We start from the raw sequence: 57,439 nt of genomic DNA on the forward strand, positions 1-57,439 counted from the left end.
AGCTCGGCCTCGTAGTCGGTCTTCTCGCCGCCGCGCGGCACCAGCACCTCGTCGTACGGGCCGACCACGGTGGAGCTGGGCTTGAGGAAGATCACCGGCTCGTCCGGGATCGGCGCCCCGGCCTCGGCCGCGTGGTCGCGGTAGTTGAGCCCGATCCCGACCACCTTGCCCGGCCGGGTGACCGGCGCGCCGACCCGCTGCCCGGCGATGTCGGCCACCGGCAGCAGGCCGGCGGCCACGTCGCGGGCCAGCGCCCGCGGGTCGAGCTCGGCGAGGAAGGCGCCGTCGATGTCCCGGGCCCGGCCGGAGAGCTCGTACGCGGTGCCGTCCTGGCCCTGCACGACCGGACGCTCGGCGCCCGGCGGTCCGACACGGAGGAGCTTCATCTGAGCGTCACCACCAGTTTCGTCGCAGCTGGCCGGGGCGGCCGCACACCGCACCCGGACTCTTGCCTGCGAGGTATATCAACGCGCCAGGCCCGGTCACCAGACGGTTCCGGTGAGCGAATTCCTATCAATTCACACAAGCCCGGATGCCGCCGAATCGGGTGCCCGTACGGTTGACAGCCCTCGCCCCGGGCCGGCCGCGCCGTCGGCGAGAACGGCGGCTCCCGGCCGCTGCGGCCCGATCGCCGCCGGGCGTCAGCCCTGCTGCGGGCCGCCGTCGAGGAGCCGGTCCAGGGCCAGCGGGCGCGGGGTGCCCGGGCCGCCGCGCTCGCAGACGCGCTGCCAGCGGTCGAGGTCGCGCGCCACGTCGGCCCGGGCCTGCGGCTCCGCGACGAGGGCCGCCTCCAGCTCGCGCAGCAGCGCGACGGCGGCGCCCGGGCTGCCGTCCCGGGCCAGCCAGAGGGCGAGGTCGTGGCAGGTACGCAGGGTGCGGAGGTCGCGCGGGCCGCAGACCCGGGCGAACTGCGGGATCAGCGGCAGCAGCATCGCGGCGGCCTCCCCCGGCCGGCCCTCCGCCCCGTGCTCCCAGGCGCGGTCGGCCCGCTTGCGCAGCGCCTCGGGGGTGGGCGCCTCCGGTCCGAGCCGGATCTCGCGCAGCCGGCGGCGGACTTCGGCCGCGTCCGCGGGCCGGTCGGCCGGGCTCTTGGCGAGCAGCTCGCGGACCAGCGCGGCGAGCGCCGGACAAGGGGTCCGGACGGGCGGCGGCGGCTCGTTCAGGTGCTGGTACATCATGGTGACCGCCGAGCCCGCATTGAACGGCCGCTGCCCGGTGCAGAGCTGGAAGAGCACCACGCCGAGCGCGTACAGATCGGCCCGGCCGTCGATCGGGTCGCCGGCCCAGCACTCGGGGGCGAGGTACGGCGGGGTGCCGATCACCACGCCGGTGGAGGTGAGCGCCCCGCCGGACTGGGTGAGCAGCCTGGCGATGCCGAAATCCAGCACCTTGGCCTCACCGCCGTCGGTGATCATGATGTTCTCCGGCTTGATGTCCCGGTGGACCACGCCCGAGGCGTGCGCGGCGGCCAGCGCCTTGCACACCTGCCGGACCCACTTGAGCGAGACCTCCAGCTCCGGGGTGCCCTCGCGGAGCAGCGCGGAGAGCGGCCGGCCGGGCACCAGCTCCATCACCAGGTAGTGGGTGGACCAGCCCCCCTCGCGCACCGTGCCGTAGTCGTACAGGGTGACGATGTTCGGGTGGGAGAGGCTGCCCGCGGTCTTGGCCTCCCGGACGAAGCGCTGGACGGCCTCCTCGTCACGGGCCTTCTCCTCGGACAGCACCTTCACCGCGACCCGCCGGCCGATGTTGCTGTCGCGGGCCTGCCAGACCACGCCGAAGCCGCCCTCGCCGAGCTTGGCCTCCAGCAGGTACCGGCCGTCCAGCACCTCCCCAGCCTCCATTGCTCCCCCAACCCCCAAGTCGCGCGGATCCGAACGGCGTTCACCGTGACCGGGCCACCATAGCGGCGGGGGAGCACATCGAGGTGAACGGATTACGGCTTCGGCTTGGGCAGGCCGGGCGGGTTGATCTCGGAGGCCTTGACGGCCTCGCCCTCCAGGCCCCAGCGCTTGAGGACCTGGGCGTAGGTGCCGTTCCTGATGATCTCGTCGATCGCGCCGTTGAGCGCCCGGACCAGACCGCTGTCCTTCTTGGTGGTCGCCGCGATCTTCCCGAGGACGTCGGCGCCGCCGCCCGAGTAGGTGCCGACCACCTCGCTCTCCCCCGTCTGCACGGCGTGGAAGGCCAGGCTGGGGTTGGGGCCGACGTAGGCGTCGATCCGGCCGGAGGAGAGCGCCAGGTAGTAGTCCGAGCTGTTCTGGAAGTACTTGATGTCGGTCGGCTTGAGCCCGTTCCGGACGTTCTCCTCGCTCCAGCCGATCAGCAGCTTCTCCTGGTTGGTGCCGGAGGCGACGCCGATCGTGCGGCCGGCGACGTCCTTGGCTCCGGCGATCTTGAAGCCGGCACCCTTCCTGGCCTCGAAGCCGAGGACGTCCAGGCGGTAGGTCGCGAAGTCGTACTTCTCCTTGCGGGCCTCGGTGACGGTGATGTTGGAGATGCCGACGTCGTACTTGCCGCTGTCCAGCCCGACGAAGATGTTCTCCCAGGAGACCGGGTTGAACTCGACCTTGAGGCCGAGCACGTTGCCGATCAGCGAGGCGATGTCCGGTTCGACGCCGATGATCGTCTTGTCGTCGTCGGCGTAGAAGTCCAGCGGCGGCGTGGTGCCGATGGAGTCGGTGACGGTCAGCGTGCCTCTCTTGCGGACCTCCTCCGGAACCAGCGCCGCGACGGCGTCCACCTTGGGCGTGGTGACTCTGTTCTGATTCGGCGTCAGGTTCACCTTGGTGCCGTCCGGCGCCACGCTGCCCCTGGCGGGCGCGAGTTCCGCCGAGGCGTCCGAGGAGCTGCCGCAGGCGGCCAGGGTGAGGGTGGCGGCGAGCGCGGCGGCGGCGGTCACGAGGGCGCGACGGGGTAGGGACATGGCGGAACTCCTGCCGGGGTGAAGGGGAGGTTGGGGGGGGAGAGAGAAGAGGGGAGAGGGGCGGGCCGGGGGCCGCGCTCGGCGGGCCCCGGGGCGGGCTCAGGCCCTGGGCTCAGAGCACCTTGGCCAGGAAGGCGCGGGTGCGCTCGTGCTGCGGGTCGTCGAGGACGGCCTTCGGCGGGCCCTGTTCGACCACCACGCCGCCGTCCATGAAGACGACGGTGTCGGCGACCTCGCGGGCGAAGCCGATCTCGTGGGTGACCACGATCATGGTGGTGCCGCCCCGGGCGAGGTCCTTGATGACGTCCAGCACCTCGCCGACCAGCTCCGGGTCGAGCGCCGAGGTCGGCTCGTCGAACAGCAGCACCTTCGGCTCCAGCGCCAGCGCCCGGGCGATCGCCACCCGCTGCTGCTGGCCGCCCGAGAGCTGCCGCGGGTAGGCGTCCGCCTTGTCGGCCAGACCGACCCGCGCCAGCAGCTCCAGCGCGGCCGCCCGCGCCGCGGCCCTGGGGCGGCCGAGCGCGCTGATCGGCGCCTCGACGATGTTCTCCACCACGGTGAGGTGCGGGAACAGGTTGAAGTTCTGGAAGACGAAGCCGATGTTGGTGCGCTGGCGCAGGACCTCGCGCTCCCGGAGCTCGTACAGCCGGTCGCCGGAGCGCCGGTAGCCGATCAGCTCGCCGTCGATCGCGACGAAGCCGCGGTCCAGCTTCTCCAGGTGGTTGATCGAGCGCAGCAGGGTGGACTTGCCGGAGCCGGACGGGCCGAGCACCACCGTCACCGAGCCGGCCGGCACGTCGAGGTCGACCCCGCGCAGCACGGCCAGCTGCCCGAAGCTCTTGTGCAGGCCCCTGACCTGCACCATGGGTTCCAGGGCGGTGGTGGTCACGAGCGTCCTCCGGAGGCGGTCGGGGCGGGTACGGGAGCGGGGGCGCGGGCGGCCCGCAGGCTCCGGACGAAGGTCCGGGCCCGCTGCAGCGGGGTGGGCGGCGGGGTCCGGCTGGAGCCCCGGGCGAAGTGGCGCTCGACGTAGTACTGGGCGATCGACAGCACGGTGGTCAGCAGCACGTACCAGACGGTGGCCACCATCAGCAGCGGGACCACCCGGCCGGTCCGGCCGTAGACGACCTGCACCTGGTAGAAGAGCTCGCCGATGGCCATCACGTAGACCACCGACGTGCCCTTGAAGAGCGAGATGACCTCGTTGGCGGCGGCGGGCAGGATGCCGCGCATCGCCTGCGGCAGGACGATCCGCCAGGCCTGGCGCCAACGGGGCACGCCCAGCGCGGCGGCGGCCTCCCGCTGGCCGGCGTCCACGGCGATCACGCCGCCGCGGATGATCTCGGCGGCGAACGCGGCCTGGTGCAGCCCGAGGCCCAGCACGGCGGCGCCGAGTGCGCCCAGCACGCCCACCGTCTCGAAGTCCGCGAAGGTCGGGCCGAACGGGATCCCGATGCCGAACCGCTTGTAGAGGTAGGACAGGTTGAACCAGAAGACCAGCTGGACGATCAGCGGGATGGAGCGGAACGCCCAGACGTAGGCCCAGGCGATGGACTGCAGCACGGCGCTGCGGGACAGCCGCATGGCGGCCACCACGGCACCGAGCAGGAAGCCCAGCACGGTGCCGTAGAAGGTGAGCTCGATGGTCCGGCCGACCGCTCGCAGGATGGTGTCGGTGGAGAAGTAGATCCGGAAGGTCGCCCAGTCCCAGCCGGGATTGGTGGCCAGCCCGTGGACGAACTGGGCGAGCACGACGAGGGCGGCGGCTGCGGCCGCCCAGCGCCAGGGGTGCCGGGCGGGGACGGTGCGCAGGGCGGACAGCTCGGCGAGGTCGACCCGGGCGGCAGCTGCCGTACCCGCCGAGGCATCGGCGGAGCCGGTCGCGGCGGCGGTCGCGGCGGCGGCGGTGGTGGCGGCGGTGGTGGTGATGGTCATGGGGGGATTCCTCCAACAGGCACGGGGCCCGGACAGGGGGTCACGCGTGCTCGGGCGGGCTGATCAGGGACTCCTTGATCGCCGAGTCGGAGACCCCCCACTTCTTCAGGATCCGGTCGTACGTCCCGTCCTTGATCAGCTGGTTGACGGCCGCCTGGAACGCCGGCGTCAGCGGGGAGCCCTTCTTGAACGCGAAGCCGACGTCCAGCCGGTGGAACTCGCCCAGGAACCGCGTGCCGGACGCCTCCTGGGACGCCTGGTGGCGAAGGCCGTTGATGGTGGACATCACGATGTCCACCCGCCCCTGCTGGAGGCCGGTCAGGACGGCGCCGTTGTCGCTGAACGCCTTGACCTCGTAGGGCTTCTTGCCGGCGTCGGCGCAGACGCTCTTCTTGGCGTTGAGCGTGGTCTCGAAGGTGGTGCCGGCGCCGGTGCCGATGGTCAGGCCGCAGAGCTGGACCAGCTCGGTGACCGGCTGGATCGCGGTGTCGTCCTTGCGGACCGCGAAGCCTTGGCCGTCGTCGACGTAGGTGACGAAGTCGATGGTCTTCAGCCGGGCCGTGGTGACCCCGAAGTTGCCGGTGCCGACGTCGTACTTGCCGCTGCCGAGCGCGGGCAGGATGGTCTCGAAGGCGGCCTCCTCGCGCTGCACGGTCAGGCCGAGCACCCTGGCCACCGCGTCGGTGAGGTCGATGTCCACGCCGGCCGGCTTCTTGGTGGCCTGGTCGGCGTAGAAGGCCGACGGCGGATAGCCCAGCGAGGAGCCGAACTTCACCGTCCCGGCCTTGCGGACGTCCTCCGGCAGCAGCGCCGCCGCGGCGTCCGACCTGGGGATGGCGGAGACGACGTCCTGCGCCGCGGCGTCGACCGCGGCCTTGCCGGCGCCGGACGGGGCGGCGGTCTTCGGGTCCGATCCGCACGCCGCCAGCGCCAGGACCGGCAGCAGGGCGGTGGCCGCGAACAGGCGGCGGCGGACGGTGGTCGTTCTCACGGGGCGGTGCCTTTCGGGAGTCGGTCTCGGGAGGTGCGGGGATCAGCGGGGATCAGCGGGGATCAGCAGGTTCAGGACGTGCGGGCGCCGGGCGCGCCGCCCGGCAGATGCTTCTCGAAGGGCAGCGGGCGGTGGCCGCCGGGCGGCCCGTCCTCCCCCGCGGCGCGCGGGGCGAGCGGGTCCGCGTCCACGTCGAACAGCGGCGTGTAGCCGTGGGCCAGGTAGAGGCCCTTGGCCTCGGGCTGGAGCGGGCCGGTGGTGAGGTAGATCCGGGTGTACCCGGCCGCGGCGGCCTCCCGTTCCAGCGCGGCCAGCACCAGGCCGGCCAGGCCGCGGCGGCGGTGCGCGGAGTGCGTCCACATCCGTTTCAGCTCGGCCGTCCGCTCGTCGTACCGCTTGTACGCGCCACCGGCCACCGCGGCGCCGTCCACCAGCAGGAGCAGCAGCAGGCCGCCGGCCGGCTCGGCGAAGGCCTCCGCCGGGTAGCGGCTCATCTCCTCGCGCGCCTGAGGCCCGTACCGGGTGACGTACTCGTGGGTGAGCTCGCGCAACAGCGGCTCGACCAGCGGGTCGCCGATCGCGGCCCGGCGGATCTCCACCACCGGGCCGGCGTCGGGCGCGGGGCTCAGTGCTGCGCCCCCGCCGGGGTCGGCGACGCGGAGGGATTCGACGGGCATGGTGACGGACCTTTCGGGTCGGACGGCCCCGGCGGGCTGCGGGCGGGCAGGGTGGAGGAGGCCGTGGCACGGCCGGGCGCGGTGCGCCGCCCCCGGTACGTGGCGGCGGCGGTGACAGGAGCGCTGAGCGGAACGCTGAACGGAGCGGTGACGGTGACCGGAGCGGTGACGGCGGCGATGCCGGTGGAACTGCCGGAGCGCAGTGCGGTGCTTCAAGGAGCGGCGGCAGCGTGCGCCCGACGAACCGTCAGTTGGTGACGGCTCTCCCGGCCCGCGACGGGGCACCGAGGGAGGGGCCTCCGGAGGAGGACAGGGCCGGCTGGGCGGCCCGCTGCCGGGTCAGCCGAGACACGCCGCGGACCACACTCGACCGAAGTCGATGTGGTCGCGGGTGACCAGGAGCTGCTCGGCGTACATGGCCATTAGTTGAGCAGTGAAGCCTGCGCGGCGTCAACCACCGTCCATTACCGCTCTGTTGCGATCGTCTGTCGCCCTGCGACCCGCTCCGGTGACCCTTGACAGCCGCCGTTCGCGGATGCGTACGATCGCACCGGAGTGCAAGTGCAAGCCGGCCGTGTTGAGGGACGCGGACCGGTGTGACGGCCCGTACGTGACCGCTTCCGTACCACCCGCCCCGCACCCGCGCCGCCCCCTGGAGCCCTCCTCATGGCCACCCCGCAGGACGTCCTTCCCCCGCCGGCCGCCGTCCGCAAGCAGCCCGCCCCGCCAACCGCCGACGACGCCACCGTCGCCGCCACCGCCCTCACCGCCGACCCCGGCGCCAGGATCGTCGGCCGCCGCCGCACCGGCCAGTGGGTCTCCGCCGCCGTCGCCCTGCTGCTCTTCGCGATGGTGCTCAACTCGGTGATCCGCAACGAGGCCTTCCAGTGGGACGTGGTGGCGGCGTGGTTCACCGCGCCCTCCGTCCTGAACGGCCTCACCCTCACCCTCTGGCTGACCGCCGCCACCCTGACCCTCGGCTTCGCCCTGGGCACCGTGCTGGCCGTGATGCGGCTCTCCACCAACCCGGTGCTGCGCACGCTCAGCTGGGTCTACATCTGGATCTTCCGCTCCACCCCGGCCCTGGTGCAGCTGCTGCTCTTCTTCAACATCGGCGCGCTCTACCCGACGCTCGGCCTCGGCATCCCGTTCGGTCCCGAGTTCCTCACCGTCCGGACGGTCAACCTGTTCGGGCCCACCTTCACCGCCCTGGCCGGCCTGACCCTGCTGGAGGCCGCGTACGCCGCCGAGGTGGTCCGCGGCGGCATCCTGGCCGTCGACCGGGGGCAGCTGGAGGCCGCCTCCGCGCTCGGCCTGGGCCGGTGGCGGGTGCTGCGCCGGATCGTCGTCCCGCAGGCGATGCGCACCATCGTGCCGACCGCCGGCAACATGCTGATCAGCGCGCTCAAGGGCACCAGCATCATCAGCGTGCTGGCCGTCTCCGACCTGCTCTACTCGGTGCAGCTGGTCTACCTGCAGTCCTACCAGGTCATCCCGATGCTGATGGTGGCCACCATCTGGTACGTCGTGATCACCACCGTGCTGTCGATCGGCCAGTACTACGTCGAACGGCACTACGCCAGGGGCGCCACCCGCGAGGGGCTGCCGCCCACCCCGCTGCAGCGGGCCCGGGCCGCCCTGCGCCGGCTGCGCGCCGCCGCCGACCCGGCCGCCCCGGCCGCCCCGGCCGCCCCGGCCGCCCCGGCCACGGCGGCCGGCGCGGCCCCGGCCGGCGAGGTGCGGGCATGAGCACGCTGGTGATCGTCGGAGCCGGCCCACGCGGGACCGGGCTGCTGGAGCGGATCGCCGCCAACGCCGCCGAACTCCTCCCCGCCGACCGGCCGTTGGAGATCCACCTGGTCGACCCGTACCCGCCCGGCGCGGGCCGGATCTGGCGCCGCGACCAGTCCCCGCTGCTGCGGATGAACTCGATGGCCGAGGACGTCACGATGTTCACCGACGAGCGCTGCGCCATCGACGGACCGGTCCGCCCCGGCCCCTCGATGGCCGAATGGGCCGCCCGCCCCGAGGAGTTCGAGCCCTACCGGGAGACCGCCGACCCGGCGATCCGGGCGGAGCTGCGCACCCTCGCACCCACCGACTTCCCCACCCGCCGGGCCCAGAGCGCCTACCTGGACTGGGTGTTCCGCCGCGCCGTCGCCGACCTGCCGCCGCACGTCACCGTCACCGTGCACCGCGACACCGCCCGCCGGATCGAAGGGCCGGTCGACGGACCGCAGTCGGTCCACCTCGGCGACCGGGTGCTCACCGCCGACCACGTCACCCTCACCCTCGGCCACCTGGACTCCGCCCCGCACCCCCGGTACGCCGCCGACGCCGAGTTCGCCGCCCGGCACGGCCGCTTCCACCTGCCGCCCGCCTTCTCCGCCGACGCCGACCTCGACGGGATCTCGCCCGGCGAGCACACCGTGCTGCGCGGCTTCGGGCTCGCCTTCGTCGACCTCGTCGCGCTGCTCACCGAGGGCCGCGGCGGCCGGTTCGAGGAGACGCCCACCGGCCTGGTGTACCGCGCGTCCGGCCGCGAACCGGTGATCCACGTCGGCTCCCGGCGCGGGGTGCCGTACCACTCCAAGACCGACTACGCCCTGCAGGGCCCCCGCGCCCCGCTCCCCCGCTACTTCGACGCGGCCGCCGTCGACGCCGCGCTGGAGCGGCCCGGCCCGCTCGAACTGCGCCGTGACTTCTGGCCGTTGATGGCCAAGGACATCGGCTTCGGGCACTACCACGAGCTGTTCCACGCCCACCCGGAGCGGACCGCGCTGCCCTGGGCGGAGTTCCTGGCCGGCTACGACGCGTACGGCTGGTACTCCCCCGAACTCGCCGGGCTGATCGACCGGGCCGTCCCGGACCCGGCCGACCGGCTGGACTTCGAGCGGCTCGACCACCCGCTGGCCGGCCTCGAACTCGGCTCCGCCGAGGAACTCCAGCACCACCTGCGCGGGTACATCGCCGCCGACGCCGGCCGCCGCGCCGACCCCGCGCACAGTGCCGACCTCGGCGCCTTCCTCGCCGTCCTCTCGCTCTTCGTCCAGCTGCCGCGCGTCCTCGCCTCCGGCCGGCTCACCGCGCGCTCCGTCGGCGAGGAGGTGGACGAGTGGTTCTTCGGCTTCTTCAGCTACCTCGCCTCCGGACCGCCCGGCTTCCGGCTGCGCCAGCTGCTCGCGCTCTCCGAGGCCGGGGTGGTGCGCTTCCTCGGCGCCGGCATCCGGGTCGAACGGGACGAGTCCACCGGCACCTGGCGGGCCTCCGGCAGCACCGTGCCCGGCCACACCGTGACCGCCACCGCCCTGGTCGAGGCGTACCTGCCCAAGCACGACCTCACCCGCACCGGCGACCCGGTGCTGCGCGATCTGCACGGCGCCGGGCGGATCGTGGAGGAGGTGGTCGCCGACGCCGGGCACACGCACCGCTCCGGGCTGGTCACCGTCCACCCGGGCGACAGCCGGGTGCTCGACCCGGCCCTGGACGGCGGGGCGCACCCGCGGCGCACCGCTCTCGGCCCGCACACCACCCACCGGTCCGCGGCCGCCTTCGCCCGGCCCCGCACCGATGCGCCCGGGTTCCGCCAGAACGACGCCGCCGCCCGGGCGCTGCTCCGCGCCCTGGCCGGCACCCCGGCGGCCCTGGCCGGCCGCTGAGCCGCGGCCTAACGGCGTCCCGGCCGGGGTTCGGCGCTCCCGGCCGGGGCTCAGGGGCTGAGCAGCTCCTCCACCAGGTCCTCGGCGGTCACGTGGTCGGGCGCGGAAAGGATCCAGTCCCCGACGCCCTTGATCCCGGTGCCGCGTTCCAGCGCGTTCAGGCAGGCGTTGGCCTCCTGGTCGGAGGCGAAGTCCCAGGCCAGCAGGCGCCGGACCAGGACCACGGCCTCCTCCCGGCCGATCCGCGCCCGGCGCACCGTCCGGGAGCGCCGGGCCGGCTGGGCGAGCCGCTGCTGGTAGCCGGACAGGTCGTGCCAGGCCTGGACGGTGGTCGGGTGCTGCTCGCCGAGCGCCCGGGCGAGGTCGGGCAGCAGCGTGCGCAGCTGCAGCACGGCGCCGTCGAGGTCGCCCCGGTTGGCCGCGTACACCGCCAGGTCGTGCCGCGCCTTGAGCACCCGGGCGTCGTGGCCGCCCCAGACGGCGTGCAGATCGGGCAGCAGCTGGGTGAGCTGGCGGATCGCCGTGACCGTCTCGCCGCTTTCGCCGATGCACCAGGTCAGGTGGTAGCGGGCGCTCAGGGTGTCCGGATCGGCCGGGCCGAGGGCCAGCCGCATGTCCTCGACCACGACGGTGAGCAGCCGGATCGCGCCGTCGAGGTCGCCGGCCCGGCTCAGGTACCAGGTGAAGTCCCGCCAGGTGGCCAGGGTGTCGCGGTCGGTGGCGCCGAGCGCGACGACGGCGTCCTGGGCCACCGACTGCAGCGCCGCGGCGGACTCGCCGGCCGTCGCCGCCCGGAAGGCCGCGGTCCGGCGCTCGCGCAGCGCCGCCCGGACGGCGTCGGCCGCCGCGGGCGGGGCGGTGACCGGCGGGGTGGTCAGCGGCGGGAGCACCGGCCCGGCCGGGAGCGCCGGCGCGGCCGCCGGGACGGGCGGCGCAGCCGCCGCGGACGGCCCCGGCTGCGGCGGGACGGGTACCGGAGCCGGGACCGGCGCCGGTCGCTCGGCGGGCGGCGGCGCGACCGGCGGGGCCACCGGCGGCATGGCCGGGGACGCGGCCGGGGACGCGGCCGGCAGTACCGGCCGGTCCAGCACGGTGGCGGTCGGCACCGGCCCCGCCGGCTCTGCGGCTGCCGCCTGCGCCGCGTACCGCTCCGCCAGTACGGCGAGCCGCCGCTCCACCGCCCGGGCGTCGGCCGGCCTGTCCTCCGGGTCCTTGGCCAGCAGCTCGGCGACCAGCCCGGCCACCTCCGCGGGCAGCCCGAACTGCGCCGGGTCCAGCGCCGGCGGCGGCTCGTTGAGGTGCTGGTACATCAGCACCGGCGTCGAGTCCCCGGTGAACGGCCGGGCCCCGGTGCAGAGTTCGACCAGGACGCAGCCGAAGGCGTAGAGGTCGGCCCGGCCGTCCACCCGCCCGCCGGTCCAGCGCTCGGGCGCCATGTACGCCGGGCTGCCGATCACCGTCCCGGTGGTGGTCAGCCCGCCGGCCCCGGTGTCCAGCTGAGCGATGCCGAAGTCCAGCACCTTCACCACGCCGGCCTCGGTGACCATGATGTTGTCGGGCTTGATGTCCCGGTGCACCATCCCGGCGTCGTGGGCGGCGGCCAGCGCGTCGCAGATCTGCCGCCCCCAGGTGAGGCTCCGCACCGGGTCGGGAAGACCGGCCCGGAGCACCGCGGTCAGGGTGTGGCCGATGAGCAGCTCCATCACCAGGAAGGTGACCTGCCGGCCGGCGAGCTCGCCCTCGCCGAGATCGTGCACGGTGACGATGTGCGGGTGCGAGAGGTTGCCGGCCGCACAGGCCTCCCGGACGAACCGGAGCGCCGCCTTCTGCTGGTCCTCGCCGTGGTGGCCGATGACCTTGACGGCCACCTGGCGCTGCATCCGGGTGTCGAAGGCCCGCCAGACCACGCCGAAGCCGCCCTGGCCGAGCCGCTCGACCAGCTCGTACCGGCCGTCGAGCACGTCCCCGACCCTCACCCGTCCCACCCCCGCCTCTCGCAAGCGGTCACACTCTATCGACGCCTGCCGCCGGGATCGGCGGGCCTCCCGGCACCGCCGTCCAGGTGACAGGATGGGGGCCGAGGCCCCGCAGTACTCCGGGCCGAGGCGCCGCAAGGACGCGGTGGCCGACCCAGCAGCCGAGGAGCGCAGTCATGGCCAAGCAGGCCCCGCAGAGCGACCCGGCGCAGGACGCCCCCGAGGTGTCGGCGCCCCAGCACGCGGCGGCCGGGCTGCCCGCGGTCGGCCACAGCCTGCGGATGGCCGCCGAGCAGATGGGCCCGCGCCGCACCCTGGCCACCCTGCTCAAGGTCAACCAGCCGAACGGCTTCGACTGCCCGGGCTGCGCCTGGCCGGAGCCGGACAAGACGCACACCGCGGAGTTCTGCGAGAACGGCGCCAAGGCCGTGGCCGAGGAGGCCACCGAGCGCCGGATCCGCGCCGAGTTCTTCGCCGCCCACTCGGTGGCCGAGCTGGCCGAGCGCTCCGGCTACTGGCTCGGCCAGCAGGGCCGGCTCACCCAGCCGATGCTGCTGGACGAGGGCGCCACCCACTACGCGCCGATCTCCTGGGACGACGCCTTCGCGCTGATCGCCGAGGAGCTGCGCGCGCTGGACACCCCGGACGGCGCCGCCTTCTACACCTCCGGCCGGACCAGCAACGAGGCCGCCTTCGCCTACCAGCTGTTCGCCCGCCGGCTGGGCACCAACAACCTGCCCGACTGCTCCAACATGTGCCACGAGTCGTCCGGCTCGGCGCTCACCGAGACCCTCGGCATCGGCAAGGGCAGCGTCTCGCTCAAGGACCTCTACCAGGCCGACCTGATCATCGTGGCCGGCCAGAACCCGGGCACCAACCACCCGCGGATGCTCTCCGCCCTGGAGCGGGCCAAGCGCGCCGGCGCCACCATCGTCAGCGTCAACCCGCTGCCCGAGGCCGGCCTGGAGCGGTTCAAGAACCCGCAGCACGCCCGCGGCCTGGTCGGCCACGGCACCAAGCTGACCGACCTCTTCCTGCAGATCCGGCTCGGCGGCGACCTCGCCCTGTTCCGCGCGCTGAACCAGCTGATCCTGGACGCGGACGGCGGCGTCGACCGCGCCTTCGTCGAGGAGCACTGCCACGGCTTCGAGGAGTTCGCCGCCGAGGCCCGCACCACCGGCCGCGACGAGGTGCTCGCCGCCACCGGCCTGCCCTGGGAGCAGATCGAGGAGCTGGCCCGGCTGGTGCTCGGCTCCCGCAAGGTCATCGTCTGCTGGGCGATGGGCCTGACCCAGCACAAGCACGCCGTGCCGACCATCCGCGAGGTGGTCAACTTCCTGCTGCTCCGGGGCAACGTGGGCCGCCCGGGGGCCGGTGTCTGCCCGGTGCGCGGGCACAGCAACGTGCAGGGCGACCGGACGATGGGCATCTTCGAGCGCCCGTCGAAGGCCTTCCTGGACGCGCTGGCCGGAGAGTTCGGCTTCGAGCCGCCGCGCGCCCACGGCCTCGACTCGGTCGACACCATCCGCGGGATGCGCGACGGCCTGGTCAAGGTGTTCTTCGCGATGGGCGGCAACTTCGTCGCGGCCACCCCGGACACCGAGGTCACCGAGGCTGCGATGCGCCGCTGCCGGCTGACCGTGCACGTCTCCACCAAGCTCAACCGCTCGCACGTGATCACCGGTGCACGGGCGCTGATCCTGCCCACCCTCGGCCGCACCGACCGGGACGTCACCGCCCGGGGCGCCCAGTTCGTCTCGGTCGAGGACTCGATGGGCCAGGTGCACTCCTCGCGCGGCGGCCTGCGCCCGCCGGCCCCGGGGCTGCTCTCCGAGGTGGCGATCGTCTGCCGGCTGGCCCGCGCCGCGCTCGGTCCGCAGGACAGCGTGCCGTGGGAGGACTTCGCCGCCGACTACGACACCCTGCGGGACCGGATCGCCCGCGTGGTGCCCGGCTTCGCGGACTTCAACGAGAAGGTCCGCCGCCCCGGCGGCTTCACCCTGCCGCACGGGCCGCGCGACTCCCGGACCTTCCCGACCGCGACCGGCAAGGCGAACTTCACGGTCAACCCGATGACCGCGCCCGAGGTGCCGGCCGGCCGGCTGCTGCTGCAGACGCTCCGCTCGCACGACCAGTACAACACCACGATCTACGGCCTGGACGACCGCTACCGCGGCATCACCGGCGGCCGCCGGGTCGTTCTGGTCAACCCCGCCGACGCCGCCGAGCTCGGTCTGGCCGAGGGCGCGTACGTCGACCTGGTGGGCGAGTGGAAGGACGGCGTGGAGCGCCGGGCCCCGCACTTCAAGGTGGTGCACTACCCGGTCGCCCGCGGCGGCGCGGCGGCGTACTACCCGGAGACCAACGTGCTGGTCCCGCTGGACTCCACCGCCGACATCAGCAACACCCCGACCTCGAAGGCGGTCGTCGTCCGCTTCGAGCCGGACAGCGGCGAGCGCTGAGCCCCGGCAGCACCGAGTGAACGCCGGAGGGGCCGGCGGACCCGTGACGGGTCCGCCGGCCCCTCCGGCGTTCGGCGGTCAGTTCTGCGCGGACGGCAGCGGCGTCGCCGGGGCGCTCCCCGAGGCCGGGGCGGACGCCGGGGCCGAGCCGGTGCCGCCGGCCGTGGTGGTCGCGCTCGGCGAGCCGGTCGAGGGCGAGCCCGTCCCGCTCGGCGAGCCCGTCCCGCTCGGCGAGCCGGTACCGGTCGGGGTGCCGGTGGGCGTCCCGGTCGGGGTGCCGGTCGGCGTGGTCGTCGGCGTCCCGGTCGGCGTCGTGGTCGGCGTGCCCGGGTCGGTCGGCGTGCCGGTGGGCGTCCCGGTCGGGGTGCCGGTCGGCGTGGTCGTCGGCGTCCCGGTCGGCGTGGTGGACGGCGTGCCCGGGTCGGTCGGCGTGCCGGTGCCCGGCGCCGGGGTGGTCGGCGTCGGCGTCCCCGGGGCGGGGGTGCCGGGCGCGGGGGCCGGCTGGTTCGGGACGGCCGGCAGCTGCGCGGCCGGCACCGAAGCGATCGGGGTGACGGAGTCCCAGCCGGCCGGGAGGTCCGGCACCTTCCAGACGCCGCCCGCCTCGTCCGGCGCGGTCTCCGGGTCGGGCCGGACGGCGCCCAGGATCGGCATCGAGCCGATCGGCGACACCTTGATCACCGCACCCGGCCGGGGTGCCTGGGCGATCAGCCCGCCGCCGATGTACAGCCCGACGTGGGTGGCACCCTCGTAGTAGACGACCAGGTCGCCGGGGCGCAGCTGGTTCAGCGGCACGTGCTGCAGCTGGGCCCACTGTTCCTGGCTGGTCCGCGGGATCGGCTTGCCGGCGTGCAGCCAGGCCTGCGAGGTGAGGCCGGAGCAGTCGAACACGTCCGGGCCGGCCCCGCCCCACACGTACGGCTTGCCCAGCTGCGCCAGCGCGTAGGCGACGGCGGCGCGGCCGGCCAGCGACGGCGTCCGCTCGCCCTTGCCGAGCGCACCGGAGGCGAGGAAGGCCAGCTGGGACTCGTCGGCCTTGGCCTTCTCCAGCTTCTCCAGCTCGGTGCGCTGCGCGCCGGTGAGCGAGGAGACCAGCTGTTCGAGGGCGGCGAGGTCGGTGGCGACCTTGGCCTTGGCGGTGTCCTGCTGGGCGACCAGCGCCTGAGCGGCCTTCAGCGCCTCGTCGTTCTTGCGGCGCAGCTCGGTGAGCGCGTCCCGGTCGTTCTTGAGCCGGTCCAGGAACTCGGACTGCGAGCGGCTGGCGGCGGCGAGCAGCTCGGCGATGGTGACCGCCTCGTACGGGTCCTTGGAGAGCAGCAGCTCGGCGTAGGCGGAGGCGGAGCCGTTGCGGTACTGGGCGGCGGCGAGCTGGGCGGCGACGTCGGTACCGGCGTCCACCTGCTTCTGCTGGCGCTCCAGCCGGTCCTTGAGGTCGGCGGCCGCGGCCTGCTGCTCGGCCACCTTGGCGACGGCGGCGTTGTACTGCTCGGTGGCGGCCTCGGCGCTCGTGTAGAGCTCGTGCAGCTTGTCGAGCATCGGGCCGAGGGTGGCCTTGGCGTCGGCCAGCGGGTCGGCACCGGGAGCGACGGTCGGGGCGGTGACGCCCGGGGTGCCGGGGTCGGGTGCGGCGTACGCGGCCTGCGCGCCGATCGGCAGAGCCAGCGCGGCGGCGGCGAGCAGGGCCCCACAGCGCAGCGCGGCCCGCACCCACGGTCTCGTTCCGGCCGATTCCGTGTGCTTGGCAGCCCCGCCCATGGGTGTGTCCTCCCCGACCTGTCCGCTCCGGGGTCCCCGGAATCCCCGCCGATCCTGCCATGGGTTACCCGCCAGAAACAGACCGCACCAGGGCGGGTCGGTGAATTCTCAGGTCCGGTGTGAGGCAGCTCTCAGCAGAACTACGCAAACCGGGGCGATCTCCGCTAATGTCCAGCTCAGCGCCGCTCAGGACATCTTCCGTCAAGGCGTCAGACACCCTACCGACACTGACGGAACCGTAAATCCCGGCCTAGTTCACCTTCCGTTCACCGAGCCTCCCTACCGTCGCGACCGACACCAACGTCAGTGCGACAACTACGACGATTGTTTGGGTATGGAACACATCTCGTTCCTGGTGGCCGTTGTGATCATCACGGCGCTCGCCTTCGACTTCACCAACGGGTTCCACGACACCGCCAACGCGATGGCCACCTCCATCGCGACGGGGGCCCTTCGCCCGAAGGTCGCGGTCACCATCGCGGCCGTCCTCAACTTCGCGGGCGCGTTCCTGTCCGTGAAGGTCGCCACCACCATCTCCGGCGGCATCGTCAACGAGAAGACCGGCATCCACCCGGAGATCATCTTCGCCGCCCTGGTCGGCGCGATCCTGTGGAACCTCCTCACCTGGTTGAGAGGTCTGCCGTCCAGTTCCTCGCACGCGCTCTACGGCGGCCTGATCGGCGCCACCGTGGTCGGCGTCGGTGTCAACGGCGTCAACTTCGACACCGTGGTCACCAAGATCCTCATCCCGGCGGTCGCCTCCCCGCTGGTCGCGGGCCTGGCCTCCTGGGGCGCCACCAAGCTGGCGTACGCGATCACCCGCAAGAGCAACGGCGAGACCGTCACCAAGGGCTTCAAGACCGGCCAGGTGTTCTCGTCCTCGCTGATCTCGCTGGCCCACGGCACCAACGACGCCCAGAAGACGATGGGCATCATCACCCTGACCCTGGTCTCGGTCGGCGCCCTGCCGAAGGGCGCGCTGCCCCCCACCTGGGTGATCGTCTCGGCCGGTGCCGCGATCGCGATCGGCACCTACATGGGCGGCTGGCGGATCATCCGCTCGATGGGCAAGGGCCTGGCGGACATCAAGGCGCCGCAGGGCTTCGCCTCCGAGTCGGCCGCCGCGACCGTCATCCTGACCTCCTCGCACATGGGCTTCGGCCTCTCCACCACCCAGGTCTGCTCCGGCGGCATCATGGGCGCCGGCCTCGGCGGCCCGGACGGCAAGCTGCGCTGGAGCCTGGTCCGCCGCATGGTCTACACCTGGGGCCTGACCCTGCCCGCCGCCGCCACGGTGTCCGGCGCCGCCGCCTTCGTGGCCCAGCAGGGCAACTGGGGCGTGGCCGTGGTCGGCGCCGCCCTGGTGGCCGGCTCCGGCACGATGTGGGTCCTCTCCCGCCGCCAGCCGGTCGGCGCGGACAACGTCAACGAGGCTGCCGAGGCCGCCCCGGCCGACGCCGTCACCCCCGTCGCGGCAGGCCCGGCCGCCGTTCCCACCACCGCCTCGACCACGGTCGCGGCCTGAGCGCCGCCGGCCGAGGAGCACACACCATGCACATCAAGTGGAACGCCCTGGCGCAGACCGCCGGATTCAGCTTCGGCATCACCGTCGCCGTGGTCGCCGTCTTCGCGCTGGGCATCCTGGCGCTCTCCCGCCGCGAGGCCGCGCTGTCCGCACGGAGCTCGGCCGACGGCGCCGGGGCTGCGGCCGGGGGCTCCGGCAAGCTGGCCCTGGCCGGCGCGTACGCCTGCTTCGCGGTCTGCGGGGCGGCCGTCCTCTACGGGCTGTCGCTGATCGCCGGCCACTGAGCACGACACCCGGGAAGAACCTGAAGGGGCCGGGGCCGGCAGCACTCCGACGAGTACTGCCGGCCCCGGCCCCTTCGGCATGTCCGGACCCTGCCTGCGGTCAGTCCTGCTGGGTGGTGCGCAGCACGGTCTCGCGGATGAAGAGCACCGTCACGAAGGCCAGCAGCGCGAACGGCGCCGCGGCCAGGAAGACCACGCCCACACCGTGCCCGAAGGCGTCGGTCACCAGCGGGACGACCCGGGCCGGGAGCCGGTGCAGGTCCGGGATGCCGCCGCCGGCCGCACCGCCGCCGGCCGGCAGGTGCGCGGCCGCCAGGTTCTCCGCGAGGTAGTGGCCGACCCGGTCGTTCATCAGCGCGCCGAGCGCGGAGACGCCCATCGCGCCGCCCATGGTGCGGAAGAAGGTGACCACCGAGCTGGCCGCGCCGAGCTCGCCGCGCGGCACGGTGTTCTGCACCGCGAGGACGAGGTTCTGCATGGTCAGGCCGAGGCCGATCCCGGTCACCGCCATGGAGACGGAGAGCATGCCGTACGGGGTGTCGGCCCGGGCGGTGCCGAGCAGCGCGAAGCCGACCGCGAGCAGCAGGGTGCCGGCCACCAGGAAGGCCTTCCAGCGGCCGTACTTGGTGATCAGCCTGCCGGCCACGGTGGAGGAGACGGCCAGGCCGAGGATCATCGGAAGGGTCATCAGGCCCGCGACGGTCGGGGACTTCTCCCTGGCCAGCTGGAAGTACTGGCTGAGGAAGGTCGTCGCGCCGTACATCCCGATGCCGACCAGGACGCTGGCGATCGCGGCCAGCGTGACGGTGCGGTGGCGGAACAGGTGCGGCGGGACGATCGGCTCGGCGGCGCGCCGCTCGACGGCCACGGCGAGGGCGGCCAGCGCCAGGCCGCCGCCGACCATGGCCGCGGTCTGCCAGGAGAGCCAGGCGTAGTTCTTGCCGGCCAGCGTGATCCAGATCATCAGCAGGCTGACCGCGCCGGTGATGACCAGGGCGCCCAGGTAGTCGATCCGCACCCGGCGCCTGACCACCGGCAGCTTCAGGGTGCGCTGCAGCACCGCGATCGCGGCCAGTGCGAACGGGATGCCGACGTAGAAGCACCAGCGCCAGCCCAGCCAGGAGGTGTCCACGATGACGCCGCCGATCAGCGGGCCGCCGATGGTGGCCAGGGCGAAGACCGCGCCGAAGTACCCGCTGTACCGGCCGCGCTCGCGCGGCGGGACCATCGCCGCCAGGCAGATCTGGGCCAGCGCGGTCACCCCGCCGGCGCCGATGCCCTGCAGGGCGCGGCAGGCGATCAGCTGGCCGGTGTTCTGCGAGAGCCCGGCCAGAGCGGAGGAGGCGATGTAGATGACCAGCGCGATCTGCAGCAGCAGCTTCTTGCTGGCGAGGTCGGCGAGCTTGCCCCAGATCGGGGTGGAGGCGGTGAGGGTGAGCAGGGTCGCGGTGATCACCCAGGTGTAGGCGGACTGGCCGCCGTGCAGGTCGGTCAGGATCCGGGGCAGCGCGTTCGAGACGACGGTGGAGGAGAGGACGGCCACGAAGAGGCCGAGCAGCAGGCCGGAGAGCGCCTCCATCACCTGCCGGTGGGTCATGGGTCGGTCGTCGGTGGCGGCGGCTCCGGCCGCGGCTCGGACGGTGGTCGTCATCGGGGTCCTTCGGCGGGGTGCGGGCGGAGGCGGCAACGCCGGACGACAGCCAAAAATCGTTGCCTTACACAACCATAGGAGCGATGGTTGTGTAAGGCAACTTTCTTCAAGTCCAGGCAAAGGCCCGCACCCGCGCCCGCCGCAGCCCGGAGCGGCGGGGCACCCCGGGCGGCGAAACTATTTCATGGTATGAAGTATTTGCTCTTCCCCCATGGACCCACGGACAAGGAGTCGTCTGATGACCGCCGCCGGGCAGGTACCGAGGCAGGGTCTCCTCGCCGAACTGAAGGGAGCGGTCACTCCGCGCGCCGCGCTGCTGGTGATCGCCGTACTCCTGCTCCAGCTCGGCTTCATCACCTCGTACGTCGGCGCGCTCCACGAGCCCAAGCCGCACGAACTGTCGATCGCGGTGGTCGCCCCGCCGCAGGTCTCCCCCAAGCTGGTCGCGGCGCTGGAGTCGGTGCCGAACGAGGCCGTGAAGGCGGTGACCGCGCCGGACGCGGAGACCGCCACCGCGCAGATCAAGGACCAGAAGATCTACGCCGCGCTGGTCGTGAACCCGGCCGGCACCGAGGACACGCTGCTGGTCGGCGGCGCGCGCGGCCCGTCCGCCGCGAAGGCCGCCGAGGCGATCGTCACCGGCCTGGAGAAGAGCCAGGGCCGCACGGTGAAGACCCAGGACGTGGTGCCGCTGCCCAGGTCCGACACCAACGGCCTGTCCTCCTTCTACCTGGTGATCGGCTGGTGCGTCGGCGGCTACCTGGTCGCCTCGATCCTCGGGGTCAGCGCGGGTGCCAAGCCCGCCAACGTCCACCGCGCGCTGATCCGGCTCGGCACCCTGGCGCTGTACTCGGTCGCGGCCGGCATCGGCGGCGCGGTCATCGTCGGACCGGTGCTGGGCGCGCTGTCCGGCGGGTTCTGGGGCCTGGTCGCCGTCGGGGCCCTGGTGGTCTTCGCGGTCGGCGCGTTCACCATGGCGCTGCAGTGCCTGTTCGACATCATCGGCATCGGCATCGCGGTGCTGGTCTTCGTGGTGCTCGGCAACCCGAGCGCGGGCGGGGTCTTCCCGCCGCCGATGATGCCGGCGTTCTGGCGGGCGATCGGCGCCTGGATCCCGAACGGCGCCGGGACCGACGCGGCCCGCTCGATCGTCTACTTCGACGCCACCGGGCTCACCCGGCCGATCGCGGTGCTGGTGGTCTGGGCCCTGGTCGGCGTCGGCATCACCTTCGCCGCCGTCATCGGCCGCCCGCCGCGCCGCAGCCGCGAGCTGCTGGAGAACCGGCCGGAGACCGCCTGAGCCCGGGTCACCCCTCCAACCGGCCCGGGTCGGCGACGATCGCCCGGACCACGCCGACCGCGGCTCCCAGCAGGGGGCCGCGGCGGCCGAGCCGGGAGACCCTCAGCCGCTCGCCCGACCAGGGGCGGACGGTCACCCGGGCCGCCAGCTCGGCCCGCATCGCCGGCAGCAGCCAGGGCGCCAGCTGGGCGTAGCCGCCGCCCAGCACCACCTCGGCCGGGTCGAGCAGGTTGACCGCACCGGCCGAGGCGGTGCCCAGCGCCTCGCCGGCCCCGGCCAGTGCCGCCCGCACCTCCTCGTCGCCGGCCTCGGCCCGCTCCGCCAGCATCGCCACCCAGTCTCCGCGGATGCCCTCCAGCCCGGCGGCCCGCAGCACCGCGGCCTCCCCCGCGTACTGCTCCAGGCAGCCGCGCGCCCCGCAGGCGCAGGGCGGCCCGTCCGGGTGGACCGGCACGTGGCCCAGCTCGCCCGCGTAGCCGCGGGCCCCGCGCAGCAGCCGGCCGCCGACCACGATCGCCCCGCCCACCCCGGCCTCCGCCGAGACGTGCAGGAAGTGGTCCGGCCCGCCGCCCAGCCAGAGCTCGGCGAGCCCGCCGAGGTTGGCCTCGTTGTCGGCCTCCACCGGCAGCTCCGCCAGCGTCTCGGCGCCCGCCGCCCGCAGGGCGAGCCGCAGCTCCGCGGCGAGCGACACGTCCCGCCAGCCCAGGTTGGCGGCCCGCTGCAGCACCCCGCCGCCGTCGCCGACCAGTCCGGGGACGGCCAGCGCCAGCCCGGCCGGCCGCAGCCGCGCCTCGGCGGTGGCCCGGCGCAGCAGCTCGGCAAGGTCGGCCATGACGGCGGCCGGTCGCCGGTCCCGGTTGCGGATCTCCTGGCGGCGCCAGGAGCGGACCTCGCCGCGCAGGTCGACCACGCAGGCGCCGAGGTGCTCCACGCCGATCTCGGCGCCGAGGCCGCCCGGCCCCTCGGGGTTGAGTCCGAGCGCGGTGCCCGGCCGGCCGACCTTGCCGCTGGGCGCGGCCGGGCCCTCCTCGACCAGCAGGCCCGCGGCGATCAGCTCCTCGGCCAGCGAGGAGACGGCCGCCCTGGTCAGCCCGGTCTCGGTGGCCACCTCGGCCCGGGAGCGCGGGGCACGGGCGATCACGCCGAGCACCAGCGCCAGGTTGGACCGGCGCATGCCCTGCTGGCTGGCGGGACCGGCCCGGAGGCCGTCCGTGTCGCGCATCGCCCTTCACCCCGCTCGCCGCGCTCGGCTGCCGCTCCCCGGCCGTCGGGCCGGTCGTTTGCAGCGTAACCGCGTTCGGGCGCCCGCTCCCGGTGGGGCCGGAGCAGGCGGCCGGCCGGTCCGGTCCCTGCCCGTCAGGGGATCCACTGCGGCTGTTCGACCGGGGCGGCGGCCGGTTCGGCGGTCCGGGTGAAGACCCAGCGCTGCATCGCCCAGAAGCGGAACAGCATGGCGATGAAGGTGCCCACCACCATCCCGCTGAGGAAGTCGGCCACCTCCTGGGTGAAGGCCGTCACCTGCGGCTCGCGCAGCTCCAGCAGGTACCGCGAGGCGATCAGCGGCAGGTCGTTGACGACGATCGCCACCAGGCTGACCAGCACGAACAGCAGCACCTCGCGCCGCCGCCCGGTCGCCCGGAAGGACCACTGGCGGTTCAGCACGTAGGAGACCGCGGTGCCCGCGACGGTCGCGACGGTGAGCGCGGCCACCGGCTTCCGCTCCAGCACGGTGAACTTCAGCGTGAAGTCGAGCACGGTGGTCAGGGCGAAGCAGAGGCTGCCGACCATCAGGAACTTCACCAGCCGGCGGTGCCTGACCAGGAAGGGGCGCAGCCCGGCCGGCACCTTGGCCAGGGCCCGCTGCGTCGGGGACGGCATCTTCGCAGTGTGGCCAGGCCACCCGCCGCCCGCTACTCGGCGGCGGTCGGCCGGGGCCCGCGCCGCCCCGGCCGGGCCGCCCACCGACCCCGAAGGGGTGCGGGGAACCGCGCCGGGTTCCCCGCACCCCTTCGGGTGAACCGCCGTCAGGCGGCGGCGACCAGCACCTCGGCCGGCTCCAGGGCCAGCTTGAGCACCTCCCGCACGTCCGAGACCGGGTGGACGGTCAGCCGCTCCAGCACCTCCGCCGGGACGTCGTCCAGGTCGGCCTCGTTCCGCTTGGGGATGATCACCGTGGTGACGCCGGCCCGGTCGGCGGCGAGCAGCTTCTGCTTCACCCCACCGATGGGCAGCACCCGCCCGGTCAGCGACACCTCACCGGTCATCGCCACGTCCGTGCGCACCTTGCGGCCGGAGAGCAGCGAGGCCAGCGCGGTGGTCATGGTGATGCCGGCGCTCGGCCCGTCCTTGGGGACGGCTCCGGCCGGGACGTGCAGGTGCACGCCGCGGTCCCGCAGCGAGGTGACCGGCAGTTCGAGCTCGGCGCCGCGCGAGCGCAGGAAGGAGAGCGCGATGTGCGCCGACTCCTTCATCACGTCGCCCAGCTGCCCGGTCAGGGTGAGCCCGGTGCCGCCGGTCTCGGCGTCGGCGAGCGAGGCCTCGATGTAGAGGACGTCGCCGCCGGCGCCGGTCACCGCGAGGCCGGTGGCCACGCCGGGGACGGCGGTGCGCCGCTCGGCCGGCTCCTGGGCCGACTCGGGGACGTGGTGCGGCCGGCCGATCAGGGCGCGCAGGTCGTCGGCGCCGATCGCGGCGGGCAGCTCGCGCTCCCCCAGCTCGCTCTGCGCGGCGATCTTGCGCAGCACCCGGGCGATCGAGCGTTCGAGGTTCCGCACGCCGGCCTCGCGGGTGTACTCGCCAGCCAGCCGGCGCAGCGCCTGCTCGTCGACCGCGACCTCGCCGGTCTTCAGGCCGGCCTTCTCCAGCTGGCGCGGGAGCAGGTGGTCACGGGCGATGACGACCTTCTCGTCCTCGGTGTAGCCGTCCAGCCGGACCAGCTCCATCCGGTCGAGCAGCGGCTCGGGGATGGCCTCCAGCACGTTGGCGGTGGCGAGGAAGACGACGTCGGAGAGGTCCAGCTCGACCTCCAGGTAGTGGTCCCGGAAGGTGTGGTTCTGCGCCGGGTCCAGCACCTCCAGCAGGGCGGCCGCCGGATCGCCGCGGTAGTCCGAGCCGACCTTGTCGATCTCGTCCAGCAGGACCACCGGGTTCATCGAGCCGGCCTCCTTGATGGCCCGCACCAGGCGGCCGGGCAGCGCGCCGACGTAGGTGCGCCGGTGGCCGCGGATCTCGGCCTCGTCCCGGACGCCGCCGAGCGCCACCCGCACGAAGTTGCGGCCCATGGCCCGGGCCACCGACTCGCCGAGCGAGGTCTTGCCGACGCCGGGCGGGCCGACCAGCGCCAGCACCGCGCCGCCGCGCCGCCCGCCGACCTGCCCGAGGCCCTGGTCGGCCCGGCGCTTGCGGACCGCCAGGTACTCGACGATCCGGTCCTTCACGTCGGCCAGGCCGGAGTGGTCGGCGTCCAGCACCGCGCGGGCGCCGGCGATGTCGTAGGCGTCCTCGGTGCGCTCGTTCCAGGGCAGCTCCAGGACGGTGTCCAGCCAGGTGCGGATCCAGGAGCCCTCCGGCGACTGGTCGGAGGCCCGCTCCAGCTTGTCGACCTCCTTGAGCGCGGCCTCGCGGACCTTCTCGGGCAGATCGGCCGCCTCGACCCGGGCGCGGTAGTCGCCCTCCTCGTCGGCCGGGTCGCCGTTCAGCTCGGCCAGCTCCTTGCGGACGGCCTCCAGCTGGCGGCGGAGCAGGAACTCCTTCTGCTGCTTGGCCACGCCCTCCTCGACGTCCTTGCGGATGGTGTCGTTGACCTCCTCCTCGGCGAGGTGGTCGCGCAGCAGCGTCAGCGCGTACTCCAGCCGGGCCACCTGGTCGGCCTCCAGCAGCACCTTGAGCTTCTGCTCGGCGGTGACGAACGGCGCGTAGCCGATGTTGTCGGCCAGCTCGCCGACGCCCTCGATCTGGGCCACCCGGTCGACGATCTGCCAGGCGCCGCGCTTGCGCAGCCACTGGGTGGAGAGCGCCTTGTACTCCTTGACCAGCTCGGCGGCGCGCCCCGCCACCGGGGTGCCGACCGAGGACTCCCGGAACGGCGTGGTCTCCACCCAGAGCGCGGCGCCGGGCCCGGTGGTGCCGACGCCGATCCGGACCCGGCGCACGGCGCGGACCAGCGCGGCCGGGTCGCCGTCGGCCAGCCGGCCGACCTGTTCGACGGTGGCGAGGGTGCCGGCCGCCGCGTACGAGCCGTCCACCCGCGGGACCAGCAGGACCTGGGGTTTGCCGGTGCCGGTGGCCGCGGCGCGCGCGGCCTCCACCGCGGCGCGCACCTCGGTGTCCTTCAGGTCCAGCGGGACGACCATGCCCGGGAGCACGACCTCGTCGTCGAGCGGCAGCACGGGCAGGGTGAGCGGAGTGGACGTCGATGCCATGATCTCTCCCCAGTCAGTGAACTTGAGCTGACCTGACTAAGGTTTGGCAGGCCCCGGATGTTCCCCGCCCCGTGTTCGCCATGAGCGAACAGGGAGAGGCGTGGGAGGGCCCGTCAAAAGCGTCTGCGAACCGTCACATCCGGTCGAGCACCGCGGCTCCGCCCGCCGCGGAGGGCGCGGCGGACGCGGCGGGGGCGACCGCCGGCGCGGAGGCCTGGGCGACCCCCCGGGGGTGGTGCGCACGCCGGTCGGGGACGCGGCGCAGCCAGCGCCAGAGCGCCACCCCGGCCAGCAGCGCCGCCGGGTGGCCGATCCCGGTCACCAGGTCCTGGTCGGTGGCGTACTGGTCGGCGAGCAGCAGGGCGGCGCCGCCCAGTGCGAGCAGCCGGCCGCGCGGGCGGAGCAGCCCGGCCAGGGCCGCGATGCTGGCCAGCACGCCGTAGCTGACGCCGATGTCGAGGCGGTCGAGCTCGGCGGGATCCAGCCGCCCGGCCAGCACGGCGACGATCACCACCCCCTGGGAGAGGACCGTCGCGGCGATGTGGCCGGTCGCGAACACCGCCGCCGCCCGCCCCGCGCCGATCCGGCGCTCCAGCGGTGCGACGGTGAAGGCGAAGGCCCAGAGGTACGGCATCCAGACCGTCCCGGCCACCCAGAAGCCGCTGAGCAGCAGCGCGCGCAGCGGGTGGTGCAACAGGTTGTCCCCGTCCGAGCTGGACGCCTCCTGCAGGCGGAGCACCAGGTCCGGGTCGGCGAGCATCGCGAAGGTGCTGGTGGCGCCGACGACGGCGACGTAGCCGAGCGCGAAGGGGTTGCGCCGGGGGGTCGGCACCCGGGCCAGCAGCCAGCCGAGCAGGGCCGACCGCAGTCCGAACCGCAGCATCCCGTACGGCGGCCCGGAACCGGTGCCCGCACCGGGCTCCCGGCGCGGCCCGTTCCGCTCGGCGCCGATCCGCAGCCCCGCCATGCCGCCTCCGCTCCAGACCCCGCAGCCCTCGGCTCCCCGTCCGGTGCCCAACGTACCGGCGAACGCCGGAAATCCCGCCCCCCGATCCTTGTCGTGGCCACGGTACGTCCGGGTCCTGGGAGTCGGCTGGGAAATCCCCGTGAAGATCGGTGGGCCGCCGGCGGCCGGAACCCCGGCATTTGGTCCGGACCATCCCTCTGTTTACGCACGAGTAGCGGCTCTGACCGGCGGCTCGGCGTCAAGTGGACTGCATACATACCGTTACGCAGTGAAAATTCGCCGGGTAAGGTATCGGCCCGTGCCCACTTCCGAGTGGGTCCGAGGGCGGCCCGACAAGCCGGCCCGCGGGCCGGAAACATCCGGTCCACCTGCCGGGAACCACCCGTTGTCCGTACGCTGCGGAGTGCGCGGGAGACGTGGGCAGTCCACACCTGTCCACCGATCCACGCGCGTTCGAAACGGGACGGCGGACCCGGCACAGTCCACGACGGAACAAGACTACGAGCGGAGCCCCGCCATCCCCACAGGTGGCCGGCCCGCAGCCCTGGGGGCGGTGGCGTGACCGTGACAGAAATTCAGCAGGACAACCACAACAGCGGCGGCACGGTGAGCAGCCAGCGCAGAGTGCTGGTGGTGGAGGACGAGCCCACGATCGCGGAGTCGATCGCGGCCCGACTGGGCGCGGAGGGCTTCAAGGTCGCCGTGGCCCACGACGGTCCGGGCGCGGTCGACGGCTTCCACACCTGGCAGCCCGACCTGGTCGTCCTCGACATCATGCTGCCCGGCTTCGACGGCCTGGAAGTGTGCCGCCGGATCCAGGCCCAGCGCCCGGTGCCGGTCCTGATGCTGACCGCGCGCGACGACGAGACGGACCTGCTGGTCGGCCTCGGCGTCGGGGCGGACGACTACATGACCAAGCCGTTCTCCATGCGGGAGCTGGCGGCCCGGGTCAACGTGCTGCTGCGCCGCGTCGAGCGCGCCCAGCAGGCGGCCCGCACGCCCGCGCTCGGCAGCCTGCGCTTCGGCGAGCTGGAGATCGACCACGTGCAGCGGCGGGTCCGGCTCGCCTCGGGCGACGTCCACCTGACGCCGACCGAGTTCGACCTGCTCGCCTGCCTGGCCGCCCAGCCGCGCGCCGTGCTCACCCGCGAGCAGCTGCTGGCCGAGGTCTGGGACTGGACGGACGCGTCCGGCACCCGCACCGTCGACAGCCACGTCAAGGCGCTGCGCCGCAAGATCGGCGCCAGCTGGATCCGCACCGTGCACGGTGTCGGATACGCGCTGGAGGCTCCGCTCTCCTAGGCGGCGCCTCGGGCACCGGGCCTCCGGGGGGCCCGTGTCCCGAACCGCCGTGCACACCATGCGGGGGACCACCGCACGCGGGGGATCACAGGGACCAATGACCTTTCCACAGCAACGCAACGGGGCCGCCGACGGCACCCGGCGGCCGACCCTGGCCGCCCGCGCCGCCCGCCGGGTCTGGGCCGACATCCGGCCGCTCGACCCGGTCCGCTCGATCAAGGGCAAACTCGCCCTCCTGGTGATCGTCTCGGTCTTCCTGGCCACCGGGATGGTCGTCGTGGCGATCCGGTCCGAGACGCAGATCCGGATCATCATGGTCTTCTCCATGATCGCCTCGCTGCTCTTCATGCAGTTCCTCGCGCACGGGCTCACCGCCCCGCTGCGCGACATGACCGCCGCCGCCCGCGCGATGGCCTCCGGCGACTACAGCCGCCGGGTCGAGGTGAACTCGCGCGACGAGATCGGCGAGCTGGCGGCCACCTTCAACCAGATGGCGGCCGATCTGGAGGCCGCCGACCGGCACCGCCGCGAACTGGTCGCCAACGTCTCGCACGAGCTGCGCACGCCCATCGCCGCGCTGCGCGCCGTGCTGGAGAACGTGGTCGACGGCGTGGTCCAGCCGAATCCGGCGACCCTGGGCGCGGCCCTGGAACAGACCGAACGGCTCGGCCGGCTGGTCACCCACCTTCTGGACCTCTCCAAGATCGACGACGGCGTGGTCGACCTGGACGCCCGCCCGTTCGAGGTCCGCGAGTTCCTGGACGGCGTCCTGCGCGGGGTCACCGTGGACGGCGCGACGGCCGGCGGGGCGTTCTCCCGGCGCGGCGACGTCCGGCTCGCCCTGGAGGTCAGCCCGGCCGGGCTGACCGGCGTGGCGGACCCGGAGCGGCTCCACCAGGTGGTCGCCAACCTCGTCGACAACGCCTGCAAGCACTCCCCGCCCGGCGGCACCGTGACGGTCCGCGCCCGGCCCGGCGACGGGCCCGGCGCCCTGCTGCTGGAGGTCGAGGACGAGGGTCCGGGCATCCCGGCGGCCGACCGCGGCCGGGTCTTCGAGCGGTTCAGCCGCAGCGGCACCGCCACCGCCCAGGGGCCCGGCTCCGACGGCGGCACCGGGCTGGGGCTGGCCATCGCCCGCTGGGCGGTGGACCTGCACGGCGGGCGGATCGAGGTGGCCGAGGCCGCCCGCGGCTGCCGGATCGAGGTCCGGCTGCCCGGCCCCCGGTGACCGGGAGCAACGATTCGGGCACCGTCCATGTCACAGAAGCGACACAGACGCGGACGGAGGATCGTCCGCGGACCGTCCCAGGTTTTGTCCGTTTCTGTCCGGGTATGGGCCACGATCAGGCGCGATCGGTTCCCATCCCTAGCGAGTTTCTAACGCACAATTTCAGCCAAACTGCAGGTCAGGACTGTGATCTGGGCGACGCCTGCGCCCTGGGGACTGCGCGATCACTGGTCAGGGGCGTAGCCTTAATCCCCGCTGTCCAAACATCCCAAAAGGAAGCGGAAGAGGGCGGTTGCCGCCGTGTCGCCACAGTCCCCAGAACCCCCAAACAGCTCGGCAAGCTCCACTGGCTTCGGCCCCAATGAGTGGCTCGTCGACGAGATCTACCAGCAGTACCTCCAGGACCCGAACTCGGTCGACCGAGCCTGGTGGGACTTTTTCGCCGACTACAAGCCCGGTACCGAGGTGACCCCAGTGACCCAGGCCGCGACCCAGGCCGGCCCCACGCCGACCCCTGCCGCTGCCCCCGCGCCCGCCGCTGCTGCTCAGGCCGCGCCGGCCCCCGCCGCACCGGTCGCGCCCGCGCCGGCCGCCGCGGCCCCGGCCCCCGCGCCGCTCGCCGCAGCGCCCGCCGCGCCGCCGGCCCCCAAGGCCGCCGCCCCGGCTGCGGCCGCGACCGACGCCGCGGCCGGCCCCGAGCTGGTCCCGCTCCGCGGCCCGGCCAAGGCCGTCGCGACCAACATGGACGCCTCCCTGGAGGTGCCGACCGCGACCTCGGTGCGCGCCGTCCCGGCCAAGCTGTTGATCGACAACCGCATCGTCATCAACAACCACCTGCAGCGCGCCCGCGGCGGCAAGGTCTCCTTCACCCACCTGATCGGCTACGCCCTGGTCAAGGCCGTCAAGGCGCACCCGGGCATGAACCACAGCTACAAGGTGGAGGGCGGCAAGTCCTTCCTGGTCAAGCCCGACCACGTGAACCTGGGCCTGGCCATCGACCTGGTGAAGCCCAACGGCGACCGCCAGCTCGTCGTCGCGGCCATCAAGAAGGCCGAGACCCTCGACTTCTTCGGCTTCTGGCAGGCCTACGAGGACATCGTCCGCCGGGCCCGCGCCAACAAGCTGACCATGGACGACTTCACCGGCGTCACGGTCTCGCTGACCAACCCCGGCGGCATCGGCACCGTGCACTCCGTGCCGCGCCTGATGCAGAACCAGGGCACCATCGTCGGCGTCGGCGCCATGGAGTACCCGGCCGAGTTCCAGGGCTCCGCCCCGGAGACCCTGGCCCGCCTCGGCGTCTCCAAGATCATGACGCTGACCTCGACCTACGACCACCGCGTCATCCAGGGCGCGGCGTCCGGCGAGTTCCTGCGCGAGATCCACCGCCTCCTGCTCGGCGAGAACGGCTTCTACGACGAGATCTTCGAGTCGCTGCGGATCCCGTACGAGCCGGTCCGCTGGGCCACCGACGTCGCCACCACCCACGACGACGAGGTCAACAAGACCGCCCGCGTCATGGAGCTGATCCACGCGTACCGCGTGCGCGGCCACCTGATGGCCGACACCGACCCGCTGGAGTACAAGCAGCGCAAGCACCCCGACCTGGACGTCACCACGCACGGCCTCACCCTGTGGGACCTGGAGCGCGAGTTCGCGGTCGGCGGCTTCGGCGGCCAGCGGATGATGAAGCTCCGCGACATCCTCGGCCTGCTGCGCAACACGTACTGCCGCACCGTCGGCATCGAGTACATGCACATCCAGGACCCGAAGCAGCGCAAGTGGCTGCAGGAGCGCCTGGAGAAGCCGTACACCAAGCCCGAGCGCGAGGAGCAGCTGCGCATCCTGCGCCGGCTGAACTCCGCCGAGGCCTTCGAGACCTTCCTGCAGACGAAGTACGTCGGCCAGAAGCGCTTCTCGCTGGAGGGCGGCGAGTCGCTCATCCCGCTGCTCGACGCCACCATCGACGCCGCCGCCGAGCACCGCCTGGACGAGTCGGTCATCGGCATGGCCCACCGCGGCCGCCTCAACGTGCTGGCCAACATCGTCGGCAAGCCGTACGGCAAGATCTTCGGCGAGTTCGAGGGCAACCTCGACCCGAAGTCGATGCACGGCTCCGGCGACGTGAAGTACCACCTGGGCGCCGAGGGCACCTTCACCGGCCTGGACGGCGAGACCATCAAGGTTTCGCTCGCCGCGAACCCCTCCCACCTGGAGGCCGTGGACCCGGTCGTCGAGGGCATCGCCCGCGCCAAGCAGGACATCCTGGACCAGGGCGGCACCACCTTCCCGGTGCTGCCGATCCAGATCCACGGCGACGCGGCCTTCGCCGGCCAGGGCGTCGTCGCGGAGACCCTGAACATGTCGCAGCTGCGCGGCTACCGCACCGGCGGCACCGTGCACATCGTGGTGAACAACCAGGTCGGCTTCACCGCCGCCCCGGCGTCCTCGCGCTCCTCGATGTACTGCACCGACGTGGCCCGCATGATCGAGGCCCCGATCTTCCACGTGAACGGCGACGACCCGGAGGCCGTGGTCCGCGTCGCGCGACTCGCCTTCGAGTTCCGCCAGGAGTTCCACAAGGACGTGGTGATCGACCTCATCTGCTACCGCCGCCGCGGTCACAACGAGGCCGACAACCCGTCGTTCACCCAGCCGCTGATGTACGACCTGATCGACAAGAAGCGCTCGGTGCGCAAGCTGTACACCGAGGGCCTGATCGGTCGCGGCGACATCACCATGGAAGAGGCGGAGCAGGCGCTCCAGGACTTCCAGGGCCAGCTGGAGAAGGTCTTCGCCGAGGTCCGCGACGCCGCCCAGACGCCGGCCCCGGCCGCCAACGGCAAGCCGGTCGCCGACTTCCCGGTCTCCATCCGGACCGGCATCTCCGAGGAGATGGTCAAGCGGATCGCCGCCTCGCAGGTCAACCTGCCGGACTGGCTGACCGTCCACCCGCGCCTGCTGCCGCAGCTGCAGCGCCGCGCCGCCTCGGTCGAGGACAACACCATCGACTGGGCGATGGGCGAGACCCTCGCCATCGGCTCGCTGCTGATGGAGGGCCACCCGGTCCGCCTGGCCGGCCAGGACAGCCGCCGCGGCACCTTCGGCCAGCGCCACGCCGTCCTGATCGACCGGAACACCGGCGAGGACTACACCCCGCTGCTGTACCTGACCGAGGACCAGGCCCGCTACACCGTGTACGACAGCCTGCTGTCCGAGTACGCGGCCATGGGCTTCGAGTACGGCTACTCGCTGACCCGCCCGAACGCGCTGGTCATGTGGGAGGCGCAGTTCGGCGACTTCGTCAACGGCGCGCAGACCATGGTGGACGAGTACATCGCGTCCGCCGAGCAGAAGTGGGGCCAGCACTCGGGCGTCGTCCTGCTGCTGCCGCACGGCTACGAGGGCCAGGGCCCGGACCACTCGTCCGCCCGCCCGGAGCGCTTCCTGCAGCTGTGCGCGCAGAACAACATGACGGTCGCCATGCCGACCCTGCCGTCGAACTACTTCCACCTGCTGCGCTGGCAGGCGCACAACCCGCACCACAAGCCGCTGGTCGTCTTCACCCCGAAGTCGATGCTGCGTCTCAAGGCCGCGGCGAGTGCGACCGAGGAGTTCCTGTCCGGCTCGTTCCGCCCGGTCATCGGCGACACCACCGTCGACCCGTCGCAGGTCCGCAAGGTGGTCATCACCGCGGGCAAGTTCTACTACGACGTCGAGGCGGCGCGCGCCGAGCGCGGGGTCACCGACACCGCGATCGTCCGGGTCGAGCGGCTCTACCCGCTGCCGGTGGCCGAGCTCCAGGAGGAGCTGGCCCGCTACGGCGACGACGTCCAGTTCATCTGGGCGCAGGAGGAGCCGGCCAACCAGGGCGGCTGGCCGTTCATCGCGATGAACCTGGTCGACCACCTGCAGGTCGTCATCGGCCGCAGCGCCAACGGCTCGCGCCTGCGCCGCGTCGCCCGCACGGCCTCCTCGGCCCCGGCGGTCGGCTCGGCCAAGCGCCACGCCGCCGAGCAGCAGGGGCTGCTGGAGGAGATCTTCTCGCTCTGATCCCGCTCCGGCCCCGGCCCGACCCCGTCGGGCGGCAGTCGAACGAAGGCCCCGGCCCCCGTGCACACGCACGGGGGCCGGGGCCTTTCGCGGCCCGGGAACGGCACGGACACGCCATGCCAAGGTCCCAGCTCTGCAACCAAACCGGCACCGACCTGCGAAGCGAGCTGACGGGTCGATAGGTTATGCCTCGCCAGACCGCCGCCCGGGCGCCCGTCATCGCCCGCGGCCGGCCGATGACCTCACGCTCTCCCAGGGGGACCCACCGCATGACTGCCGACGCACCACGGGACGCCGTCGCCTCCCCGCTGCCCCCGGTGTTCCAACCGCTGCACCCCGACGACCCCCGGGAGGTGGGCGGCTACCGGCTCTTCGCCCGGCTCGGCGCGGGCGGCATGGGCCGCGTCTACCTGTCCTACACGCCGGGCGGCCGCCCGGTCGCCCTCAAGGTGGTCCGCCCGGAGTTCGCCGAGGACAGCGAGTTCCGCCGCCGCTTCGCCCAGGAGGTCACCAACGCCCAGCGCATCCACGGGCTGTACACCGCGCAGGTGATCGACTCCGGCGTGGACGCCGAGGCGCCCTGGCTGGTCACCGCCTACGTGCCGGGCCCGTCGCTGCAGCAGGTGGTCCGGGAGAACGGCTCGCTGCCGGTCCGCACCGTACTGCTGCTGATGGGCGGCATCGCCGAGGCGCTGCAGGCGATCCACAGCGTCGAGGTGGTGCACCGCGACCTCAAGCCCGCCAACGTGCTGGTGGCCGGCGACGGCCCGCGCGTGATCGACTTCGGCATCGCCCGGGCCGCCGACGCCACCGCCCTCACCGGCACCGGCTACCGGATCGGCTCGCCCGCGTTCATGTCCCCCGAGCAGGCCCAGGGCCGCCCGGTCACCCCGGCCACCGACGTCTTCGCGCTCGGCGCCCTGGCCGCGTACGTGGCCGGCGGCACCGCCCCGTTCGGCGACGGCCCGGACACCGCGGTGCTCTACCGCGTGGTGCACGAGCAGCCCGAGCTGGAGGGCGTCCCGGCCGACCTGCGCGAGCTGGTCCTGCGCTGCCTGGCCAAGTCCCCCGAGGACCGCCCGAAGCCGGCCGAGATCATCGAGATCGCCCGCAACCACCCGTCGGTCGGCGGTCAGCTGCGGTTCTCCGACGACTGGCTGCCCAAGCAGGTCAACACCGAGATCACCCGGCGCTCGGACCTGCCGAAGACCCCGCCGACCCCGCTGCCGGCCGCGCCGGCCACCCCGCCGCCGTCGCCGGCGGTGCCGCCGACCGCGCCCACCGCCGCCCCGACGGCGGCCACGCCGCCGCAGCCGACCCACCCGGCGACGGCCGTGTCGTTCGGCGCCCCGCAGCAGCCGCCGGTCACCCCGCCGCCCGGCTTCAGCCCGCCGCCGCTCGGCGCCTACGGCGCCCCGCAGCCGACCGCCGAGTCCCCGACCGGACCGGTGATCTCCTCCCCGCCGACCATGCAGCTGCGCCACGAGCCGCCCTCCTACGACACCCCGCCGCCCGGCCCGGTGGTGACCGACACCCCGGCCCCCGCACCGGAGCCCAAGCGCAAGGGCGTCTCCTGGAAGGCGCTGCTGGTCGTCGCCCTGGTGATGGCGCTCGGCGGCACCGCGGGCGGCGTGGTGCTGATGAAGAAGCTCGGGAACGACGACAAGAAGGCCGACAACGCGGCCTCCGCCCCGCAGACGCCGGGCAGCCTGCCCGCACCGGCCCAGACCACCCCCGCCGCCGCGGACTCCCCGACGGCGACCCCGAGCCCGACCGCGAGCAAGACTCCTCCGGCCTCGTCCTCGAAGTCGGCCTCGCCGACCTCGGGCGGCGTCTCCGCGCCGGCCCGGCCGAGCGGCTACACCCCCGCGCTCGAAAAGGTCTCGCTCGCCATCCCGGGGACGGAGTACGCCAGCGACGCGTACCGGATCGACCTGAACTCCGGCAAGGTGGTGCCCCGCAACACCAGCGGCCTGAAGTGGGGCCTGGGCGTCAAGAAGGCGGTGTGCTGCGGTGGCCGGGCCGACTCCTTCGACTCGGTCGGCGACGGCGAGTCCGACTTCGCGGTGATCAGCGACGCCGCCGTCACCCCCGAGCAGTGCGCCGCCGCGATCGACTCCCGGCCGGACACCGACCTGAGCTTCAACCGGGTCACCGCGGGCCGGCTGCTCTGCATCCGCGACCGCACCAGCCAGAACATCGCGATCGCCGCGGTGGAGATCGCCGACGCCTCGTCCGGGGCGGCCAAGGTGGTCGTCAGCACCTGGCGGGCCAACGGCCAGCCCGGTCTATCCTGACCAGGTCTTATCCCCATCGGACCGGAGCGAACCGTGTACTTCACCGACCGCGGCATCGAGGAGCTGGAGAGCCGGCGCGGCGACGAGGAGGTCACCTTCGAGTGGCTGGCCGAGCGCCTGCGCGAGTTCGTCGACCTGAACCCGGACTTCGAGATCCCGGTCGAGCGGCTGGCCACCTGGCTGGCGCGGCTCGACGACGAGGACGACGAGTGACCGGGGACGACGAGTGACCCGGTGAGACGCCGCCGAAGGGCCCGGGAGGCAACCGCCTCCCGGGCCCTTCGCGTGCCCTCCCGTAGGGGGCGGTTCGGGGACGGCTCCGGGTCGGCCTCGGGGGTGGGCTCCCTTGACTTCGGCGTTACGCGATATATCGTCTTTAAAAGAGAACGCGATACATCGCGAGTCGCAACGGGAGGCGGCAGAGATGAGCCAGTGGACGATCGAGGGACCCGACAGGATCACCATCGACGAGGAGGTCCGGACGGTCCACGTCCGGATCATCGACGGGGCGGTCAACGTGGTCGCCGCCGAGGGGCCGGCCCGCCTGGAGGTCACCGAGCTCAAGGGCGAGCCGCTCCACGTCACCCTGGTGGACGGCGTCCTGACGGTCACCTACAAGGACCTCAACAGCTGGAGCGACTTCGGCGACGTGCTCAAGTCGGTCGACTCGGTGAAGGGCTTCTTCTCCTCGCTGAAGCGCAGGCGGACCGCCTCGGTCACCCTGACCGCGCCGGCCGGCACCGAGGTCAAGGTCGGCACCGTCTCGGCCGACACCACCGTCTCCGGCTTCGCCGAGCACGTCTCGGCCCAGTCGGCCAACGGCGACGTCACCCTGGTCGGCCTGGCCGGGCGGACCTCCGCCAACACCGTCTCCGGCGACGTCGACGTCCAGTCGGTGGCCGGCCAGCTCAAGCTGAACACCGTCTCCGGCGGGCTCACCGTGGTCGCCGGGAAGGCCGACAAGGTGCTGGCCAACGCCGTCACCGGTGCGGTCACCCTGGACCTCGACGTGGTCAACCCGACCGACATCAAGGTCACCACGGTCAGCGGCCCGGTGGGCGTCCGGCTCCCCTCGCTGGCCGACACCAAGGTCGAGGCCGGCACCAACAGCGGGGACATCTCCAGCACCTTCGACCAGCTCAAGGTCGGCGGCACCTGGGGCGCCAAGCGGCTCTCCGGCCAGCTCGGGGACGGCCAGGGCAGTCTCTCGGTGACCACCGTCTCCGGCGCCGTCACCGTGCTGCGCCGCCCCGACGCCGAGGACGACGGCCCGGTGCTCGTCAAGGAGCTCCCGTCCGGCCCGAAGCCGGAGAAGGACGCCGGCAACGGCCCCGACCTCACCAAGGAGGCCTGACATGAGCCCCGTCTTCGGCCACGGCCGGCTCCGGCTCTACCTGCTGAAGCTGCTCGACGAGTCGCCGCGGCACGGCTACGAGGTCATCCGCCTCCTGGAGGAGCGGTTCCAGGGCCTGTACGCGCCGTCCGCCGGCACCGTCTACCCCCGCCTCGCCAAGCTGGAGCAGGAGGGCCTGGTCGCCCACAGCACCGAGGGCGGCCGCAAGGTCTACCGGCTCACCGAGGCCGGCCGCACCGAACTGGCGGCCCGCCAGGGCGAGCTGGACGAGCTGGAGCTGGAGATCCGGGACTCGGTGGCCCAGCTCGCCGGGGCGATCCGCGAGGACGTCCGGGACAGCGCCAAGGACCTCCGCGAGGAGCTGTGGGGCGCGGCCAAGCGGGCCCCCCGGCCCGAGCCCGCCGAGGACGGCGACCCGTGGGCCGGGCCCTGGGGGGACAAGGACGCCTGGCAGCGCGCCAAGGAGGAGTTCACCCAGTTCAAGCGGCAGGCCAAGGAGCAGGCCAAGCGCGCCAAGGAGCAGGAGAAGGCGGCCAAGGCCAAGGCGAAGGCCGCCGAGGACGAGGCCCGCCGGCTGCGCGAGCAGTCGAAGGCGGCGCGGACGGCGGCGCAGCAGGAGGCGCTGCGGATCAAGCGCCGGGTCGAGCAGCAGGTGCGCGAGCACGCCGCCAAGGGCGACTGGCCGACCGGCCTGGCCGAGGGGCTCTCCGAGCTGACCAAGGGCCTGGCCGGGCTGGCCGACGCTGCCCGCTGGGGCAACCCGGCCGAGGAGGCCGGGCCGGCCGCCGAGCGGATCACCGTCACCCGGATCGACCTGGACAAGGACGAACCGGCCGGCACCGCCCCGGCCGACCTGCCGGCGTGGACGGCCACCGACCCGGCCGGCGACCCGGCCCGGGAGCTGGAGCGCCTGCTCGACCGCTTCCGCGACCAGGTCCGCGACGCGGCCCGGGACGGCCGGGTGACGGCCGACCGGCTCGCCGAGGCCCGCGCGGTGCTGGGCCGGTCCGGCGAGCGGCTGAAGCGCCTGCTCGGCTGAGCGAAGGCACGGGTGCCCGGTGTCCCTCGGGGGGGGAGCACCGGGCACCCGTGCGTTCACGGGTTGAGGACGATCTTCCCGAACACGTCGCCCTCGGCGAGCCGGGCGAAGCCCTCCCGGGCCTCGGCCAGCGGCAGCACCGAGTCGATCACCGGCCGGACGCCGGCCGTCGCGCAGAGCGAGAGCAGGCCGGCCAGCTCTTCCTTGCTGCCCATGGTCGAACCGACCACCTTGAGCTCCAGGAAGAAGATCCGGTTCAGCTCGGCGGCCTTCGGGCTGGGGCCGGAGGTGGCACCCGAGATGACGATGGTGCCGCCGGGGCGCAGCGACTTCACCGAGTGCGACCAGGTGGCGGCGCCGACCGTCTCCATCACCGCGTCCACCCGCTCGGGCAGCCGCGCGCCGCTCTCGAAGGCGGCGTCGGCGCCGAGCCCGACGGCCCGGGCGCGCTTGGCCTCGTCCCGGCCGGTGACCCAGACCCGCAGGCCGGCGGCCTTGCCGAGGACGACCAGCGCGGTCGAGACGCCGCCGCCGGCCCCCTGCACCAGGACGGTGTCACCCGGCTTCACGCCGGCGTTGGTGAACAGCATGCGGTAGGCCGTCAGCCAGGCGGTGGGCAGGCAGGCGGCCTGCTCGAAGGAGAGCTCGGCGGGCTTGGGCAGCAGGTTCCAGGTGGGCACGGCCACCCGGGCGGCGAAGGTGCCCTGGTAGCGCTCGGTCAGGATCGAGCGCGGCTCGTCCGGGCCCACGCCGTGGCCGCTCTGGCCGATCACCGAGTGGATGACCACCTCGTTGCCGTGCTCGTCGACGCCGGCGGCGTCGCAGCCGAGGATCATCGGCAGCTTCTCGGCGGGCAGGCCGACCCCGCGCAGCGACCAGAGGTCGTGGTGGTTGAGGCTGGCGGCCTTGACCGTGACCACGCTCCACCCGGGCCGCGCCTGCGGTTCGGGGAGCTCGCCCAACTCCAGGGCGCTCAGCGGGTCGTCGGCGTCGATTCGGGCGGCGTAGGCAGCAAACATGATCCGGACGATAACGGCGAAGGACCGGGCCCGGAACCACGTGGAAGTGTGACGCGTGTCGTGCTGTTCCCGCGCTCGGCGGGAGAGCGGCCGGGGGAGCGCTCCTCGTGGCGGGAGCGCTCCCCCGTTCGCGTCAGATCCGCGCCACGCCCTCGGCGCGGGCGGCGTCGGCGACGGCCTTGGTGACCGCCGGGGCGACCCGCTCGTCGAACGGCGAGGGGATGACCTTCTGCGGCGTCAGCTCGTCGGCGACCACACCGGCCAGCGCCTTGGCGGCGGCCAGCTTCATGCCCTCGGTGATCCGGCTGGCCCGGACCTGCAGGGCACCGGCGAAGATGCCGGGGAAGGCCAGCACGTTGTTGATCTGGTTCGGGAAGTCGCTGCGCCCGGTGGCGACGACCGCCGCGTACTTGTGCGCGACCTCGGGGTGGATCTCCGGGTTGGGGTTGGCCATCGCGAAGACGAAGGCACCCTCGGCCATGGTCGCCACGACCTCCTCCGGCACGGTGCCGCCGGAGACGCCGATGAAGACGTCGGCGCCGGCCAGCGCGTCGGCCAGCGAGCCCTTGATGCCGGACTTGTTGGTCTGCGCGGCGATCTCCGCCTTGACGTCGGTGAGGTCACCGCGGCCGTCGTAGACCACGCCCTTGCGGTCGCAGACCGCGACGTCGCCGATGCCGGCGGCCACCAGCATCTTGGCGATGGCGATGCCGGCCGCGCCGGCGCCGGAGATGACCGCGCGCAGCGAACCGATCTCCCGGCCGGTCACCTTGGCCGCGTTCCACAGGGCCGCGGTGGTGACGATCGCGGTGCCGTGCTGGTCGTCGTGGAAGATCGGGATGTCCAGGGCCTCCTGGAGCCGGCGCTCGATCTCGAAGCAACGCGGGGCGGAGATGTCCTCCAGGTTCACGCCGCCGAAGGAGGGCGCGAGCCGGACGACCGTCTCGACGATCTCGTCCACATCGGTGCAGGCCAGCGCGATCGGGACCGCGTCCACACCGCCGAACTGCTTGAACAGGATGGCCTTGCCCTCCATGACGGGCAGCGAGGCCTCCGGGCCGATGTCGCCGAGGCCCAGCACGGCGGTGCCGTCGGTGACGACCGCCACCGTGTTGGCCTTCCAGGTGTAGTCGTTCACCAGCTCCGGCTGCTCGGCGATGGCCGTGCAGACCCGGGCGACACCGGGGGTGTAGGCGAGGGACAGGTCGTCCGCGTCGCGCACCGGGACGGTGGCCCGAACCTCCATCTTGCCGCCGCGGTGGAGCGCGAAAACGGCGTCGACCGGATCGTCGGTGTCCTGCGTGCTGGTGTGGATGATCTCCGCTGCCACGATGACCTCTTCGTCATTGATAGCGAGGGCACGGCCGACGGAGCTGGGGCGACCCTGCCGGAAACCCGAAACCGGGTACGCCGAAGCGGACCCGGGGGATGGCGGGGTCGGGGCGCTGCCGTCGGGGCCTGCGCCCTCGGGTGAGGGTTGTTTCCAGTTGTCTGCGCTGTGCTACCGGGCCGAGCGTAGGTCGGACGGCGGCATCGCACCTATGCCTTTTCGTCCTCGTTACGTGCATTTCATCCGCATCTCGGCCACTTGACGGCGCCGGGCGTCGGAAGCGCCCGGACCCGGTGGCGGCAACGGCGAACGTGCACGAACACCCGTAGGAGTGAACGCAGACACGAGGGGAGCCGGTGCCACGGATACGGAGTCGGCGTCGATGACTTCCGTTCCTCTGCACCCCGAGTCTGTCTCGACTCGGCGGTCTGGGTTCGAGCGTCGGGGGTCACCCGGTACCGAATTCTGACACACCCGCCGCCGGGCCCCGGAGGGTGGGATGGGAGGATCCCATGGCCCGCCATCTCGCGTACACCCCCGCGACGCCGCGAGGCCTCCACATCCCTCCCACAGGAGCCCGCTCATGCACCACCGTCCCCACCCCCGACGTACGGCCGCCGCCGCCCTCGCGCTGGTGTCCGCCGGAGCCCTCCTGCTGACCGGTTGCGGCGGCGACAGCGGCGCGGAGACCACGAAGGACGCGGGGCAGGTGGCACGCGACAAGCTCCCCAAGGCCCAGCGCAGCGCCGGTGTGCTCCGGGTCGGCTCGGACCTGAACTACGCCCCGGTGGACTTCCGCGGCACCGACGGGAAGCCGGCCGGCCTCGACCCGGAGATCGCCGAGGCCCTCGGCAAGGTCCTCAACGTACGGATCGAGATCGTCGACACTCCGTTCGACAAGTTGATACCGAACCTTCACGCCAAGCAGGTCGATGTGGTGATGTCCGCGCTCAGCGACATCCGCCAGCGCCGCGAGGGCGTCGACGACGCGGGCAACAAGATCCACCCCGGCGTGGACTTCGTGGACTACTTCATCGCCGGCAGCTCGATCACCGTCCCGAAGGGCAACCCGAAGGGCGTCCACACCCTGGACGACCTCTGCGGCCGGACCGTCGCGGTGCAGCAGGGCACCACCCAGGACGAGATCATCGGCCGCCAGGTGACCGCCTGCAGCCGGGCCGGCAAGCCGCTCACGGTGCACAAGTTCGACAGCGACGCCAAGGCACTGGCCGAGGTGGCCTCCGGCGCGGCGGCGGCCGGTCTGAACGACTTCCCGGTCGCCGCCTACGCCGCGAAGACCACCGACAACGGCAACCGCTTCGAGGTCACCGGCGCGCAGTCCAAGTCCAACCCGTACGGGATCGCGGTGCGCAAGGACGACACCGCGCTGCGCGACTCGCTGTCCAAGGCGGTGGACCAGCTGATCCGCAGCGGTGACTACGACAAGATCCTCGCCAAGTGGAACGTCTCCGCGGGCGCGGCGCAGAACGCGGTGGTCAACGGCGGCATCTGAACCGCCGCATCCGGACGAAGGGGCCGGGTCGGATCCGGGCGGGATCCGACCCGGCCCTTCGTGCGCCCGCAATCCCCCGGGCGCGCGGGCGGGCCTCCCGGGCGGAGTGCAGGGGGATCCGCATACTTATACGCAGGGTGACAGGAGCCCGGCATTCGTCCGTATAGCGGACAGCGAGGCCCCTCGTTATCCGATTTTGATCTGAATGAGGGCCATCCGACCGTCATCTGGTGGCAGGATTCCCCCCATCTCGGATCGAGCCGACCACTGGTCGAGGCGGTTCGATCAACGTCCACCTCGGCGGAGGGTGGCGGAAGCAGTAGTACCTCGCACCACCCTGCGCAGACCATGCCCAGGCCCTGCACCACCGGCTTTGCCCGTACGCAGTACAGCGAAATACACCCGTACCCGTACAGCGCAGTACGGCCTGCAGCCCCGGTGTGCCGCTCCCCCGCGGCGCGCTCCGCCCGACCTCTCCCTCAGGAGGAGATCCCCCATGACCGCCCGTACCCAGCGCACCCGCCTCCTCGCCGCCGGCGTGGCAGCCGCGTCCCTCTCGCTCGCGCTGACCGCCTGCAGCAGCAGCAAGGAAGAGGGCGGCGGCGCTCCCAACGCCACCGCGACCGTCAGCGAGGTCAAGGCCGACGACAAGCTCGCCGCGCTCGTCCCCGCCGACGTCAAGTCCTCCGGCAAGATCATCGTCGGTTCGGACGCGTCCTACGCCCCGAACGAGTTCAAGGACGACAGCGGCAAGATCATCGGCATGGACGTCGACCTGGCCAACGCCATCGCGGCCCGGCTCGGCCTCAAGGCCGACGTCCAGGACTCGCAGTTCACCGCGATCATCCCCGGTATCCAGTCGAACAAGTTCCAGCTCGGCATGTCGTCCCTCACGGACAACAAGGAGCGCGAGCAGACCGTCGACATGGTCACCTACTTCAACGCCGGCAGCGCGATCGCGGTCAAGAAGGGCAACCCGGACAAGATCAGCGCCGACGACCTCTGCGGCAAGAAGGTGGCGGTCCAGACCGGCACCACCCAGGCCCAGGAGATCGTCGACGTCCGCAACCCCGCCTGCGCCAAGGCCGGCAAGCCGGGCGTCGTCAACGACGGCGACAAGTTCGACCTGCAGACCGACGTCACCAACGCCGTCGTCTCCGGCCGCGACCAGGCGATGATGGCCGACTCCCCGGTCGTCGACTACGCCGTCAAGCAGTCCGGCGGCCAGCTGGAGAAGATCGGCACCACCTACGACTCCGCGCCGTACGGCATCGCCCTCGCCAAGGGCGCCGCGATCGCCCCGGCCATCCAGGGCGCGGTCCAGTCGCTGATCGACGACGGCACCTACAAGCAGATCCTCACCAAGTGGGGCGTCGAGGCCGGCGCCCTCGACAAGTCCACCCTCAACGGCGCTGTCAGCTGACCTTCCGCCGGCACATCTCTCCCCCGAGGCCACACCGTGAACTCTCTGGACAAGGGGCATGCGGAGAAGGGACGGCCTGAGACCATCAAGGCCGTCCCGGTCCGCCACCCCGGACGCTGGGCGGGCGCCGCAGTCATCGCCGTACTCGCCGCGATGCTCATCAGCGCCCTCTTCACCAACCCCGCCTTCAAGTGGGACATCGTCGGGAAGTACCTCTTCCACGACAGCATCGTGCACGGCATGCTCGTCACGTTGGAGCTGACCGCGCTCTCCATGCTCATGGGTGTGGTCGGCGGCATCATCCTCGCGGTGATGCGGCTCTCCGCGAACCCGCTGCTCTCGGCCACCGCCTGGGTCTACATCTGGGTCTTCCGCGGTACGCCGGTCCTGGTGCAGCTGGTGTTCTGGAACTTCCTCGGCCTGATCTGGGCCAAGCTCTCGATCGGTGTGCCGTGGGGACCGGAGTTCTGGTCCGAGTCCACCAACGTCCTGATCCCGACCTTCGTCGCCGCCCTGCTGGGCCTGGGCCTCAACGAGGCCGCCTACATGGCGGAGATCGTCCGCGGCGGCATCCAGTCGGTCGACCTGGGGCAGACCGAGGCCTCGCACGCGCTCGGCATGAGCCAGTTCAAGACCATGCGGCGGATCATCCTGCCGCAGGCCATGCGGGTGATCATCCCGCCGACCGGCAACGAGACCATCTCGATGCTCAAGACCACCTCGCTGGTCTCGGTGATCTCCCTGGAGGAGATCTTCCGGGCCGGTCAGGTGATCTACTCTCGGAACTACCAGAACATCCCGATCCTGATCGTGGTCAGCCTCTGGTACCTGTTCTTCACCTCCGTGCTGACCATCGGCCAGTACTACATCGAACGGCACTACGCCCGCGGCTCCAACCGGACGCTCCCGCCGACCCCGCTGCAGCGGGTGCGGGGCCTGTTCCGTGGGAAGCCCGCCCCGAAGAAGACCACCGACGTGGTCCCGGGGCTCGAGGGAGGTGGTCACGTATGACCGATCTGACCAAGCCCGCCGACGCCGTCGGCGGCCCGATGGTCCGCGCCGAGAACGTCCACAAGTCCTACGGCCTGGTCGAGGTGCTCAAGGGCATCGACCTGGAGGTCAAGCAGGGCGAGGTGTTCTGCCTGATCGGCCCCTCCGGCTCCGGCAAGTCGACCTTCCTGCGGTGCATCAACCACCTGGAGAAGATCAACGGCGGCCGGCTCTGGGTCGACGGCGAGCTCGTCGGCTACCGCCAGAAGGGCGACAAGCTCTACGAGCTCAAGGACCGCGAGGTCGCGCTCAAGCGGCGCGACATCGGCATGGTCTTCCAGCGCTTCAACCTGTTCCCGCACATGACCGCCATAGAGAACGTCATCGAGGCTCCGATGCAGGTCAAGGGCGAGTCCAAGGCGGACGCCCGGGAGCGCGCGATGGCCCTGCTGGAGCGGGTCGGCCTGTCCGACAAGGCCAAGAGCTACCCGTCCCAGCTCTCCGGCGGCCAGCAGCAGCGTGTCGCGATCGCCCGCGCGCTCGCCATGCAGCCCAAGCTGATGCTCTTCGACGAGCCCACCTCGGCGCTCGACCCCGAGCTGGTCGGCGACGTCCTCGACGTCATGCGCGGACTGGCCGAGGAGGGGATGACCATGGTCGTCGTCACCCACGAGATGGGCTTCGCCCGCGAGGTCGGTGACGCCCTGGTCTTCATGGACGGCGGCGTGGTCGTCGAGTCGGGCAACCCGCGCGACGTCCTCACCGACCCGCAGCACGAGCGCACCCGGGCCTTCCTCTCCAAGGTGCTCTGACCCGAGGTGCTCTGAGCTCACCGGGGTGCGCCCGCCGCATCCCTCGGCGCCCGGCAGGCCGGTCCTGCCGGGCGCCGACGTTTTCCCCGCCCAGGTAATAGGCTGGAGGCATTCAGGCCGTTACCGAATTCTGGAAGGACCACCGTGGAGCTCGCCTCGTACGCCGATCTGGCCGTCCGGCTGGTGAACACCGAGGAGCCCGAGCGCGGCACCGACTCGCTGACCTCGGTGGAGGCGGTGCGCGCCCTCTTCTCCGAGTCCTCGCGCGCCGCCGCGCTCGCCGACGAGTCGGACCTGCCGCGACTGCGGACCGTCCGGACCCGGCTGCGCGGGGTGTTCGAGGCCGCCGCCGAGGGCGACGAGGTCCGCGGCGTCGACCTGCTGAACAGCCTGCTCATGGAGTTCCCGGTCAGCCCGCTGATCTCCGGCCACGAGCACCTGGACGACGCCGGGCGCCCGCGCTGGCACCTGCACCTGGCCGACAACTCGCCGACCGCCACCGCCCACTTCAGCGCCGTCGCCTGCATGGGGCTGGCGGTCCACCTGACCGAGCTGGGCGCCGACCGGCTGGGCATCTGCCAGGCCGCACCCTGCCGCAACGCCTACCTCGACACCTCCACCAACCGGTCCCGGCGGTACTGCTCGGACCGCTGTGCCACCCGGGCCAACGTCGCCGCCTACCGGGCCCGCAAGCGCCAGGAGGCCCAGGACGCGGCCGCCCTCGGCGGACCGGCCTGACCACGCCCGGGCCCGGTCCGGGGCCGGGGTCGGGGTCGTCCTAGAAGGCGTCCGGGTCGACCCAGACGCCGCAGCGGCGGGCCAGGCCCGGCACCCGGGCGAGCGGCCCGGAGAGCAGCAGGCGCTCCAGCCCCCGGCCCGGCGCCAGCCAGGCCGGGCGCGGCCGCAGCCGCAGCAGCACCCGGCCGAGCACGAGCTCGTCCGGGACGGCGCCGTAGCTGCGGCTGTCGCTGTCGATCGGCCGGTTGTCGGAGAGCAGCCACCAGCCCTTGGCCCGGCGCTCGGCCGCCCGCTTCACCACCAGCAGGTCCTGCTGGAACGGGTGGCGGAACACCACCACCGCACCCGGCCGGATCCGCGCGCCGTAGCGGACCAGCAGCTGGTCGCCCTCGCGCAGGGTCGGCACCATCGAGGGGCCCGCCACGTCGATCAGTCCGAACGGCGCACCACCCCCCGGGGTGCCGCCCTCCGGTTCCGCCATCCGCGCCACGACTCCTCCTCCCGGCCGCGTCCAAGTCTGCCGCACCGGCGGCCTCCGGCCGGTGTCCGGATTGGCCCGGTTCCGACTCCGCCTTTTGACCGAGGCCCACCGCCCGATCGCGAAACCCGGGGACCGGAAGGGTAATCTCGGGCGCGGGAAGACGATCTAAGGAAGGACTCCCATGTTCTCTCGTCTGTTTGCACCTCGCGCCACCGCCCACGCCCACTGCGACCTCCCCTGCGGCGTGTACGACCCCGCGCAGGCCCGGATCGAGGCCGAGTCGGTCAAGGCCACCCAGGAGAAGTACCAGGCCAACGAGGACCCGCACTTCCGCGCCCGCGCCATCATCATCAAGGAGCAGCGCGCCGAGGCGGTCAAGCACCACATCTCGGTGCTGTGGAGCGACTACTTCAAGGCCCCGCACTTCGAGAAGTACCCGCAGCTGCACCAGCTGATCAACGACACCCTGAAGGCCGCCTCGGCCACCAAGGCGTCGACGGACCCGGCCACCGGCCAGGCCCTGCTCGACCTGATCGCCGAGGTCGACAAGATCTTCTGGGAGACCAAGCAGGCCTGATCCCCGATCAGCCCGCACCGACCGCCCCCGTCCGACCCACCGGACGGGGGCGGTCGCACGTTCTGCGGCTGCCGGGTGCCGGACTGACGGGCGGTCGGCTGCCGGCCGAGGACGCCGCCGCGTACGCCATCGTCCGGGAGATCCGGCTGCCGCGCACCGTGCCGGCCGCCGTGGTCGGCGCCGGGCCCGGCGCCGGGCTCGCGGCCATCGGGGTCACCGTGCAGGCGATGGTCCGCAACGCACTCGCCGACCCGTTCGTCCTACGGCTTCGGCGAGGCCGACGGCTTCGCCCCGAAGGCACTGGCCGGCCTCGGCATCGACTCCTGCGTGCTGAGCGAGTCCTGCCGCAGCGGCTCGGGCCCGGACCACCGGGTGGGGGGCGGCCCTACGGGCGTAGGCTCGGAGGTACGAGCCGACGGAACCGACCGGAGGAGCGAGAGCATGAGCACGATGGCCGCGCCGACCGCCTTCGACACCGACGCACTCCGCGAGGGCATCGAGCGCAGCGACGCCGAGGCCCTGCTGGCGCTGTACGCGGACGACGCCGAACTGCGCGTCGTCGACCGCAAGACCCAGCCGAGCCACCCGCTGGTGATGCACGGCCGGGAGGAGATCGCCGCGATGCTGGACGACCTCTACGGCCGGGAGATGACCCACAAGCTGGAGCGGGCGGTGGTCCAGGACGACCACCTCGCCTTCCTGGAGTCCTGCCAGTACCCCGACGGGATCCGCGTCCTGATGAGCTCGATGGCCGATCTTCGGGACGGCCGGATCGTCGACCAGACCTCGGTCCAGGCCTGGGACGAGAACGAGCAGGCCAAGTAGGCTCGTCGCATGATCCGTACCGCCGTTGCCACCGATGTCCCGGTCATCCACGCCATGATCCGCGAGCTCGCGGAGTACGAGAAGGCCCCGCACGAGGCGGTGGCCACCGAGGAGCAGCTGCGGGACGCGCTGTTCGGCGCCGGACCGGCGCTGTTCGGGCTGATCGCCGAGGACGACGCCACCGGCGAGCCGGTCGGCTTCGCGGTCTGGTTCCTCAACTTCTCCACCTGGCGCGGGACGCACGGGATCTACCTGGAGGACCTCTACGTCCGCCCGGAGGCCCGTGGCGGCGGCCACGGCAAGGCGCTGCTGCTGGAGCTGGCCCGGATCGCCGTGGACCGCGGCTACTCGCGGATGGAGTGGTCGGTGCTGGACTGGAACGAGCCCTCGATCAACTTCTACAAGTCGCTCGGCGCGGTGCCGATGGACGGCTGGACCGTCTACCGGCTCACCGGCGAGGCGCTGACCGCGGCCGGCACCCGCTGACCGCTCCCCGGGAGCCCGCTCCCGGGGGTTCGCGGAAGGCACCGTCCGACCGCTGACACCCTGTGTCGCAAGGGCTTACCATGAGTGACTCCCGCGCGGGGATCAAAAGCGGTAACGTCTCGTGCGGGCGCGGCGTCCGGCCACTCTTCGAGGGGTATGACCGGTACGTACCGCACCACCCCTCTGGACAGTTGGGGCGAAGCAGTTGAGCCAAGCAACAGACAGTGCCGCGGCCACCGGCCCGGAAGCACAGCGCGTCACCCAGGAGGTGAGGGTGTCCCAGATCGACGGCGAGCCCGGAGTGCAGGACTTCGTGGAGGTCCGGCTGCCCGCGGCGGGGGCCTACCTCTCGGTGCTGCGAACAGCGACGGCGGGGCTCGCGGCCCGGCTGGACTTCACGCTGGACGAGATCGAGGACCTCCGCATCGCGGTGGACGAGGCGTGCGCCATCCTGCTCCAGCAGGCGGTGCCGGGCTCGGTCCTCTCCTGCGAGTTCCGGTTGGTCGGCGACTCGCTGAAGGTCATCGTCTCCGCCCCGACCACCGACGGCCGGGCCCCGGAGCGGGACACCTTCGCCTGGACGGTGCTCTCCGCGCTGGCCGGCGAGGTGGAGTCCTCGGTCGGCGAGGACAACACCGTGTCGATCAGCCTGCACAAGAAGCGCGGCGGACCGGCCGCGCACTAGAGCCACCGCAGCAGCACACCGAACAAGGGCCGTCCGCCCGGTTCCCCACCCGGGCCGGCGGGCGGCTCCCGGTACCGCCCTTCACGCGGTACGACCCACAAGACGAATCCGGGACCGCCACGGTCCCGGTGCTCCCGGAACGGAACGGGGGAATGGCCGTGAGTGATCTGGACCGTACCGGCCTCGCGACGGCGGGCCCTGCCGTACCGACCCAGGCGAGCGTTCCCGGCCTCGCCGCCAACGACGACGCGCACCCGAAGGACGCCCACCGGATGAGCCAGCCGACCGAGCCGACCGAACCGTCGCAGACACCCTCGCCCCCGCCCTCCCCGGAGGACCCGGCGGCCGAGGCGCTGCGCGGCGCGGTGCCCGCCCAGGGCCCGCACCGCTCGGGCGCGCCGGACCGGGAGGCGGCCCGTGCGCTGTTCGTCCGGCTGTCCGCGCTGCCCGAGGGCTCGCCGGAGCGGGTGGAACTGCGCAACCAGCTGGTGCGCATGCACATCCCGCTGGTGGAGCACCTGGCCCGGCGGTTCCGCAACCGGGGCGAGCCGCTGGACGACCTCACCCAGGTCGCCACGATCGGGCTGATCAAGTCGGTGGACCGGTTCGACCACGAGCGCGGGGTCGAGTTCTCCACCTACGCGACGCCGACCATCGTCGGCGAGATCAAGCGGCACTTCCGGGACAAGGGCTGGGCGGTCCGGGTGCCGCGCCGGCTCCAGGAGCTGCGGCTGTCGCTGACCACGGCGACCAGCGAGCTCTCCCAGCGGCACGGCCGCTCCCCCACCGTGCACGAGCTCGCCGAGCACCTGGGGATCTCCGAGGAGGACGTCCTGGAGGGCCTGGAGTCCGCCAACGCGTACTCCACGCTGTCGCTGGACGTGCCGGACAGCGACGACGAGTCGCCGGCCGTCGCGGACACCCTGGGCGCCACCGACGAGGCGCTGGAGGGCGTCGAGTACCGCGAGTCGCTCAAGCCGCTGCTGGCCCAACTGCCGCCCCGGGAGCAGAAGATCCTGGTGCTGCGGTTCTTCCGGAACATGACGCAGTCGCAGATCGCCGCCGAGGTGGGCATCTCGCAGATGCACGTCTCCCGGCTGCTCGCCCGCACGCTGGCGCAGCTGCGGGAGAAGCTTCTGGTGGAGGAGTAGGGCGTGTCGGACACGCCCTGTGCCTGACGGCCGCTCAGCGGTCGTGAACGGCCGTGCGGCCCTCTGTGCTCAGCCCTCGTGCGGAGCGTAGAGGGCCGCCGTCGACTTCGGGCTGAGCAGGGCGCCGATGCCGACCGCGCCGAGCAGGCCGACGCCGATCCCGACGGCCGCCATGGCGCCGCCGCTCTGCCACATGTAGTACGCCACGGGCAGGCAGATCGAGTTGGTCAGCACGGCCGGGCTGCGGCCCCAGCGCCGGCCCTTCAGGAGCGCCCGGGCGGCCAGTATCGGCAGCGCGCCGAGCAGCACGATCACCAGGCCGCCGAACTCGTTCAGGGCGAGCTGCTTCTCCTGGCCGGACAGCGCGGACACCATGTCCCAGACGCCGACGACGGCCAGCGCGGCGCCCGCCAGGGCGGTGATGGCGGCGCCCACGACCAGGGCGGCCGGCCGGTCGCTGCCGGGCGTGGGTGCGGGTGCGGAGGATTCTGCGGTCACTCCAGCAGGGTAGCCGCCGCCCGGTCCGTACCGACCCGTAGGCTGAGCACATGCGCGCTCTCCTGGTCGTCAACCCGAAAGCGACCACCACCAGTGGCCGCACCAGGGATGTCTTGATCCACGCCCTGCGCAGCGACCTCAAGCTGGAGGTGGCGCAGACCGAGTACCGGGGTCACGCGCGCGACCTGGCCCGGGAGGCGGCGGAGGACGGCACGGTCGACCTGGTGGTGGCGCTGGGGGGCGACGGCACGGTCAACGAGACGGTCAACGGTCTGCTCTCGCACGGCCCGGGCGAGAAGGTCCCCCGGCTGGCCGTGGTGCCCGGTGGCTCGACCAATGTGTTCGCCCGCGCGCTGGGCCTGCCCAACGACCCCGTGGAGGCGACCGGGGCCCTGCTGAACGCCCTGGAGGCCCGCCGGGAGCGGCCGATCGGCCTGGGCAAGGCGATGACGGACGGGCTGCCGGACCGCTGGTTCACGTTCACGGCCGGCCTGGGCTTCGACGCCGGCGTGGTCGGCCGGGTGGAGGAGCAGCGCCGGGCGGGGCGCAGGTCCACCCACGCGCTCTACGTGGGGCAGGCGCTCCGGCACTACGTCACCCAGCGTGAGCAGCGTCGATCGGGCCCGGTCACCCTGGAAATGCCGGGCCACGAGCCGGTGCCGGGCCTGGTGCTGGCCATAGTCAGCAACACGTCCCCCTGGACGTTCCTCGGCAACCGGCCGGTCTACCCCTCCCCGCTCGCCTCCTTCGACACGGATCTCGACGTCTTCGGGATCACCCGGATGACGGCGTTCGGCACGGCTCGAACGGTCCGTCAGATCCTGCGGTCGCACAGCGCTTCGAGCGACGGCTCCGCCCCGGTCGGCCCGTCGGGCAAGCACGTCGTTTCCTACCACGACGCCCGGCACTTCACCTTGGTTTCACAGGAACCGGCCCCGTTTCAGGTCGATGGGGACCACCTTGGAGACAGGAGTCGCGTCAGTTTCACAGGCGTACGGCGGGCACTGCGTGTGATTGTGTGACCGGAAGGGGGGTTCGCCCTTCTTCTCGAACGCACAAGCCCCCTTCACTCCATAGAAGTACTGGCTGTGAGCTAGGCGACACCGAAGAATCAAAAATTCCTCCCTGAAGGGGGTTGTATCCGGGCCCGAGGTTTGCGAACCTCTACATGGCGATCGGGACACATCGCAGCGACGGCAACCTCGGACCGACGGAGGCCGACCGCGGAGTGTCCCTCGAATCGCCGAATCCCTCCCCAGCACAGACCTCCCGGGCCCGGTGGGCCTTTGGTCTCTTTTGCTGTTGCGGGATTCGTGAAAGCGTTCACATTCACAAGCCATCGATTGTGCCGCCGGGCCACCCCCGTCGGCAGGAGGAGTTGGACGACCATGGACTGGCGCCACCGCGCTGTCTGCCGCGAAGAGGACCCGGAGCTGTTCTTCCCGATCGGGAACACCGGTCCTGCTCTGCTGCAGATCGAGGAAGCCAAGGCCGTGTGCCGCCGCTGTCCGGTCATGGAGCAGTGCCTCCAGTGGGCGCTCGAGACCGGCCAGGACGCCGGCGTCTGGGGCGGTATGAGCGAGGACGAGCGTCGCGCGATGAAGCGCCGTGCTGCCCGCAACCGCGCCCGCACCGCCTGATCACACGCCGTAGTACCGGCTGTGACCGCAGGACCGATCAACACATGATCAAGGGCTTCCCTGCACTTCCTGGCGAAGCCTTCCGTACAAAGGACCTTGCTCGACGAGGTCCTGCGACACCGGGCCGCCCAGCCACTTGATACTGTTCACTTAGAGCAATATTGTGGAGCTGTGGCGCTCACCGTGTGCAACGCACCGGTGGGGTGTCGCACTACCCAGAGCCCCCGTTCCGGCCGACTCCCCCCGACGGCCGGAACGGGTTGAGAGGCCCTGTCGACCCACCCCCCCCCGGTCGACAGGGCCTCGTTTCTGTCTCTGCGGCCGACCGCCCGGTCCTCGCCGGCAGCCCGGCCGCCCGCAGGCCGCCGCACCGTGTGGTTGCGCGGAAGCGCGCACCCGGCTCCCCCGCCCGGTGCGCGCCCCGCCCCCGCCTCAGCGCACCGGGATCTCCAGGACCACCTTGGTGCCGCCGTTCGGACCGGCCACCATGTCGAAGGTGCCGCCGAGCTCCCCGGTGGCCAGGGTGCGGACGATCTGCAGACCGAGGTTGCCCGCCTGCTGCGGGTCGAACCCCTCCGGCATGCCCTTGCCGTCGTCCTGCACGGTGATCAGCAGGTACTCCTCCGGCCGGGCCCCGCCGTTCCAGCTGTCCGACCAGCCCATGCCGGTGGCCGGCGCACGCCCGCGCAGCGCGCTGACCTCCAGGTGGCCGGAGGCGGACGGGCCGAAGGCGTGCTCCAGCGCGTTCTGCAGCAGTTCGGTCAGCACCATCGCCAGCGGGGTGGCCACCTCGGCGGAGAGGATCCCGAAGCTGCCGCTGCGGCGGGTCGTCACCCGGCCGTCCTGGGAGAGCTCCATCACCATCGCCAGCACCCGGTCGGCGATCTCGTCGAAGGCGACCTGCTCGTCCAGCGCCTGGGAGAGCGTCTCGTGGACGATCGCGATCGAGCCGACCCGGCGGACCGCCTCGTCGAGCGCGGCCCGGCCGGACTCCGAGTCCATCCGGCGGGACTGCAGCCGCAGCAGCGCGGCCACCGTCTGCAGGTTGTTCTTCACCCGGTGGTGGATCTCCCGGATGGTGGCGTCCTTGGTCATCAGCTCGCGGTCGCGCCGGCGCAGCTCGGTGACGTCGCGACAGAGCACCAGCGAACCGGTCAGGGTGCCCTTGGGCTTGAGCGGGATGGCCCGCAGGGTGACCACGCCGCCCTGGGCCTCGACCTCGGTCTGCCGCGGCGCCCAGCCGCTCGCCAGCTTCACCAGCGCCTCGTGCACGGCCGCGCGCGACGGCGGGGCGAGCTCGGCGGTGGCGCGGCCGAGGTGGCTGCCGACCAGATCGGTGGTGAGGCCGAGCCGGTGGTAGGCGGAGAGCGCGTTGGGGCTGGCGTAGGTGACGATGCCGTCGGCGTCCAGCCGGATCAGGCCGTCGCCCACCCGGGGCGCGGCGTCCATGTCGGCCTGCTCGACACCGTGGAACGGGAACGCCCCGGCGGCGATCATCTGGGCCAGGTCGGAGGCGCTCTGCAGGTAGGTGAGCTCCAGCCGGCTGGGGGTGCGCACGGTCAGCAGGTTGGTGTTCCGGGCGATCACCCCGAGCACCTTGCCCTCGCGCCGGACCGGGATCGACTCGACCCGCACCGGCACCTCCTCGCGCCACTCCGGGTCGCCCTCGCGCACGATCCGCCCCTCGTCGAAGGCGGCGTCCAGCAGCGGGCGGCGCCCGCGGGGGACGAGGTGGCCGACCATGTCGTCCTGGTAGGACGTGGGCCCGGTGTTGGGCCGCATCTGGGCCACCGAGACGTAGCGGATGCCGTCCCAGGTGGGGATCCACAGGACGAGGTCGGCGAAGGAGAGGTCGGAGAGCAGCTGCCACTCCGAGACCAGCATGTGGAGCCACTCCACATCGGCACCGGTCAGGGTGGTGTGGCGGCGGACGAGTTCGTTCAGCGAGGGCACATGGCGAGCGTAGCTCCAGGCCGGGCCGGCGGGCCCCTCGCACCCGCCCGCGGGGGGGGGTGCGACGGGCCTCTCGCGGGACGGTGAGTTGTCCAGACCAATTTCCGGGGATCCCTGGACAACCCAGATTGGTCTAGTCCACAATGGAAGGGCACCAAGGAGAAGCCCACCGCGCAACTGCCCTGACCCGCGCACGGCTTCTCCTCGGTCGGACGCCACCGAGCGAGGACCCCGCACAGTCCTCGACCGGCCCCGGCGCCCGACGACAGCTCCGGGCTGCGGTGCCGCACGGGTTGAGGGTCCCGTGTCGGCGCCGTGGCCCGTAGTGCTTTCCGCCTCCCGGCGGGGTGCGCACCCGGGCTTCCCCAGCCGCTCAAAGGCCGAGCCCCCGTCCACAGCCTGTGGACGGGGGCTCGGCCTTACTCGGAGAGTGTCAGTGCGTCTCGGTGACCTTGGCGAGGGCGCGGGGGGCGTCCGGGTCCTGGCCGCGGGCGATGGTGACCTCGTAGGCCAGCAGCTGCAGCGGCAGGATCTCCAGGATCGTCTGGACCTCCTCGGGCACGCCGGCCGGCAGCGCGAAGCCCGCCGAGGCGACGTCCACCTGCTCCTGCTGGCCGATGACCACCAGGTCCGCGCCGCGGCCGCGCAGGCGGTCCAGGACCGGCTGCAGGGCCTCGCCGCCCTTGCCGTCCGGCACGATCGCGATGACCGGGGAGACGTTGTCCACCATGGCCAGCGGGCCGTGCAGCAGGTCCGCGCCGGAGAACGGGGAGGCCGGGATGTAGGTGGTCTCCATCAGCTTCAGCGCCGCCTCGCGGGCGGTCGGGTAGCCGTAGCCGCGCGAGGTGATGACCAGGCGCTGGGCGAAGCGGTAGCGCTCGGCCAGGGCCTTCACCTCGGCCTGGCGGGCCAGGATGCCGGCGGCCAGCGACGGCAGCTCCTTCGCGGCCGCGCCGTCGCCGCCGCGCAGGCCCTCGACCAGCAGGTAGAGCGCCAGCAGCTCGGCGGTGTAGGTCTTGGTGGCGGGCAGCGCCTTCTCCGGGCCGGCCAGCACGTCGATGTGGAACTCGGAGACCTCGGCCAGCGGCGAGGACGCGTTGTTGGTGACGGCCAGGGTGATGGCGCCGGCCTCGCGGGCCGCCTTGGTGGAGGCCACCAGGTCCGGCGAACCGCCGGACTGGCTGACGGTGATCACCAGCACGTCGGTGAGGTCCGGCTTGGCCCCGTACGCGGTGGTGGTCGACATCGAGGTCAGGCCGGCCGGCTTGCCGAGCAGGATCTCGATCAGGTACTTCGCGTAGAGCGCCGCGTTGTCGGACGTGCCGCGGGCGGTCAGCAGGACGAACCGCGGGTTGCGGGCGGCGATCTCGGCCGCGATGTCGAAGATCTTCGGCGCGCCCTCGTCGAGGATGCGCCGGAGGACGGCCGGCTGCTCGGCCATCTCCGCCGCCATGATCCGGCCGGGGACGGGGACAGTCTGCGTGTCGGACATCTTGGGTGTGCCTCCGATGAGATGGTTCTACCCCACGCGGGCGGGGATGCCCGGTGGGGACCTCTACGGCGGCGAGTCCGCACACTCGCTGCGGTGTTTCCTGCGGCAATCCTACGGGGACCGCCACCCGGGAGCACAGTCGAGGCGCCGGCCCGGGCCCCTCCCCCGCCGGTGGGGAGGGGCCCGGGCGGGCCCCCGCGGCTGCGCGGCGGCGGGTCAGCCCGCCTTGTTGATCAGCTGGTCGATCGCGGCGTCCGCGTCCTTGGTGGCCTGGTCGATCGGCTTGTTGTTCTTCAGGATCGCGGTGAGCATGTCCGGAAGGACCTTCTGCTTCTCGATCGCGCCCCAGCCCGGTGCCAGCGGGGTGAACCAGGCGTCCGGCACCGCGTTGGCCGCGGCGGCGGTGGCCGGCTTGTTCTTCAGCGGGCCCAGCTGGGTCAGGTTGTTCGGCAGGATGTCCCGGTCCGCCAGCGCCTGCTGGGACTTGGTGCCGGTGAACATCCGGATCCAGTCCGCCGCCAGCGCGGAGACCGGGGACTTCGCGGTGACGGCGAGGTCCGAGCCGCCGATGAAGGTCGGCAGCGGCTTGCCGCCCGGGCCGGGCATGGTGGCCATCTTGACCGCGTCCTTGAGGGTCGGGTCGCCGGTCACCGGCGCGGTGACGCTGGCCGCCTCGAAGGGGTTGCCGTAGAAGGCGCCGGCGTGGCCGCGGGCCATCGCCTCGAACTGGTTGAGCTCGTTGACCGCGAGGTCGCCCTTGTTGTACTTGCGCACCAGGTCGACGAAGTGGGCGATGCCCTGCTGGGACTTCGGGTCGTTGAGGGTGCCGTGCCAGTTGCCGCTGCTGTCGAAGCGGGCGATCGCACCGCCGTACGCGGAGACGTAGCTCATCGCGGCGTACCAGTACGGGCCGGGCAGGTAGAGCGCCGAGTAGGTCTTGTCGGACTTGTTCTTGTCCGCGACCCGGTCGAGCGCCGCCTTCAGCTCGTCCTCGGTCTTGGGGAACTCCGTGTTCCCGGTGGCGGTCTGGAAGGCCGTCGCGTTGTAGATGGCGACCCGGGCGCCCGCGTAGTACGGCACGCACCAGAGCTTGTCCTGGTAGGTGCAGGTGTTGGCGAGCGCCTTGATCCAGGCGTCGGAGTTGTCGAAGCTGCTGCGCTCCACCGGGGCCAGCGCGCCGGACAGGATGTACTTCATGGTCTCGGTGTTGCCGAGCTCCACCACGTCCGGGGCGAAGCCCTCGGCGAGCGCCTTGTCGAACCGGGTGACCTTGTCGGCCCAACCCTGGTACGCCAGCTTCAGCGTGACGTTCGGGTACTTCGCGGCGAACTGGTCGTTGACCCGCTGGACGAGGTCGGGCCAGTTCTTCTGGGCGTCCTCCATCAGCCAGACGGTGACCGTTCCGGTCGCGGACTTCGGGTCCGCCGTACCGCTCCTGGTGCCGCCCGACGGCGAGCCGGTCGAGGAACAGGCCGTCAGGGCGACGGCCAGCGCCGTGGTCCCGAACGCGGACACGAGCTGACGCTTCTTCACGCCATCCCTCCGAGAGTGCTAGAGCTGGGTGCCCGCCGGCAGCGTGGGCGCCCGCCGGGAGTGGTCTCCGGGAAGGGGCGGCATAGTGCGGGAAGGGCTGATACCACATCCGGTGATGTTTGAGTTCGAACCGGATGCAGTGGAGCCTGGCCTAGACCACTCGCGGTGTCAACGCCAAATGGCCTGCCCGCCAAGGGCGTTGCCAACCTGTTGTACCGCGTGGCGATGCGTTGCCGGTTCACTACCCTAAGTGGAATTTAAGGCTGCCTTAAGGGCGATTTGAGGGAGCACCGACAGGCGGGGAAACCGCAGGTCAACCGGGGTGGAACGCGAACGGGCCCGCCATGCGGCATGCGCATGGCGGGCCCGTTCCGAAGGGTGCCCGGCGGCACCCCGGCACGCCCTCCGACGACGGCTCAGCCGATCGCTCCCGGCTGCCCGGTGAGCACCTCCACGGCCGCCAGACCGCAGACGCGGGCGGCGCCGTGGGT

Annotated in this window: 47 protein-coding genes and 1 pseudogene (2 of these 48 only partly in view); 26 read left to right on the top strand and 22 right to left on the bottom strand. The window is 72.6% G+C overall.

The features are described 5' to 3' along the window. The 7 genes from ACIPSC_RS10650 to ACIPSC_RS10680 all read right to left on the bottom strand — a co-directional run. Positions 1 to 386: the 5' end (the start) of a fumarylacetoacetate hydrolase family protein gene (locus tag ACIPSC_RS10650; RefSeq protein ID WP_400824682.1), read on the bottom strand. Its footprint begins 466 nt before the window's first position; only the first 386 of its 852 coding nucleotides appear in the window; the start codon lies at positions 384 to 386; its stop codon lies off the left edge, out of view. A 255-nt stretch (positions 387 to 641) separates the two neighbouring features. After that, a complete protein-coding gene (locus ACIPSC_RS10655) occupies positions 642 to 1,844 on the bottom strand; it encodes a serine/threonine-protein kinase (protein ID WP_400824683.1) in 1,203 nt (400 codons plus the stop codon). Between the two features lie 92 nt (positions 1,845 to 1,936). Further along, the gene (locus ACIPSC_RS10660; protein WP_400824684.1) at positions 1,937 to 2,926 is read right to left on the bottom strand and encodes an ABC transporter substrate-binding protein; all 990 of its coding nucleotides are present in this window, start codon (positions 2,924 to 2,926) and stop codon (positions 1,937 to 1,939) included. A gap of 112 nt (positions 2,927 to 3,038) precedes the next feature. After that, positions 3,039 to 3,791, bottom strand: a complete 753-nt coding sequence (locus ACIPSC_RS10665; protein ID WP_400824972.1) for an amino acid ABC transporter ATP-binding protein — start codon at positions 3,789 to 3,791, stop codon at positions 3,039 to 3,041. A 20-nt stretch (positions 3,792 to 3,811) separates the two neighbouring features. After that, positions 3,812 to 4,861, bottom strand: a complete 1,050-nt coding sequence (locus tag ACIPSC_RS10670) for an amino acid ABC transporter permease (protein WP_400824685.1) — start codon at positions 4,859 to 4,861, stop codon at positions 3,812 to 3,814. A 40-nt stretch (positions 4,862 to 4,901) separates the two neighbouring features. Further along, positions 4,902 to 5,852 (bottom strand): ABC transporter substrate-binding protein, encoded by a 951-nt coding sequence (locus ACIPSC_RS10675; protein ID WP_400824686.1) that lies wholly within the window; start codon positions 5,850 to 5,852, stop codon positions 4,902 to 4,904. A 71-nt stretch (positions 5,853 to 5,923) separates the two neighbouring features. Further along, complete coding sequence (locus tag ACIPSC_RS10680) at positions 5,924 to 6,529, bottom strand: GNAT family N-acetyltransferase (protein ID WP_400824687.1); 606 nt, start codon at positions 6,527 to 6,529, stop codon at positions 5,924 to 5,926. Between the two features lie 666 nt (positions 6,530 to 7,195). On the opposite strand from ACIPSC_RS10680, the gene ACIPSC_RS10685 reads away from it, so the two are divergent. Together ACIPSC_RS10685 and ACIPSC_RS10690 are read left to right on the top strand one after the other, a co-directional pair. Next, complete coding sequence (locus ACIPSC_RS10685; protein WP_400824688.1) at positions 7,196 to 8,278, top strand: amino acid ABC transporter permease; 1,083 nt, start codon at positions 7,196 to 7,198, stop codon at positions 8,276 to 8,278. After that, positions 8,275 to 10,188 carry an FAD/NAD(P)-binding protein gene (locus ACIPSC_RS10690; RefSeq protein WP_400824689.1) on the top strand — a complete coding sequence of 638 codons (1,914 nt, stop codon included), beginning with the start codon at positions 8,275 to 8,277 and terminating at the stop codon, positions 10,186 to 10,188. Before ACIPSC_RS10685 ends, ACIPSC_RS10690 begins: the two co-directional genes overlap by 4 nt. A 50-nt stretch (positions 10,189 to 10,238) precedes the next feature. On the opposite strand, the gene ACIPSC_RS10695 is transcribed toward ACIPSC_RS10690, so the two are convergent. Next, positions 10,239 to 12,164 (bottom strand): protein kinase, encoded by a 1,926-nt coding sequence (locus tag ACIPSC_RS10695; protein WP_400824690.1) that lies wholly within the window; start codon positions 12,162 to 12,164, stop codon positions 10,239 to 10,241. A gap of 176 nt (positions 12,165 to 12,340) precedes the next feature. Between ACIPSC_RS10695 and ACIPSC_RS10700 the strand changes: the two genes are divergently transcribed. Next, positions 12,341 to 14,626, top strand: a complete 2,286-nt coding sequence (locus ACIPSC_RS10700; protein ID WP_400824691.1) for an FdhF/YdeP family oxidoreductase — start codon at positions 12,341 to 12,343, stop codon at positions 14,624 to 14,626. A gap of 78 nt (positions 14,627 to 14,704) precedes the next feature. Here the strand turns inward: ACIPSC_RS10700 and ACIPSC_RS10705 are convergent, their stop codons facing one another. After that, complete coding sequence (locus tag ACIPSC_RS10705; protein ID WP_400824692.1) at positions 14,705 to 16,381, bottom strand: NlpC/P60 family protein; 1,677 nt, start codon at positions 16,379 to 16,381, stop codon at positions 14,705 to 14,707. Positions 16,382 to 16,715: 334 nt separating this feature from the next. Here ACIPSC_RS10705 and ACIPSC_RS10710 point away from each other — a divergent pair, with 334 nt between their 5' ends. Both ACIPSC_RS10710 and ACIPSC_RS10715 read left to right on the top strand, forming a co-directional pair. After that, positions 16,716 to 17,906: an anion permease gene (locus tag ACIPSC_RS10710; RefSeq protein WP_400824693.1), complete on the top strand. Its 1,191-nt coding sequence runs from the start codon at positions 16,716 to 16,718 to the stop codon at positions 17,904 to 17,906. A 26-nt stretch (positions 17,907 to 17,932) separates the two neighbouring features. Then, positions 17,933 to 18,190, top strand: coding sequence for a hypothetical protein (locus tag ACIPSC_RS10715; protein WP_400824694.1), 258 nt, complete (start codon positions 17,933 to 17,935; stop codon positions 18,188 to 18,190). Between the two features lie 100 nt (positions 18,191 to 18,290). On the opposite strand, the gene ACIPSC_RS10720 is transcribed toward ACIPSC_RS10715, so the two are convergent. Continuing rightward, positions 18,291 to 19,841: an MDR family MFS transporter gene (locus tag ACIPSC_RS10720; RefSeq protein ID WP_400824695.1), complete on the bottom strand. Its 1,551-nt coding sequence runs from the start codon at positions 19,839 to 19,841 to the stop codon at positions 18,291 to 18,293. A 238-nt stretch (positions 19,842 to 20,079) separates the two neighbouring features. Between ACIPSC_RS10720 and ACIPSC_RS10725 the strand changes: the two genes are divergently transcribed. Continuing rightward, the gene (locus tag ACIPSC_RS10725; protein WP_400824697.1) at positions 20,080 to 21,141 is read left to right on the top strand and encodes an ABC transporter permease; all 1,062 of its coding nucleotides are present in this window, start codon (positions 20,080 to 20,082) and stop codon (positions 21,139 to 21,141) included. A gap of 7 nt (positions 21,142 to 21,148) precedes the next feature. Here the strand turns inward: ACIPSC_RS10725 and ACIPSC_RS10730 are convergent, their stop codons facing one another. From ACIPSC_RS10730 to ACIPSC_RS10745, 4 genes are all read right to left on the bottom strand, one after another. Further along, positions 21,149 to 22,363 (bottom strand): ROK family protein, encoded by a 1,215-nt coding sequence (locus tag ACIPSC_RS10730; RefSeq protein WP_400824698.1) that lies wholly within the window; start codon positions 22,361 to 22,363, stop codon positions 21,149 to 21,151. 134 nt (positions 22,364 to 22,497) lie between these two features. Further along, entirely contained in the window at positions 22,498 to 23,019 is a 522-nt protein-coding gene (locus ACIPSC_RS10735) for a GtrA family protein (RefSeq protein WP_400824699.1), read from the bottom strand. A 146-nt stretch (positions 23,020 to 23,165) separates the two neighbouring features. Further along, a complete protein-coding gene (lon, locus tag ACIPSC_RS10740; RefSeq protein ID WP_400824700.1) occupies positions 23,166 to 25,562 on the bottom strand; it encodes an endopeptidase La in 2,397 nt (798 codons plus the stop codon). A 133-nt stretch (positions 25,563 to 25,695) separates the two neighbouring features. After that, positions 25,696 to 26,529, bottom strand: a complete 834-nt coding sequence (locus tag ACIPSC_RS10745) for a rhomboid-like protein (RefSeq protein WP_400824702.1) — start codon at positions 26,527 to 26,529, stop codon at positions 25,696 to 25,698. 564 nt (positions 26,530 to 27,093) lie between these two features. Here ACIPSC_RS10745 and ACIPSC_RS10750 point away from each other — a divergent pair. From ACIPSC_RS10750 to ACIPSC_RS10780, 7 genes are all read left to right on the top strand, one after another. Further along, a complete protein-coding gene (locus ACIPSC_RS10750; RefSeq protein ID WP_238865320.1) occupies positions 27,094 to 27,831 on the top strand; it encodes a response regulator transcription factor in 738 nt (245 codons plus the stop codon). Positions 27,832 to 27,928: 97 nt separating this feature from the next. Next, complete coding sequence (locus tag ACIPSC_RS10755; protein WP_313765512.1) at positions 27,929 to 29,059, top strand: ATP-binding protein; 1,131 nt, start codon at positions 27,929 to 27,931, stop codon at positions 29,057 to 29,059. 300 nt (positions 29,060 to 29,359) lie between these two features. Next, on the top strand, positions 29,360 to 33,112 hold the full coding sequence (locus tag ACIPSC_RS10760; protein ID WP_400824703.1) for a multifunctional oxoglutarate decarboxylase/oxoglutarate dehydrogenase thiamine pyrophosphate-binding subunit/dihydrolipoyllysine-residue succinyltransferase subunit: 3,753 nt from the start codon (positions 29,360 to 29,362) through the stop codon (positions 33,110 to 33,112). Between the two features lie 269 nt (positions 33,113 to 33,381). Then, positions 33,382 to 35,409, top strand: a complete 2,028-nt coding sequence (locus tag ACIPSC_RS10765) for a protein kinase (protein WP_400824704.1) — start codon at positions 33,382 to 33,384, stop codon at positions 35,407 to 35,409. A gap of 33 nt (positions 35,410 to 35,442) precedes the next feature. Continuing rightward, a complete protein-coding gene (locus ACIPSC_RS10770) occupies positions 35,443 to 35,622 on the top strand; it encodes a DUF6104 family protein (protein ID WP_030235677.1) in 180 nt (59 codons plus the stop codon). Between the two features lie 211 nt (positions 35,623 to 35,833). Beyond that, on the top strand, positions 35,834 to 36,763 hold the full coding sequence (locus ACIPSC_RS10775) for a DUF4097 family beta strand repeat-containing protein (RefSeq protein WP_400824705.1): 930 nt from the start codon (positions 35,834 to 35,836) through the stop codon (positions 36,761 to 36,763). Position 36,764: 1 nt separating this feature from the next. Further along, positions 36,765 to 37,802 (top strand): helix-turn-helix transcriptional regulator, encoded by a 1,038-nt coding sequence (locus ACIPSC_RS10780; protein ID WP_400824706.1) that lies wholly within the window; start codon positions 36,765 to 36,767, stop codon positions 37,800 to 37,802. A gap of 56 nt (positions 37,803 to 37,858) precedes the next feature. Here the strand turns inward: ACIPSC_RS10780 and ACIPSC_RS10785 are convergent, their stop codons facing one another. Both ACIPSC_RS10785 and ACIPSC_RS10790 read right to left on the bottom strand, forming a co-directional pair. Further along, a complete protein-coding gene (locus tag ACIPSC_RS10785) occupies positions 37,859 to 38,821 on the bottom strand; it encodes a zinc-binding dehydrogenase (RefSeq protein ID WP_400824707.1) in 963 nt (320 codons plus the stop codon). Between the two features lie 133 nt (positions 38,822 to 38,954). Continuing rightward, positions 38,955 to 40,151 (bottom strand): NADP-dependent malic enzyme, encoded by a 1,197-nt coding sequence (locus ACIPSC_RS10790; protein WP_400824708.1) that lies wholly within the window; start codon positions 40,149 to 40,151, stop codon positions 38,955 to 38,957. A 583-nt stretch (positions 40,152 to 40,734) separates the two neighbouring features. Here ACIPSC_RS10790 and ACIPSC_RS10795 point away from each other — a divergent pair. The 5 genes from ACIPSC_RS10795 (at position 40,735) to ACIPSC_RS10815 (ending at position 45,627) form a co-directional block, all read left to right on the top strand. Beyond that, positions 40,735 to 41,664 (top strand): ABC transporter substrate-binding protein, encoded by a 930-nt coding sequence (locus ACIPSC_RS10795; protein ID WP_400824709.1) that lies wholly within the window; start codon positions 40,735 to 40,737, stop codon positions 41,662 to 41,664. A gap of 496 nt (positions 41,665 to 42,160) precedes the next feature. Then, positions 42,161 to 43,087, top strand: coding sequence for an ABC transporter substrate-binding protein (locus ACIPSC_RS10800; protein WP_400824710.1), 927 nt, complete (start codon positions 42,161 to 42,163; stop codon positions 43,085 to 43,087). A 36-nt stretch (positions 43,088 to 43,123) separates the two neighbouring features. Beyond that, complete coding sequence (locus ACIPSC_RS10805) at positions 43,124 to 44,098, top strand: amino acid ABC transporter permease (protein ID WP_400824711.1); 975 nt, start codon at positions 43,124 to 43,126, stop codon at positions 44,096 to 44,098. Then, positions 44,095 to 44,889, top strand: a complete 795-nt coding sequence (locus tag ACIPSC_RS10810; RefSeq protein ID WP_400824712.1) for an amino acid ABC transporter ATP-binding protein — start codon at positions 44,095 to 44,097, stop codon at positions 44,887 to 44,889. Before ACIPSC_RS10805 ends, ACIPSC_RS10810 begins: the two co-directional genes overlap by 4 nt. A gap of 144 nt (positions 44,890 to 45,033) precedes the next feature. After that, the gene (locus tag ACIPSC_RS10815) at positions 45,034 to 45,627 is read left to right on the top strand and encodes a CGNR zinc finger domain-containing protein (RefSeq protein WP_400824713.1); all 594 of its coding nucleotides are present in this window, start codon (positions 45,034 to 45,036) and stop codon (positions 45,625 to 45,627) included. Positions 45,628 to 45,667: 40 nt separating this feature from the next. Here the strand turns inward: ACIPSC_RS10815 and sodX are convergent, their stop codons facing one another. Next, a complete protein-coding gene (gene sodX / locus ACIPSC_RS10820; RefSeq protein ID WP_400824715.1) occupies positions 45,668 to 46,108 on the bottom strand; it encodes a nickel-type superoxide dismutase maturation protease in 441 nt (146 codons plus the stop codon). Between the two features lie 181 nt (positions 46,109 to 46,289). On the opposite strand from sodX, the gene sodN reads away from it, so the two are divergent. From sodN to ACIPSC_RS10850, 6 genes and pseudogenes are all read left to right on the top strand, one after another. Continuing rightward, entirely contained in the window at positions 46,290 to 46,685 is a 396-nt protein-coding gene (gene sodN / locus ACIPSC_RS10825; protein WP_238865337.1) for a superoxide dismutase, Ni, read from the top strand. Next, a pseudogene (locus ACIPSC_RS10830) lies at positions 46,682 to 46,963 on the top strand (iron chelate uptake ABC transporter family permease subunit); the annotation flags it as partial. The gene sodN and the pseudogene ACIPSC_RS10830, both read left to right, overlap by 4 nt. 163 nt (positions 46,964 to 47,126) lie before the next feature. Next, positions 47,127 to 47,510 (top strand): nuclear transport factor 2 family protein, encoded by a 384-nt coding sequence (locus ACIPSC_RS10835; protein WP_400824716.1) that lies wholly within the window; start codon positions 47,127 to 47,129, stop codon positions 47,508 to 47,510. Between the two features lie 9 nt (positions 47,511 to 47,519). Then, positions 47,520 to 47,996, top strand: a complete 477-nt coding sequence (locus tag ACIPSC_RS10840; RefSeq protein ID WP_400824717.1) for a GNAT family N-acetyltransferase — start codon at positions 47,520 to 47,522, stop codon at positions 47,994 to 47,996. Positions 47,997 to 48,270: 274 nt separating this feature from the next. Then, positions 48,271 to 48,681, top strand: coding sequence for an anti-sigma regulatory factor (locus ACIPSC_RS10845; protein ID WP_313765494.1), 411 nt, complete (start codon positions 48,271 to 48,273; stop codon positions 48,679 to 48,681). A gap of 158 nt (positions 48,682 to 48,839) precedes the next feature. After that, entirely contained in the window at positions 48,840 to 49,832 is a 993-nt protein-coding gene (locus tag ACIPSC_RS10850) for an RNA polymerase sigma factor SigF (protein WP_400824718.1), read from the top strand. A 69-nt stretch (positions 49,833 to 49,901) separates the two neighbouring features. Here the strand turns inward: ACIPSC_RS10850 and ACIPSC_RS10855 are convergent, their stop codons facing one another. Beyond that, positions 49,902 to 50,330, bottom strand: coding sequence for a hypothetical protein (locus ACIPSC_RS10855; RefSeq protein ID WP_238865352.1), 429 nt, complete (start codon positions 50,328 to 50,330; stop codon positions 49,902 to 49,904). Between the two features lie 50 nt (positions 50,331 to 50,380). Between ACIPSC_RS10855 and ACIPSC_RS10860 the strand changes: the two genes are divergently transcribed. Together ACIPSC_RS10860 and ACIPSC_RS10865 are read left to right on the top strand one after the other, a co-directional pair. Beyond that, positions 50,381 to 51,352 (top strand): diacylglycerol/lipid kinase family protein, encoded by a 972-nt coding sequence (locus ACIPSC_RS10860; RefSeq protein ID WP_400824719.1) that lies wholly within the window; start codon positions 50,381 to 50,383, stop codon positions 51,350 to 51,352. 366 nt (positions 51,353 to 51,718) lie between these two features. Continuing rightward, entirely contained in the window at positions 51,719 to 51,970 is a 252-nt protein-coding gene (locus ACIPSC_RS10865) for a WhiB family transcriptional regulator (protein WP_014138019.1), read from the top strand. A gap of 432 nt (positions 51,971 to 52,402) precedes the next feature. Here ACIPSC_RS10865 and ACIPSC_RS10870 read toward each other — a convergent pair whose 3' ends face one another. The 4 genes from ACIPSC_RS10870 to ACIPSC_RS10885 all read right to left on the bottom strand — a co-directional run. Then, complete coding sequence (locus ACIPSC_RS10870; RefSeq protein WP_400824720.1) at positions 52,403 to 53,923, bottom strand: sensor histidine kinase; 1,521 nt, start codon at positions 53,921 to 53,923, stop codon at positions 52,403 to 52,405. A 433-nt stretch (positions 53,924 to 54,356) separates the two neighbouring features. Further along, positions 54,357 to 55,415 carry an SIS domain-containing protein gene (locus ACIPSC_RS10875; protein ID WP_400824721.1) on the bottom strand — a complete coding sequence of 353 codons (1,059 nt, stop codon included), beginning with the start codon at positions 55,413 to 55,415 and terminating at the stop codon, positions 54,357 to 54,359. A gap of 216 nt (positions 55,416 to 55,631) precedes the next feature. Further along, entirely contained in the window at positions 55,632 to 56,948 is a 1,317-nt protein-coding gene (locus tag ACIPSC_RS10880; RefSeq protein WP_400824722.1) for a sugar transporter, read from the bottom strand. A 416-nt stretch (positions 56,949 to 57,364) separates the two neighbouring features. Continuing rightward, positions 57,365 to 57,439, bottom strand: partial view of a glycoside hydrolase family 3 protein gene (locus tag ACIPSC_RS10885; protein ID WP_400824723.1) — the 3' end only. It continues 1,479 nt past the right edge of the window; 75 of the gene's 1,554 nt are visible here — the last part of the coding sequence; the start codon falls outside the window, past its right edge; it ends in the stop codon at positions 57,365 to 57,367.

The sequence above is a fragment of the Kitasatospora sp. NPDC090091 genome (assembly GCF_044747365.1).
Taxonomy (GTDB): domain Bacteria; phylum Actinomycetota; class Actinomycetes; order Streptomycetales; family Streptomycetaceae; genus Kitasatospora.

Coding starts and splice junctions, on each gene's coding strand:
- ACIPSC_RS10690 (WP_400824689.1), top strand. CDS start 8,275: ATGAGCACGCTGGTGATCGTCGGAGCCGGCCCACGCGGGACCGGGCTG.
- ACIPSC_RS10835 (WP_400824716.1), top strand. CDS start 47,127: ATGAGCACGATGGCCGCGCCGACCGCCTTCGACACCGACGCACTCCGC.
- ACIPSC_RS10670 (WP_400824685.1), bottom strand. CDS start 4,861: ATGACCATCACCACCACCGCCGCCACCACCGCCGCCGCCGCGACCGCC.
- ACIPSC_RS10840 (WP_400824717.1), top strand. CDS start 47,520: ATGATCCGTACCGCCGTTGCCACCGATGTCCCGGTCATCCACGCCATG.
- ACIPSC_RS10705 (WP_400824692.1), bottom strand. CDS start 16,381: ATGGGCGGGGCTGCCAAGCACACGGAATCGGCCGGAACGAGACCGTGG.
- ACIPSC_RS10810 (WP_400824712.1), top strand. CDS start 44,095: ATGACCGATCTGACCAAGCCCGCCGACGCCGTCGGCGGCCCGATGGTC.
- ACIPSC_RS10765 (WP_400824704.1), top strand. CDS start 33,382: ATGACTGCCGACGCACCACGGGACGCCGTCGCCTCCCCGCTGCCCCCG.
- sodN (WP_238865337.1), top strand. CDS start 46,290: ATGTTCTCTCGTCTGTTTGCACCTCGCGCCACCGCCCACGCCCACTGC.
- ACIPSC_RS10710 (WP_400824693.1), top strand. CDS start 16,716: ATGGAACACATCTCGTTCCTGGTGGCCGTTGTGATCATCACGGCGCTC.
- ACIPSC_RS10800 (WP_400824710.1), top strand. CDS start 42,161: ATGACCGCCCGTACCCAGCGCACCCGCCTCCTCGCCGCCGGCGTGGCA.
- ACIPSC_RS10680 (WP_400824687.1), bottom strand. CDS start 6,529: ATGCCCGTCGAATCCCTCCGCGTCGCCGACCCCGGCGGGGGCGCAGCA.
- ACIPSC_RS10665 (WP_400824972.1), bottom strand. CDS start 3,791: ATGGTGCAGGTCAGGGGCCTGCACAAGAGCTTCGGGCAGCTGGCCGTG.
- ACIPSC_RS10685 (WP_400824688.1), top strand. CDS start 7,196: ATGGCCACCCCGCAGGACGTCCTTCCCCCGCCGGCCGCCGTCCGCAAG.
- lon (WP_400824700.1), bottom strand. CDS start 25,562: ATGGCATCGACGTCCACTCCGCTCACCCTGCCCGTGCTGCCGCTCGAC.
- ACIPSC_RS10860 (WP_400824719.1), top strand. CDS start 50,381: ATGCGCGCTCTCCTGGTCGTCAACCCGAAAGCGACCACCACCAGTGGC.
- ACIPSC_RS10725 (WP_400824697.1), top strand. CDS start 20,080: ATGACCGCCGCCGGGCAGGTACCGAGGCAGGGTCTCCTCGCCGAACTG.
- ACIPSC_RS10655 (WP_400824683.1), bottom strand. CDS start 1,844: ATGGAGGCTGGGGAGGTGCTGGACGGCCGGTACCTGCTGGAGGCCAAG.
- ACIPSC_RS10715 (WP_400824694.1), top strand. CDS start 17,933: ATGCACATCAAGTGGAACGCCCTGGCGCAGACCGCCGGATTCAGCTTC.
- ACIPSC_RS10865 (WP_014138019.1), top strand. CDS start 51,719: ATGGACTGGCGCCACCGCGCTGTCTGCCGCGAAGAGGACCCGGAGCTG.
- ACIPSC_RS10735 (WP_400824699.1), bottom strand. CDS start 23,019: ATGCCGTCCCCGACGCAGCGGGCCCTGGCCAAGGTGCCGGCCGGGCTG.
- ACIPSC_RS10660 (WP_400824684.1), bottom strand. CDS start 2,926: ATGTCCCTACCCCGTCGCGCCCTCGTGACCGCCGCCGCCGCGCTCGCC.
- ACIPSC_RS10700 (WP_400824691.1), top strand. CDS start 12,341: ATGGCCAAGCAGGCCCCGCAGAGCGACCCGGCGCAGGACGCCCCCGAG.
- ACIPSC_RS10795 (WP_400824709.1), top strand. CDS start 40,735: ATGCACCACCGTCCCCACCCCCGACGTACGGCCGCCGCCGCCCTCGCG.
- ACIPSC_RS10775 (WP_400824705.1), top strand. CDS start 35,834: ATGAGCCAGTGGACGATCGAGGGACCCGACAGGATCACCATCGACGAG.
- ACIPSC_RS10730 (WP_400824698.1), bottom strand. CDS start 22,363: ATGCGCGACACGGACGGCCTCCGGGCCGGTCCCGCCAGCCAGCAGGGC.
- ACIPSC_RS10780 (WP_400824706.1), top strand. CDS start 36,765: ATGAGCCCCGTCTTCGGCCACGGCCGGCTCCGGCTCTACCTGCTGAAG.
- ACIPSC_RS10755 (WP_313765512.1), top strand. CDS start 27,929: ATGACCTTTCCACAGCAACGCAACGGGGCCGCCGACGGCACCCGGCGG.
- ACIPSC_RS10875 (WP_400824721.1), bottom strand. CDS start 55,415: ATGTCCGACACGCAGACTGTCCCCGTCCCCGGCCGGATCATGGCGGCG.
- sodX (WP_400824715.1), bottom strand. CDS start 46,108: ATGGCGGAACCGGAGGGCGGCACCCCGGGGGGTGGTGCGCCGTTCGGA.
- ACIPSC_RS10745 (WP_400824702.1), bottom strand. CDS start 26,529: ATGGCGGGGCTGCGGATCGGCGCCGAGCGGAACGGGCCGCGCCGGGAG.
- ACIPSC_RS10720 (WP_400824695.1), bottom strand. CDS start 19,841: ATGACGACCACCGTCCGAGCCGCGGCCGGAGCCGCCGCCACCGACGAC.
- ACIPSC_RS10785 (WP_400824707.1), bottom strand. CDS start 38,821: ATGTTTGCTGCCTACGCCGCCCGAATCGACGCCGACGACCCGCTGAGC.